The sequence below is a fragment of the Halalkalibacter oceani genome, from assembly GCF_023715705.1.
GTDB classification, from domain to species: domain Bacteria; phylum Bacillota; class Bacilli; order Bacillales; family Bacillaceae_D; genus Halalkalibacter; species Halalkalibacter oceani_A.
The window spans coordinates 1-57,671 of the sequence record NZ_JAMBOS010000015.1 but is presented as its reverse complement, the minus strand read 5'-3'; the positions used below and the strand labels follow the sequence as shown (position 1 = coordinate 57,671).

Here is a 57,671-nt window from a genome sequence, read left to right as displayed (position 1 = left end):
AGAGCTGCCGCCGGAGGACGTTAGCCCGTCGATGCAGCCGGAGAAGCTCGAGCTGAAAATCGTGTATGAAGACAGTCATCTGCTCGTGCTGGATAAGCCGGCCGGGATGGCGACAATCCCGTCGCGCGAGCATCCGAGGCATTCACTTGCCAATGCCGTTCTCGGTTATTATCAGGAAAAAGGAATCCCGGCGACGTTCCATGCTGTTAACCGGCTTGATAAAGATACATCCGGCTTGCTTGTTGTCGCCAAGCACCGCTTCGCCCATGACCGGCTCTCAAAATTGCAGCAGCAGGGGCGGCTAAAGCGACGTTATCTGGCGATTGTCGCCGGTAAACTGAGCAGGGAGCGAGGGACGATTGATCTTCCTATCGCCAGACAGAGTGACAGCATTATCACCCGGCAAGTTGACGCTCGCGGCCAGCGGGCGATCACCCATTATGAAACAGAGGCTTATTTGGAAGGTGCGACTCTCGTAAAGATTACGTTAGAGACGGGAAGAACGCATCAAATCCGCGTTCACTTTTCCCATCTGGGGCATCCATTGCTCGGCGATGACCTGTATGGAGGACCGGTCGAGCAAATGAAGCGGCAGGCATTGCATTGTTGCCGGCTGGAAGTACAGCATCCATTCACGGATGACCGGCTCGTCTTTGAGCAGCCGCTCCCTGACGATATGACGGCGCTGCTCGGCTAGTCAAAGCTGCGAAATTTCTCTTCAACAAAAGGCAGCGTCGAAGGCACCTGGCAAACGGTCATTTCCGGGTAACGGAGGGCGGAGAGATGGCCGCCAAAGACACAGCCCGTATCGATGTTGACTGTCCGGCCGATAAATCGGGGCTCTCTTACCGGGGTATGGCCATAAATAATCCATGGCCCGTCCTGGTGGTGAAGCGCCCAATCGCGTCTTACCGGGGTGCCGTCAGGATTTGTCTCTCCTGTAACATCGCCGTAAAGGACAAACGATTTAACGCGATTGCTCGTCCTGCCAATATCCTCAGCGCGGATGCCGGCATGGGCGATGACGATCTTTCCATCATCGAGGACATGATAGAGCGGGGCGCGTTCAACCAGTGTCATAAATTGCGCGCGTACTTGCCTGTATTGCTGCTTGGTGAGTCCCTTCAGCTCGGCGACGGTCGTTTCAAGCCCGTGTTTGATTTGAACATTGCGCCCTAAAAAATAACGATACAGTTTGTCACAGTGATTGCCGGGAACATAAAAGGCCCGGCCTGCGGCCACGAGCTGGCTGACTTTTGTTAGTACGTTAACGGAGTCGGGGCCCCGGTCCGTTAAATCCCCGACAAAGGCGAGCTGACGCCCATCCGGGTGATGGAAGCCGTTTTTTTCATCATAGCCTAACTTCTCCAGTAATGAACATAATTCTTCATAACACCCGTGAATATCTCCAATGACATCCAGTTTCATGGCAGTACCTCCTTCATCATTTTCATCATAGCGATTCGATCGATTTGAGACAACTAAGGCGTGCAGGAAAAAAAGCCCGGAATGAAAAGGCTTCCAATGAAGCTGACGGTTGACAGTTGATTGAACTATTTCTTAAGATAGAAAAAACTATCAGAAATAATGGGTAAGGGTGTGAATGTGCTTGCTTTCTCAACCGGTTACGGATCCTGTATTAATTTTTGCCATTTCGATGGTGATTTTCTTATTAGCCCCTCTTGTGATGGAAAAACTGAGGATTCCCGGCATTATTGGTTTGATTTTATCCGGAGTTGTCATCGGGCCAAATGGATTCGGTTTGCTTGATCGTGATCCGACCATTATTTTGCTGGGCACTGTTGGTCTTTTGTATATCATTTTTATCGCCGGTTTGGAAATTGATTTGGACGGTTTTAAAAAGTATCGTTCACGGAGCTTAGTATTCGGTACTTTATCATTCACCATTCCTTTTCTTCTTGGTCTGATTGCGACTTATCTATATGGTTATACGCTTGGTGCCGCGATATTGTTAGGTTCTTTGCTTGGTTCACATACGTTGCTTGCTTATCCGATCGCCAGTCGGCTTGGGATTTCGAAAAACAAGGCCGTTACTACAGCAGTCGGTGGGACGATCATGACAGATACGTTAGCCTTACTTGTGCTGGCTGTCGTTGCCGGCGCTACACAAGGGGAGCTGACGGCAAATTTTTGGTTTGTGCTGATCGTCTCACTCGGCTTATATGTAGCGGCTATTTTTATTGTCATTCCGCTTGTTGCGACCTTCTTTTTCCGGACGTTTGCCAGCGAAGGCTCCCTGGAATATGTGTTCGTCATGACGATGTTGTTTGTGGCGGCTTTTTTTGCGACTGTGATCGGGCTTGAACCGATAATCGGGGCGTTTCTCGCCGGCCTGGCGCTCAATCGCTTCATTTTGGAGCAAGGGGCGCTAATGAATCGGATCAAATTTATCGGCAATTCGATTTTTATTCCGTTCTTTTTGCTCTCGGTCGGAATGCTGATGGATCTGCGCATCCTGTTTAACGACCCGTCGGCCTGGATCATGGCGGCGATTGTTGTTGTCCTTGTCATTACCGGTAAGTTTTTGGCAGCCTGGGTTTCAGGAAAGATCTTTCATTATTCAACGGAGGAAATTAAGCTGATTTTCGGTCTGTCGATTCCACAGGCTGCCGCGACGCTGGCGGCGACGCTCGTCGGGTTTGATCTTGGCTTGTTTGATCAGGCGACGGTCAACGGTGTGATTGTCATGATTTTAATTACGTGTATAATCGGACCTTATACGGTTGAAAAATTTTCGCGCATTATCGCCGTCAAGGAAGAACAGCGGCCATATGAACCGAATACCGCGCCTGAACGCGTCATCGTCCCGGTGGCCAATCCGCAGACGATGGCTTCGCTGCTCGATTTGGCTTTTATCGTCAGAGGGCAATCCCCGCAGCCGCTTTACGTGCTTGCTGTGGCCCAGGCCGGCAGCGGGGAAGCGCAGGCTCGCCTCGCCCAGGCTGAGAAGCTGCTTGAAAACGCGGTTGCTTATGCGTCAGGCGCAGAGGTTCCGGTTCAAATGCTGACACGTGCCGATACAAATGTTACGCGAGGGATGATGCGGGCACTGGAGGAATCACGGATAACGACAGCGGTGATCGGTTGGAACGGCAAGCTGTCGACCCCGCAAAAAATATTTGGCGGCATCCTCGATAACTTGCTGGAGAGCTCGACGCAAATGATTATGGTGGCAAAACTCGGTCACTCGTTAAATACGACGAGGAGGATCGTCATTCTGATTCCGGCAGGCTTCGACCATAAACCGGGCTATTACGAAGCGGTGCGCCATGCGAAGCAACTGGCAAACCAGGTCGGGGCGACGATTGCCTGCTTTGTCATTAAAGATTCAGCTGCAGGCTACGAAGAGAGCTTCAAGGAAATCAGGCCAAACGTCCAGGTGTCCTGGCAGCAGTTAAGCTCGTGGAATGAGTGGCACGAGACGTATATGCCGCTGCTTCGCCGCGATGATATCGTGGTGGTCTTCAGCGCCCGCAGAGGGACGGTTGCTTGGCATCCACAGCTGGAAAGCTTGCCGAGAATGCTCGCCCATTCCGGACCCGAAAGCTTTATTATGTTCTATCCGCCGGAACCGGAGCCGGTTGATTTGCGGGGAACGAGAGGAACCGCTGTACCGCGGACGGTATTAGGGAAAAAGTCATATGAATAGAGGCAGTGAAAACCGTCCTTTTTCGTAACTCGAAGAAGAGTAACGGCTCCGCGAGTTGCGCGTCTTGCTTCGACAAACCCACTCGTAGCAAGACTTCAAAATCAGGCAACGGCTACGCTCATTACGAAAAAGCTGCAGAAAAAATGAATTTCGCACTTTTTCTGCAGCCTCTATGAATAACGGCTGTTTTAGCCGAAGGAATCAATCAGTTTGTGTCGAACCTATCTATAAGACAAAAAGGTATGATATAATTCTTAGTACTTGGTATTAATAACAACTCGCAATGGGGGAAAACAAATGATTCAACTGTCTTTAGCTGAACGTACATATGTAGTAATGGGCGTCGCAAACAAGCGCAGTATTGCCTGGGGAATTGCACAATCATTGGCGAATGCCGGCGCACGCTTAATCTTTACATTTGCCGGGGAACGACTCGAAAAGAATGTCCGGAGCCTTGTTGAGACATTGGAACGGGAAGATCACTTGATTTTGCCGTGTGATGTGACAAACGATGAAGAAATCGAGAAGACGTTTGCGCAAATTAAAGAGGAAGTGGGCGTTATTCACGGGTTGGCTCATTGTATCGCTTTTGCCAATAAGGAAGAGCTGGAGGGCGAGTATTTGAATACGACGCGGGAAGGATTTCTGCTTGCTCATAACATCAGCGCGTATTCGTTAACGGCAGTCGTCAAGGCTGCGCGCCCGCTTATGACGGAAGGGGGGAGCGTCGTTACTCTAACGTACCTCGGAGGAGAACGCGTTGTCCGCAACTACAATGTCATGGGAGTCGCCAAAGCGTCGCTTGATGCAAGCGTGAAGTATTTGGCCAATGATCTTGGCAAGGATAATATCCGCGTCAATATGATCTCTGCCGGTCCAATCCGCACGCTGGCGGCGAAAGGAATCGGCGGATTCAATGACGTGCTGAAGGAAATTGAAGAGCGTGCACCGCTCCGCCGGACGACGACGCAGGAAGAAGTCGGCGACACAGCGCTGTTCTTAATGAGTGACCTGTCACGAGGAATGACCGGGGAAATGCTCCATGTCGATAGCGGCTACAATATTTTATCGTTATCCTAATAAATGAAAAGACCGTTCCATTTTGGACGGTCTTTTCTTTATTAGGGGGAGGGGTGCTACAAGCTTTTATGCTGGTCTCATACATCATGCGCCAAACATGCTCATTATTTTGCCTGAAATAATGCCTTGTTGATGAGAAAAGCATGAAAAGTGAGTTTAAGGCGCAAATTAGGAGAAATTGCAGAAAACGTCCTTGAGAAGCAGAACGTTCACCGCTATACTGAGAGTGTCATAGTGATATTCGAAGGTTAGGAGCGGTTTAAAGATGTTGCAGGAAGAGCGCTATAAAAAAATACAGAACCTTTTAAAGCAAAATGGCTCCGTCAAAGTAACTGAGCTGGTTCATGTGCTCAATGTGTCGATCGATACAGTTCGGCGTGATCTGGAGAATTTGGAAACGAAAAAACTGCTGAAACGTGTCCATGGTGGTGCTATTTTACCCGAGGACTGGGGCGACGAGCATGTATTCTCCAACCGGGAAAGCAAAAATAAGGACGAAAAAAGGGAGATTGCCGAGCTGGCCTGTGAATATGTTTCGGAGGGGCAAGCAATTGCGCTGAATGCCGGTACGACGACGATGGAAATCGCGAAGAAGCTGTCGGAGAGCTTCGAACGGCTGACGATCATCTCCAATGGACTGCGCATCATTGAGCTTTTTTCTCAGAAGCCCGGGTTTACAGTTATCGTTCCGGGAGGGATCGTTGATCAAGCGGAATATGCCCTGTATGGAAAGAAGTGCGAGGAGGACATTAGAAATTATAATATCGATCAGGCGTTTATTTCCGTCAATGCTATTTCGCTAAACAAAGGTCTGACTGATTTCCGCATCCACGAGATTGATATTATGAAAGCTATGATGGAAAACGCACAACGAACGATCATAGCGGCCGACTCCAGCAAATTCGAAAAAGTGTTATATCTCAATGTGCGAGCGTTGGAAAGCAAGGATACGATTATCACGGATTCCTCATTAAATGAAGAGATAGCAAATAAATATAAAAATACCGGGATAAAGATTGTTCATAGGCAAATTTGACTTTTGAATCCGTAAGAAAAAGACTGTTAATGAAAAGCATTTGACACTTAGTAGAGCGGTGTCGAATGCTTTTTTTGTTGTGAAACGAAATCATCTACAGCTAGTTGCTTTAATTTTTGAATATGAATTTTTTTTAAGGAGTCGTTAAATTTATATTTCATTCTCAAGGTGATTTGTAATTTTAGGTGCGGAAAAATTGGAATATTTACAAAATTACGGGTAAATACGCTTTTATTCCTTTTTCAATATGAAATGATGTTAAGAAATTGCAAAAAAACGTAAAAAACATTGCAATAAAATGCAGCATTTTATATATTCGGGTTGAACAAGGGACTCATCTCTTCTTACTGTTCCATGGGTAACGAAGTCAGGAGGTCCAAAACATTCTCTTATTCATCGCGGCGAGGAGAAGTGCTATGAACTGAAACGAAGTACTCGACATAATGCCGGCGAACGTCGAGAAATTCAGTTGTAACGGCTTTCTTCAGTCGACATTGTTGAATAAAATGTGAATTTGCTTTGACCTTTTGCGCAAAGGAGGCCTGAAGATTCGCCTTCTTCGCTAATGCGCGGCAAGCTGACAAGCCCAGTTGCACATAGATAGCAGATTAAGAAAAAGGAGAGGAAAGAATCATGTTTAAAAGACGAGCGATAGTCATTTGGATCGTGTTAGTAACGTTACTTATGCAAAGCTTCAGTTTGACTACCGTTTTGGCTGATGATGTAGAAAGTCGAGAAGGGTTAGTGTTCAACCCGAACAGACAAAATTCTGTGGAACTTGAGCAACCATTGGCTAATGTGCCAGCAACATTTGAGATGATTGCGAAATTTGATCCCGATCCGGGCGTACGTCAAATATTGTTTGGCAATTATTCTACCCCCACGGGTCATACCGAGCCATCCTATAGTATTGAACTTACGGCTAGCAACACATTGCGATATTTCGAGGCATCGAATGAAAGCGACAGTTCAGACCGTATCATCCATAAATCAATAGTGTCGAATGCCAATGTCACGACTGGTGAATGGGTTCATATCGCGGCGACACGAGATGCGGCGAATGGAACAGTGACAATCATGGTGGATGGCGAAATCGTCCATACTGCTGACGGCTTGTATTTGCCGGCCGAGCTGAGCATGACGAATCCTCACAGTATCGGGACAGATTTAAGGGGGAGTATGTATCTCGCCGCCGAGGTGAAGGAAGTACGCTTGTGGAACGAGGTGCGCACGCTCGAACAGCTGAGAGACAATGCAAACACTGAGCTTGAAGGCAATGAAGCGGGTTTGATGCATCTCTGGGAGCTGGACAAAGTCGACTTCAGCGATGAGACGTATGAGGTTCCTGACAAAACGGGCAATATCAACGGTATGGCGAAAGGATTTCTGCCACCATATCAAAACGATGATGATTTCCCAAGCGAAGGTGTTAATTTTGCCGACGGACAGCCGGACTTGGCTACGGACATGATGGAGGAATCGCCACGGACGGTGGAAGCATGGGTGAATGTACCAGAGGATACGCCGGCTAGCCAACGGGTCGGCGTCATTCTCGGAAACTACTGGGTCGGTTCTTACAGTGACATTCCGGAGTTTAGCTTTGAAGTTTACAGCAACGGCACGCCAAGAATTTATTGGAAAGGGATCAAGGACAACATTCTTGATTATAGAGCCAATGGTGTCAACATAAATCGTGGCGATTGGGTTCATGTCGCGATCGTGCTGGATGAAGAGAACAATAGAGGAATTACTTATATCAACGGAGTGCGGGTACACGATGCGGTGCTTCGTACTAATGCAAATATGCAGAAGTTGCTTCCGTCTAAAGCCGGCGCTTTGGCAGGTCTGAAGATCGGCTCTGATTACCGGTATGAAGACGACGGAACACCTACAATGGCGTTCGGAGGGGAAATCGCCGATGTTCGCGTCTGGTCGACAGTACGGACGGAAGAAGAGATCAAGAATAATTACAACACGTTTTTGACTGAAAATGAGACTGGATTAATCGGTAACTGGAAGCTGGATGAGATGGTTGCCGACGTTTATCCTGATAACTCCGCGCAGCAGAATGATGCCTATTTGTATGATGATGTGGCACACAACTGGATGCCGGCCGATTTCCCAGAGGGCGACTACAGAATCGCGGTCATTCCAGATACGCAATATATGTCGCAACATTCTGGTATGATGCAAGAATATTTTCAATGGATGAGAGACAACGCAGAAGCGCTCGATATCGAGCTGGTGGTCGGCGTGGGCGACATTGTCGAAGTTCCAGGAGCGATTAACGAGTGGCAGGAGGCTCAAGCTGCCTATACTTTGTTGGACGGCGTCATTCCGTATGTGCTACAGGTCGGCAATCATGATGTAGAGGCTCGCCCTGGCAATGTACGGGATTACACAAATTTCAATAATCACTTCCCATACGAAAAATATTCACAGGAGCCGACCTTTGGCGGCGCGATGGTAGAAGGCGAGATGGAGAATACGTATCACTTCTTCGAGCTTGGTGACGTGGAATATATGGTCCTTTCGCTTGAATTCGCACCAACTGCCAATGTGCTGGAGTGGGCTAACGAAGTCGTGGCAGATCATCCGGACAAGAAAGTCATTATGACGACGCATACGTATATGTACCATAACGGCGAGTTTATTAGTACGGATCATCATCACTCGAACAGGCACTATTTTAGTGATGCCATGGACGGTCCTGAAATCTGGGAAGAGTTCGTCAGCCAGCATGACAATATCGTACTAGCGGTATCCGGCCATATCGGTTATCCCGATATCGTCGTAAGAGAAGACATCGGCGTGAACGAAAATGTTGTACAGAATGTACTGGCGAATGCTCAGTTTCTGCAACCTACAGATCTTGGCATGATCATGATGATGACATTTACGGAAGGTAGTAACGACGTGAAGGTCAATTGGTACTCGGTTAAAAACGACATGTTCTACCGCGAGAGAAACCAGTTCACGATGCCATTGAACCTTTATGAGAACCCTACACCGCCAAAGGATGAAGACAAAGATGAAGACAAGGATAAGGATCAAGATCAAGATCGGGATCAAGACCAAGGTGGAGGCTCTGGAGGCGGAAGTGGAGGCGGAGGCGGTGGATCATCCCGTCCGCCAGCTGATTCAACACCACCACCATCAGATCAGGAGCCTGGTGACGGATCAGAGCCAGGAAATGGAGAAGAGAACGATTTTGGAGTAGAGGTAGGGTTTGACCGGAATGAAGTGGATGAAGTGACGGTTGAGCGTGAAGGAGAGACTGTCGCGATCAAGGTCGAAGCTGCACCGACAACGGAAAACATTCACCTTAGCCTGGATACAAATTCTCTCAATCAAATCGTTCAAGCCGGTCATTCAGTCGTCGTTCAGACGCCACTTGGCGACATGACGATTGATGCGGAGACAGTCGCTCAGCTTGCCGGTCGTGAACTGAGCATTGAAATTGGACAAGCAGCCCAGGTCAACGGCCAACCAGTACGAACAGTGAACCTTTTGTCAGACGGTGAGGAAGTGACTGATTTTACCGGCAAAGTGACGGTAACGGTTCCTTATGAACAGGCAGCCGCTAACGGTCTTGTCGTTTACCAAGTGACGGACGAAGGCCGAGTAATCGTGCCTCTATCGAGAGTTGTGGACGGACAAATCGTGTTTATCGCTGATGGCTCAGGGACGTTCACGGTCGGAAGCAATGCGAAGAGCTTCACGGATACGGCTGGACATTGGTCGGAGGAGCATATCAGCTTTGTGACGGCGAGAGAACTGTTCTTAGGTGTTTCGGAGAATGAGTTCGCGCCAAACAACTCAATGACGAGAGGGATGCTTGCGACCGTGCTTGGACGATTGCTTGGCGTCGAAGAAAGTCGTGCAGGATCTGGTGGTTTTACTGATGTGAATGCGGAGGCATATTACGCACCGTATATTGCCTACGCGAGTGAGCATGGGATCGTCAATGGCCTGGGCAACGGTCAATTCGCCCCGAATCGCGAAGTGACGCGCGAGGAGATGGCGACAATGGTCGCCCGCTTTATGGAGCATGCCCAGATACAAGCGGGAACATTGAATAGCTACGCAGGATTTGAAGATGACGGAGCGATAGCTCCATGGGCAGCGGAGGCGATTCAGCTATTGCAGGAAGCTGATATTCTTGACGGCAGACCGGGCAATGTCTTTGATCCGCAAGGCGATGTGACGCGCGCGGAAGTGGCGAAAGTGATGCAGCTTATGCTCGAGGCTTATGTTTACTAATTGTGAGGCAAACTAAATAAGAATTTGAAAGAGGCTGGGACCAAAGGTTGTTTTTTTAACCTTTTGCCCAGCCTCTAAGCAATGAGCGGAACCGCCACGATCTTTTAAAGCCCGTTGTGAGTGGGTTTCTCACAACGGGCTTGTGGCGTGTGAAGCCATTGCCAGTAGGTCCAAAGCTAGTTTTGTCTCAAGCTCTTTTTTGTTCAAGTTGCAAGCAGGCAAATTAGTACTGCGTCACTGCCACTGATTTATCCTTGCTGCTGGCCGGAGCCGAACGTTTGCTGGAATAACCAAGGCCAGAAGCCGCCACCTTGGCCTCCACCAGGGTGCCACCCGCCTCCCTGGCCTCCACCAGGATGCCATCCACCGCCGCCTGGTGGTCTGCCGGGTCTTGGAGGAATCGGGCCATAGTACGGAGCGATGCCGACGAGATCGACATTGCTTACTTGCAGGAACTGCGGCTGATAGTAAGGCGGCTGATACATAAACATCGAAACCATCCCATTGTGCCGATTGAAATCAGTAATGTAGGCAACGACCTGACCATAGCCGGAAATGGAAGTTGTAATCCACTGGTTAACGTAATTGCCGACAACACTCGGAGGGAGGAACTGGACAGACGGTTGCTGGCGCATCTGCTGCTGAGGGTAAGGATAATACTCATTCATCTCAATCTACTCCTTTTCCTTTATCATGCTAGTAGCCTATGTACAAAGAGAAAAAAGGTGTTTGTCTAGCAGGGAAAAATGGATTAATACAAGCCGCCTCCCGCATAGCGTATTACTAACGCCGGTAAAAAGAGGAAGTGGGCGCAATGAGCCTGACGCCATTTGAGTTTTTGATTCTTGCTTTAGCTGTTTTTCGCCTCACTCATTTGCTTGTATTTGATACGATTTGCGAATTCATCCGCAAACCGTTCCAGAACCTCGTGGAAGAAAAACAGGAAAATGGGGAAACGGTGACATTTGTCGAGCCGAAAGGCAGAGGCATACAGCGTTTTATTGGCACGCTTATAAGCTGCTATTGGTGTATGGGGGTCTGGTGTGCTCTTTTTTTGTATGCAGGGGTCACGCTCTATCCCGTTGTTTTTCACCCGGTCCTCGTCATCCTTGCGCTGGCAGCACTGGCGGCGATGTTGGAAGCGTGGGTTAAATCAGTCGGTGAATAACTAAGGGGTGATGATATGAAAGGGATTATTTTAGCTGGAGGAAGGGGGAAGAGGCTCTATCCTTTAACAAAGGTCGTCAATAAGCATTTGCTCCATGTCCACGGCAAGCCAATGATCCATTGGGCGCTTGTGAAAATGAAAGAAGCGAGGGTAACAGAAGCCGCCATTGTCATTAATCGTGGGGAAAGAGCGATGTTCGCTGAAGTGCTGCAGCCGTTCGAGCATCTCTATCCTGCTTACCAGTTTATCGAGCAGCCCGCCCCAAATGGGATTGCCGCCGCTCTGGCGCTCGCTGAGAATTTTACGAACGGAGAGAAGTTCGTGATGCTGCTCGGTGATAATTTATTTGAAGACGATTTAACGGACTATCTCGCGGCTTATCTTCAATCAGAACGGCCTGCGCAAATCTTGCTGTCGCCCACGGTCAACCCGAAGCAATTCGCGATTGCGACGCTTTCAGCAAAGAATGAGCTCGTCTCGCTGCGGGAAAAGCCTGATATAAAAGGAAAGCAGTGGGCGGTGACGGGAATTTACTGTTTTGATGCAACGGTGTTCGATCATATTGCCGCGATTACACCATCGGCGCGAAATGAACTGGAAATTACCGATGTCCTGATTCGCTATCTCAAAAGGGGAGAACTGGAATGGCACCGGCTGAAAGGGTGGTGGATTGATGCCGGAACGCATCAAACCTACCAGCTGGCAAATGAGTGGTTAGGTGGTTATTAAGGAGGATATGTATGCAACGATCAATCCTTATTACTGGCGGAGCAGGGTTTATCGGTTTGAATCTTGTTTATTACCTGCTGGAAATGAATTATGAGGACGTGACGATTTTTGATTCACTTACGTATGCCGCAAACCAACGTGAACTGGAGAGGCTGAGCAAAGAGCGGCAAGTTCAGTTCATTGAAGGTGATGTGACAAAACAGGCGGAGGTTGGGCAGCTTTTTGAAAGATCGTATGATGTCGTCATTCATCTGGCGGCCGAGAGTCATGTCGACCGAAGCATTGCGGAGGCGAAACCCTTCTTGGATACGAATATCCTCGGGACGTATCATCTGCTAGAGCAAGTAAGGCAGGGACGCTGCGGATTGCTGCTCCATATGTCGACAGACGAGGTTTACGGCTCACTTGCAGCGACAACATCACCGTTAACGGAAGCGGGCCTCCTCCGGCCGGGTAATCCGTATGCCGCCAGTAAAGCCGGTGCCGACCTGCTGATTCACTCTTACGTTCATACCTTCTCCCTCCCGGTGATCATTATGCGCGCCGCCAATAATTACGGACGCTACCAGCATGCTGAAAAGCTGATTCCAAAAGTGATTATGCATGCGCTGGAAAACAACACGATCCCGCTTTACGGCGACGGTGGTCACCGCAGGCAATGGCTGCATGTTTACGATCATTGCATGGCGATTATGACCATTATGGAAAAAGGAGTGCCGGGCGAAATCTATCACATTGGCGGTACGCATGAATATACAAATCTTGAAACAGTGAAACGTATTTTGCAGCTGCTCGGTAAAGATGAAGAGCTGATCACCTTTGTCGAGGATCGCAAGGGGCATGACAGACGGTATGCATTATCCTCGGAAAAGCTCAAAAGGCAGCTCGGCTGGCAGGCTGTCACGCCATTTGCTCAAGGGCTGGAGGATACGGTTTTATGGTACCGTGATCAGTGGAGGAAAGGGGCGTTTCGATGAAGGTGCTCATCACGGGAGGGGCGGGACAGCTGGGGAGAGCCTTTTATCAGCGGTTAAGGAACAAAGCAGATGTCGTCGCCTGCGGGAAAGATCAGCTTGACGTGACAAGGGAAGCAGAGGTGCGCGCCCGGTTGGCCGAAGAACAGCCGGGGCTGGTCATCCACTGTGCCGCGCTGACGGATGTTGATCAATGTGAGCGCGATCCGGAACATGCCTTTCGCATTAACAGTCACGGTTCTTTTCATGTCGCCCGTTCCGCCGCGCAGGCCAAGGCTGACTTAATTTCCATCAGCAGCGATTATGTCTTTTCCGCTTATTCGTCAACACCGTATCAGCCGGACAGTCCCCCATCCCCGCTATCTGTCTACGGGGCGAGCAAATGGATTGGCGAGCAGCTGACCTTGCAGGCCCATCCCCGCGCCTTGATTGTTCGTACCGCCTGGCTTTATGGCGGGCATGAAAACGACTTTATCGAAAAAATTGTGGCGCGGACCGCCTTGCAGCGCACGATCCCGGTCGTCGATGATCAAATCGGCTCGCCTACCTACGTCGAGGATGTAGTCAGCTATTGTTTGCGGCTACTTGCCTCGGGTCAGCGCGGTCGGGTATTTCATGTGACGAATAAAGGCAGCTGCAGCCGCTACGAAATGGCGAAGGTGATTATTGAATCGTTGCAGCTGGAAGAGGCTGCGATAGAACCGGTAAAGACAGTCAGGCAGCCAGGGATTGCCGTTCGACCGCCACGGACTGTATTGGGATTGGAGCAGTTGCCGGCTGTCGGACTGCCGGAGCCGGCTCATTGGAAGCCGACGCTCATTCACTACTTACAGGAAAGGAGGCAGCGGCGATGATTAACGGAGTGAAGCTGAAGCAGATTACGAAGCATTGTGATGATCGCGGCTTTTTCGCGGAGCTCGTCCGCAATGATGAAGATCTGCTGTCCCAGTTCGGACAGTGGTCGCTTTCTAAATCGTATCCCGGCGTAATTAAGGCGTTTCATTATCATAAAGAGCAGGATGATGTCTGGTTTTTTGTTGGAGGGAATGCCCAGGTCGTGCTCTATGATCTGCGTGAGGAATCGCCGACGAATGGGGAAACACAGGTGTGCTACATGGGAGAGGACAATCCGCTCATTTTGATGATTCCCGCCGGGGTGGCTCACGGCTACCGGGTGCTTGGTGAAACCCCGGTCGTCATGTTGTATTTGACGACGAAGGCCTACCAGCCCGAGCGACCGGATGAATATCGTCTTGCCTATAATGATCCCCTCATTTCATTTAATTGGGAGACGAAGCATCGATGAAGGCAAAGCGGGTGCTCGTCTTGACTCATCATGGCGGCGGCGGAGTGAGGCTGTTTCGTCAGCAATGGGCGCTCGAACATGACGCCGAGCTGCTCATCCTCTATGTCCGCGAGCAAAAGCTGATTCTCACTGAAGGCGAAACAGAAAGCGAGTGGCCGCTGACAGTGCTGGACAGCCCCGCCTTTCTCCAACGGTTAAAGTGCTCTCCAGTCGAAGCGGTGATGATCGACCACGTCTGGGGGTTTCCACTCGAGCGGCTTCTTTCATTTTTGGAGCTTTTTCGCCAGCCGTATGATCTCCACATTCACGATTATCTCGCCGCCTGCCCTCAGCTTTTCTTTATAACGCCGAAAGGACATTATTGTGGACAGGAGAAAGAGGTACGAATATGCCGACATTGCAGCAAGGCGGGAATCGGAAGGCGCCTGATCGAGGAGATGGTCGGGCGCGCGTGTTCAATTGATGAATGGAGGCGATGGCAGCTTGCGCTATTGCAAAAAGCACGGCGGATCATCGTCCCCAGTTACTCCGCCAAGGAAGTGATGCAAGGCTATTTTCCCGGATTGAATTATGAGGTGCAGCCCCATCCGGTTCATCGCCGGCAGCTAAATAATGATGAAGCGAAACGATCAGGAGAGCTACGGATAGGGATTGTCGGCCATATGGCTGTCCATAAAGGCTCAAGGGAGGTGCTGGAGTTGATCGGCAAGCTGGAGCGGCGAAGGCTGCCGGTAAAGCTGTTTCTTTATGGGAACGCCGATCATCTCCTGGCGAAGAAGGCAAGTCCCGTATTTATACAGCGGGGGGAATTTCAGCGTGATCAGCTGCCGGTCCTTCTTGCTGCCGATCAAATTGACCTCGTTCTAATTCCGTCGATTTGTCCAGAAACGTTCTCGTATACGACCCACGAAGCGTTGAGCAGCGGCTATCCGGTGCTCTGCTTTGAACTCGGGGCCCAGGCCGAAGCTGTGCAAAAGGTAGAGGGTGGCTGGGCTGTCACGCCATTTCATGCTGAAGCGCTCTACCAGAAAATAGCGGGGCTGGTCCGTCAGCCTGAGGAGGTGCTTGAAGCGGCCAGCCGATTACAGGAAAGCGGGCGGGCAGAGGACAGCTGAAAAGGGGAGAAGGGTGAAACGAATTTTAAGCGCTGGGTAAACGAGTAAAAAACAACCTTTTGTTCCGCTCTCATCCGTTCAGCTCGGGAAAATAGCTTAGCAGTTTAGCGAGGCGCTGCTCGAACGTATGATGCCGGGTGACGGCGAGGTAGCTGTTGTTCGCGGTCTGGTCGGCGCCGGTAGGATCGGCGAGCAGCTGCTTAATCTTATCCGGCAATTCCTCCTTTGTTCGAAAGGACGGGATTTCATCAACGGAAAAAAAATCATAAAGCTCTGGCCGGTATTCTGTTATTTGGAGAGCGCCACAGCTGGCAATTTCAAATGTACGGTTATTCAGGCTCGTACCTTTGATTCCGGTTGAATTTTCATTGGCCGGATCGCTGTCCGAACGGTAGGTGTTCAGAACGATCCGGCTGTTTGTGTAAAACAAAGCGACTTCTTGCGGGGTGACCCATTTTGAGACGACGTTAACATGCGAAGGCAAAGAAATATCCTTCCATTCGCCGACGACGGTGATTGGAAGTGTAAGCTGGTCGGCAAGAAAACGAATTAAGTCGACCCGCGCCTGATAAGGGTAGCCGACGAGGGAAATTGAGTAGGCCGGCTCGCCCTGCCTCTTTCTACGTTTGTACACAGTCGGATTCGTCGCCAAAGGCAGAAAAGCGCTATCGGTGAAGCCGAGCTTCCGGTAGTAGCTTAGCGCCTGCCGGTCAATCGTAAAGGCTTTTTTAGCATAGGGCAAAATCTGTAAGGAACGGTCGATCAAATAAGGGTCCTCTGTTAGCCAGACAGCAAGGGGAATCCCGTTGTCCTGAAGCCACTCACAAAATCGGGCCTCAAGCTGGTAGCCGAGCAGCGTCAGGACGAGATCCGGCTTTTCCTGACGGCATGATTCTATCAGCGCTTCCGTGTTCAGCGGATGGGCCGGTGCGAGGCTGCTGCTGAGGGCAAGGCTCTGAAGCGCAGAAACGAGCGAGTCTTCAAAATACCTGTACACCTTGCCATAGCCCGAGCGCAGCACCAGCACATGCCTGGTCGCGGTCGTCATGTTAGCGCAACGCTGATCTGGTTAAGAGCAGCCTGCCCTTCAGGAATTTCAGCTCCGTAAATAAAGCCTTTCACCGACATGTTTTTGTACTCGGTTGTCAGCGGGAGGGTAATTTCAAAATCAGAAAAGCGGACTGTCTCTCCGCTGTCAATTTGCTGTAAATGCAGCGGTCTCAACCAGATTTCGCCGCTGTCCTTCATCTTTTTATGACTGTGGCCTTCAAGGTACTGCCATTCCCCGTAGAGCTGTTCATCCTCGATGATAAATTCATCAAGCTGCCGTTTCCGGGGGTGGGTGATTTTACCTGAAATATTAGCAAGAGAAGGCTGACTGAAGGCAAGACAAATGACAGGGCTTGATAACGGCTCCGCTCCATAATTTGTAATCAGGAAGCTTCCCTTGATGATCACCGGTTCTTCATTGGACTCAATCCGCGAGGGAACAAGCAAAGAATAAATAAAGTAGCAGGAAAACGGTTCAGCTCCTTCCGGCAGGGCCGGCTTCGGCTGCTCCAAAGGGGCCGCCTGCAGCTGTTCTTCTAATGAAGCAATCGTCGCCGCCTGATCAGCAATCTTCTTTTGATGCTTTTCAATGACACGGTAATATTTCTTCAGTTCAGAGCGATAATGAATTAATTTCTGTTGCAGCTGTATCGTTGTCTCATTATTTCTCGTTGATAATCTTGAATCCATAATGCTCCTCCTCTCATCCAGCTTATAAATATGTATGAAGGCAAGCGGTGAAGAAGAATCAAAAAATAAGAGGATGTCTTAAAAGGGGATTGTTTCCCTTTTGAGACATCCTCGAAGATCGCTTCATCGCGCGCTGTCCTCAGCCGTTTAGCTGACGATTGAAATCTTCCAGCGGCTCCACGCGAGGCTTCCTTCTATTAGTTTATGAAAAGAGGGGGGACGGCTTCGTTTTGCGCAGACTTCACGCGGTGCTTAGGAGACCCTCTTTAATGTTTCCCCGGGAAGACGAGCGGGCATTGTGGCGGGAATTTGTCTGTCTTGCAAATGACGTCGGCAACAGGAAGCTCTTTGCGTGGTTTGCAGTAAGCAGCTTCCACTTCCAATTTGACGTCAGCGACGACATGAACATCTAAGCAGAAAGTTAAAGAAATATCCAGCTGATCGAATGTTCCTGTGCAGACAATTTCAGAATCGCACTCGCCGTGAGAAATAAATGCTTCTACGACTGTACCTTCCGGAGCGCATAAATAGAAGGTTTGGATTGTCGCGAACTCAATCGGATCAGACGTACAAATCACATTGCCGTTTTGGTCTAAAATATCAACCTCAAGCAATCCTTTAGCCAATACTTTGACCTTTTCAAGCGTGATGTCTTTTCCGTCACCTAATGACACTTCCACCTCACTGCGGCCACCGGATTGGAACACCTCCTGGGTGAAAAGTGAATCTTCCAGCACACGGCAATGGCTGCTGAAATTAGGATAGTTCGCTAGGAATGTACATAAATCAACGGCTGGCGTTGGAGTTTGTGTACAAGAGAACAAGTTAGACAGCTCCGGTTCGCGAAAACTGATCGTCGGTAAGTCAATCTGACGAGTCACCCAGTCAAAAACTTTAGGTACTCTAATGCAGATACTGTGTTTCTTAAGACTCATTTCTATACCTCCTAAAAAATTTATTTACCTGTTCATGAAGCTCAATTAGGTGAGTGTGAAGTAGGTAATCGGACTACTGTATAGTATGAAGCCCTGCCGAAATTGTGCAACGACACGAAAATGTTTCAAAAAAAGGACAGCAAATTAAGGGAAACAGAACTTCACACAGGCAAGGCGGGGGCTGCTGCATATTGTAGTAGAAGAACGATTCAGGAGGGATCATTTATGAAAAAAACATTTCGCATGCAGCCTGCTCCAACGACATACCGTACCGCTAAGCCGAGGCCAAAACCAAAACCGAAAGCAGTGAAGGAAAAAAAATCGACGAGCTGCTGCGGAAAGAAACGGATCCAGCCATAAGCGAGGGGTAGGGGTGTGCGAAACGTTTTTCTTCCTTTTGCACGCCCCTCTTCTATCAGAATAAACATCGAGCAAAGCAGCGATTCCGCGCTCTGCTTTTCCTTTCTGGACGATTGAACTGAAAAAGTGCCGTGACTTCATCCAAGGCTTACACATATATGTAAGGCAGAATGAATTTTGAACAAAGTTTGGAGTGAAGAGCATGATACCTCTTATTCAATTGGATAGACAGTTTCAATCGATTAAAAAGGAAATAATGAACGCTTTTGAACGCGTTGTCGATAGTGGCCACTATATTTTAGGAAATGAAGGAGCGGCATTGGAGCAGGAATTAGCCCATTTTTTAGGAGTGGCCCATCCGGTGGCTGTCGCGAACGGGACGGATGCTCTTGTCTTAGCGTTACGAGCGTTGGAGATCGGGCCGGGCGATGAGGTCATTACGACCCCTTTTACGTTCTTTGCCACGGCCGAAGCAATTGCCCGGGTTGGCGCGACACCTGTTTTTTCTGATATTGAAGCCGGCACTTATAATCTCGATCCCGCTTTATTGGAGGAAAAAATCACCTCAAAAACGAAAGCGATTATCCCCGTTCATCTGTTTGGCAAGCCCTGCGCGATGAAAGAAATCAACGAGATCGCCAAACGCCATCAGCTCTATGTGATCGAGGATGCCTGTCAGGCTTTTGGGGCTGATATTGGAGGAAAGCGTGTCGGAACATTTGGCGACATCGGCTGCTTTTCCTTTTTTCCGACGAAAAACCTCGGCACGCTCGGGGATGGCGGGCTTGTCGTAACCGATAATGACAATCTGGCCAAACGGATCCGCAAATTACGTCATCACGGCAGCACCGCCAAATATTATCATGATGAAATTGGCTATAACAGCCGTCTTGATGAAATTCACGCCGCGATTTTGCGGGTGGCGTTGCAGAAAATTGATCAATGGAATGAGCAGCGCCGGAAAATAGCGTCGATCTATTCTAAAGCATTGCAACATTCCACGGTCGGTATTCCAATGGAAGAAAACCACCAGACCCATATTTATCACCTCTATTGTATAGAAGCTGAGCAGCGGACGGAGCTTGGCGAGACATTGGCACAACAGCAAATTGCAAGCGGCGTGTACTATCCGTTACCGCTTCATAGGCAGAAGGTTTTTGCCGGGCTTGGCTACAAGAAAGGCGATTTTCCAATTGCCGAGCAAAAATCAGAACGTCTTTTGGCAATCCCGATGCATCCGTTCCTGACCTCTTCCGAACAAGAAAAGGTCATTGCAGCGATCCTTGCCTTCGAGCAACATAAAGGAGGGAACCGGACATGAAACGCGGAATCGGCCTGATTGGCTGTGGGAGAATGACGCAAAAGCATATTGAAACGATTGGCAGGCTTGAAGATGCCTATATCGCTGCGATTAGCGACATTTCAATGGAGAGAATGAAGGTGGTTCATGACGAGCTGCTCGCGCAAAACCGTGTAACGACACGATTTGCGATGTATCAAAACTATCAGGAGCTTCTTGCAAATCCCGATGTGGATCTCGTCGTAATTGCGACAACGTCCGGCACCCATAGCGCGATTGCGAAAGATTGCTTGCTTGCGAAAAAGCATACGATTGTGGAGAAGCCGCTGGCCTTGTCACTTGACGAATCACGGAGACTGAATCAATTAGCGGAAAAAGTAGAAAAAAGCTTGTTCGTTTGTCATCAAATGCGCCATCGCCCCATATTGTTTACGATAAAGGAGCTAATTGACAGCGGAGCGCTGGGGCGTCTTCACCTTGCTGTCGTGATGATGGAAATTCAGCGCTCCGACTCGTATTATCAGGCAGCAAAGTGGAGGGGAACATGGGATCAGGATGGAGGGATGCTCGTTAATCAGGGGATCCATTTAGTCGATTTAATGCTGTGGTATATGGGAGAAGCGCAGGAAATCTTCGGTGATCTTCATAAAGTCAATCAGCGCAAGGAAACGGAAGACATCGCTCTCGGTATGATAAAGTTTTCGAATGGCGGGCGAGGACTTATCCAGGCCAATACGGTCACGCAGCCGGCTAACCTCGGCTATTCGATCCGGCTGTTTGGTGATGAGGGAACGATTATCGTCAGCGGAAAAAACTTTGATCACCTAGAGCGCTTTGAAATAAAAGGGCAGGAGAAGCTGACCGGACAGCTTGATCAGTTCCTGGAGGATCGGAGCGAGCAGCTACGCATGTACAACCATATTCTTGCCGAGTTAGCAGGAAAGCGGGATCAACTGACGGTAAGCGGAAAAGAAGCGGAGAAAGCACTGGAGCTTATCTTCGCCCTTTACGAATCGAGTCGGCAAAAGCGCCCCGTATCACTTCCTCTTCATACGTTCGCCACCAAAAATATGAAGGAAGGGGAGGCAGCCCATGAAAAATAAGCATGTGCTTGTGACGGGTGGAGCAGGATTTATTGGCTCACAATTAGTCAAACGACTCGTCCCTTTGGTGAAGAAGATTACGGTGATTGATGATTTGACGACAGGCAGTCGCCAGGCCGTTCCGGCAGCCGACAATGTGACATTTGTCGAAGCAAGTATTATCGATGCCGATGAAGTAACTCCGCATTTAGCCGATGTTGATATTTTATTTCATGTTGCCTGCCGCAATCTTGTCCATTCGGTGGAAAACATGGAGCAGGATTTAGAAGTCAATTTATTGGGATGTTACTCTCTGCTCAATCTCGCCCATAAACATTGCCAGCATTTACAGCGTTTTGTTTACACCTCGACAGCCTCCGTTTACGGGGATGCAGAGATTTTACCGACGCCGGAAGAGTATCACAAGATTGCGATGCCTTACGCCGCCAGTAAGTTCTCAGCTGAGCATTATTGCCACGTCTTTCATCAGCTTTACGAGCTTCCTGTTGCGGTGTTGCGGCTCTCCAATGTATACGGTCCCGGTCAGCTGGCCTCCAACCCTTATTGCGGAGTCGTTGCCAAATTTTTTGATGCGATCATGGCTAACGAACCGTTGACGATTTATGGAGATGGTACGCAAACGCGCGATTTTACTTATATTGAGGATGCGCTTGACGCTCTCTTACTTGCCGCCTCCAGCGATCGTGCCGTCGGTGAGGTTTTTAATGTCGGCACGATGAAAGAAACGTCGATTCAGGACCTTGCCCGGAGCGTGATCGAGGAAGCAGGCTATGTTGCCGAGACGTATCCCATTATTTATGCCCCGAAGCGAAAAGTAGACACGATCCAGCGAAGAGTCGTGGCAATTGACCAGATTCAGAAGATGATTGGCTGGCAGCCTTTGTATTCGTTAAAGCAGGGTATCGCTCAAACATTTCAGTGGGTAAAGGAGTAGAGAGCAGGTGAGAATTTTTCAAGGTATAAACGAAATTGCCGGACAAATGGGAATCTTTGCGGGGGACTTAACAAAGAGGGGGCATCATGTCCGCTGCTACAACACCTTTCACTCTTATTTAGGCTATGAGGAGAATCTTTTGAACCTGGAGAAGGAAGAGCTGGTCCAAAAAGTGGAAGACATTCTGACAGACTATGATATTTACCACTTCCATTATGCGGAAACATTGGTCGACGACTTCAGTGATTTGGCTCAATTGAAAAAGTATCGCAAAAAAGCGGTCATGCATCATTGGGGAAATGATGTCCGGTTTCATGAGCAGGCTAGAGAGCGGAATAAATACGTCTACACCGGCGACTCTCCCGCGAATGAGGTGATGCATAAGAAGCTGACCGCTATTTCAGCAATTGTCAAGGATGCGATCGTTCAGGATTATGAAGTATACGATTATGTTAAGGATTACTATGAGCGCGTTCATGTTTTGCCGATCGCCGTTAATCTTGACCATATCCCAAACGTCGAAGAGACTGAAAACAAAGTACCTTTATTAATTCATGCACCAACCAATCCGTTATTTAAAGGGACGGTCCATTTTGAAAAGGTGATTGAGCAGCTTAAAGAAAGCTATGAATTTAATTATGTGAGGATTGAGCAGCTGAATCATGAAAAGGCGCTTCACATGTATCAGAAGGCAGACATTATTCTCGATCAAATTCTCTGCGGCTCGTATGGACTCTTTTCGGTGGAAGCGATGGCGATGGGAAAGCCGGTTGTAACGTATGTCAGGGATGACCTGCTGCCAACCTTCCCGGAAATTCCGCCGATCGTCAACGCCAACCCTGATACGCTTTATGACAAAATTGAATTGTTGATTAAGTACCCTGAAGTCCGCAAAGCATACGGAAAGCAGGGTCGAAGGTACGTGGAAGCCTATCATAGCAGCGCGGTTGTGACAAAGCAATTGGAGGAAATTTATAAGCAGCTGCCGACTTTATAGGAGGTAGCTCAAAAGGCTGATTTGCCCTTTTGAGATGCGTTAAAGCGAAGTCGATCAATCATAAAAGGAGGCGGCGGTTCCGTGCTGCACAAATAAAGCAGGAAAGCAAACCCGCTTTCCTGCTTTATTTTTAAACCGTTGTTCTTAATAGCTTCGTCCGGGATAGCTTTGCTCGACGTAGAGCTTTTTCATGAACAGGTAAATTTGTTGATAATCAGCATTGCGATCTCTGGCGAATTCCTGAATGCTCATGTCATGGAAGTTAAACACGAGCACACAATCATCGATGTAATTGTTTCGATGAGGAAGTCCGAGATTGAGAAAATCATAGAGATGATACTGGTTGAAGGTAATCCCCTTGCCGACATTGATCTGGAGGCCTGCTTGATAAAACTTCGCGAAATTTGAAGAATGATTAATCCAATCGTGCGTGATCGGTGTGTTGCCGTAATAGTTTGTGTTGATGGCGGTTAAATCAAAATTCATCGATTCGCCCTTCCACGGGTTCGTGACACCGAAGCCGCCGTAATTTGGCAGCCACATCGTCTTGTAGCCTAGCGTGTGAATGTACTGATTAATGTTCGTGATCGGCGATTCATCTTCGGGTATCAGCGATTCTCTTAACCAATAAAAGCCTTTGAGATTCAGCTTCGTGAAGCCTTGCTGGTTCCATGTTGCCAAGAAGGTCGTAATCCACCATTTGAGCGCCTCTTCCCGGTCGGCCTGATTGGCAAAGGATAATGATTTTCCATTGACCACTCCAAAGTTTGTTTGACTGATAATCGGATAAGGAAGACCAATCCAAATATCAAGAGGACGGACCGCCAGCTCTTCAAGCGCTTTTAAATTGTATTGATCCGAAAACAACAATGCCATATATGTCTGCCAGTCCTGGATCGTTGGAAGCTCGCCAAAGCCTGTATATAAAGGGTGAAGGTATTTATTGGCACCTGTTTTAATCGGAGTCAACACAAATCCGGTAAAATAGGAATCTCCCGTATCCACCCCGTTCAATACATATTTGACAGCCGGGAGCAAGGCTTCCTTGGACCAGACAAGAGGGGATGTGGCATCAAACCCCCCGATTGGGAGAACGGCAATATGCTGGTTAAAGCCTGTTGTTTTACTACTAAGAAAATTCATCAAATCCCACCTTTCGTCAATGTACCCTATAGCATATGTTGAAGAAAGAATAAATTGATAAGTTGGCATCTAAAATTTTCATAGATGGTTAACGGATTTTATCATTTGTGAATATGAATATATGACTGAATTCAAGGAGGAATACACATGCGGATTGTGCATGCACCTACAGAAATAGCAGGTCAAATGGGAGTTTTATGTGATGAATTGAAGCGAAGAGGACATGAGGTAAATGGATATAATTGGTTTCATACTTATATTAATTATAAGAACTCAGTCGTTCATACCGATGCTTATGAGCTGGCACGTCACCTAGTGCCGCTCGCTAAAAACAGTGACGTCTTTCATTTTCATAACGGAAATACGTTTTCGGTTGAAGGACTCGAACTTCCTGCTTTAAAGCTGCAAAACAAAAAAATGGTGATGCATCATTGGGGAAACGACGTCAGAACTGATCAGGCTGTAAAAAGGCTTAATCCATACGCGTTACCAAAAAGCTATTACTCGGATGAAGAGATCGACCATCGGTTAAAACGTTTATCGACTTACATTGACACCGCCATCGTTCAAGATTATGAGATGGTTCCGTATGTGAAGGATTATTACAAAAGCGTTCACGTTGTCCCTTTGGCCTGTAAGGTCGATTCCTTTGTGCCAAGGTATCCGCGTGTTGATCAATCAAATCCGCTTATTGTTCATGCTCCGACCAGCCGGGAATTCAAAGGGACTGTTTATGTTCAGGCGGGAATTGAACAGCTTAAAGGCAGACAGCTTCCGTTCCGTTATCAGCCGGTTGAAAACATGAGCCATGAGCAGGCGTTGGCCACTTATGGTGAGGCAGATATTATCATTGATCAAGTATTATGTGGCACGTACGGAATGCTCAGTGTCGAAGCGATGGCCCTTGGAAAAGTCGTTGTTGCTTATATTCGCGATGATGTCAGAGCGCAGCTTCCTAGCAATTTTCCAATTGTCAGCACGGCGCCGGAGAAGGTCGCCGATACATTGGAAGAACTCCTTAGAAATCCGCAATTACGGAATGAAATCGGACAGAAGAGCCGTCGATTTGTGGAAGAGTTCCATGATGTCCGCTTAATAGCAGAAATACTTGAGAAAATTTATCTGAAATAAGGACGGTGAGATGTTATGCTTCGGGTTTGTCATGCTCCGATGGAAATAGCCGGGCAGGTTGAGCTGATTTGCTACCACTTAAAAAAGGAAGGTGTTCATGCCACCGGCTATAATTTTTTTCATTCTTTCCTCGATTACAAGGGAACCTATATGACCGATGCTTTTGAATTGCAGAAGCTTGTCAACGTCGCGCTCGATCATTTTGATCTTTTTCATTTTCACAACAGCCATACATTCCTCGAAGATTTCCGTGATTTGCAATGGATTAAGGACAAGGGGAAGAAAAGCATTATGCATCACCGCGGGAATGATGTCCGCTCCCGGGTGCTTGCGGTAAAAGGGGATTCCTACGAAAATCCCTACGCATATACGGAATCTTCGTTTCCAGAGGACGCGATCGAAGCGAATTTAGAGACCTTTTCAAAGCTTGTCGACGTGGCAATTGTCCAGGATTATGAGCTTTATAAATATGTCTATCCGTATTACAGCAAAGAAAATAAGCCGGTTTACGTCCTGCCACGCCTCTGTCCGATCGGCAAGTACGAAGTCGCCATTGAGCAGGAGACGAAAGCAAAACCGCTTGTCGTTCATGCGCCAACAGACCGTGATTTTAAAGGCACATCCTATATTGAGGCAAGCGTCAAGCGGCTTCAGAGCGAGTATCCATTTGAATTTAAGTTAGTCGAGAAGCTGAGCCACGAGAAGGCGCTTGAGCTGTATAAAGAGGCTGACATTGTCATTGATCAGGTGCTATGTGGCGCTTACGGTAATCTAAGTATCGAAGCGATGGCGATGGGAAAGCCGGTCATCTGCTATTTGCGGCCGGATTTAGTACCGACATTTCCGCTAGGGCTGCCGATTCAGTCGGCGAATCCTGACAATCTTGATGCTGTTTTAGCCGACCTGCTCGGAAATCCGACCAAGCGGCAGGAGCTTGGGCGTCAGGGAAGAGCCTTTGTCGAAGCGCATCACAATTCAGGTAAGGTCATCAAGCAAGTGCTGCAAATTTATCAAAATCTGATTTCAGGATAGGAGCGACAAGCATGAGTATTGACCCGACTGCGACATTGGGAAATGGATGTGAAATTGGAGAATACGTCGTCATTGAAGAAGATGTTGAAATCGGAGACAATGTGACAATTGATCATCATGTTGTCATCAAAGCCGGAACAAAGATTGGTGAAGATGTCCGAATTCAGGCCTTTACCCTGCTTGGCAAACAGCCGGCGGCAAATAAAAAAATGGCGCGAAAACCGACTGCCGCCTTATTTCCACTGTCGATCGGAAATGGAGTGACGATCGGCAGCCACGTCACGTTGTATCATGGCTCGGTTCTAGCAGATGAGGTCTTTATCGGCGACCATGTCAGCATCAGGGAAGAAGTAGAGGTTGGCCGGCGTTCCGTGATTGGGCGCCATGTGATGGTCGAGCCAAAAACGACGATCGGCCAGTCCGTTACGGTTCAAACCGGTTGCTATGTAACGGCTGATACGACGATTGAGGACTTTGTATTTCTCGGACCTTGCGTCTCGATGTCGAATGATAAATACATGGCTAGTGGCAAAGGCGTCCATACCGGACCATATATTAAGAAGGGCGCGAAGCTCGGCAATCACGCGACATTGCTTCCTTCGATCATAATTGGAGCCGGTGCCACCGTCGGCGCGGGTGCTGTCGTCACAAAGGATGTAGCGGACTCGACTGTTGTTGTCGGCAATCCGGCGCGTCAGAAATAGAGCGTGTCGGGCCAGATGTCGAGGTTAGAGAAGAAATATCGGAGAGGCGCATTTTTGCGCCTGCTTCAAGCTTGAGACAAAAGGGAAGCTCTCTTTATGTCTCAGGCTCTTCGTTATGTCCGCCTTTTGAAGGGCCGTGGCCGGTTGATGCAGAAGGCAGGGTGCTGGATTGGCGTACTTTGGAAATGGCTGCCCCCTGCTTTTAGCTAGCCCTCCCGATTGTAACCGCTCTGTCCGCCGCTTTTTTAGAAAAGCCCATCTTTACGTTTTTCCATGTATGTCTAGTGCAAAGCGCCCTTTTCCGACATATATATGTATATCTTTGCGAACGTAAAGGAGTTAATGAGATGAATACAAAAATCGCTATCATTGGACTTGGTTATGTCGGATTACCATTAGCCATGTTATTCGCATCGAAGGGCTACCCCGTTATCGGGATTGATATTGATCAATCGAAAGTAGAAAAGATCAAGTCTGGAAAGTCGTACCTATCTGACTTCACTGATCAAGAAGTTGAAGCTTTCATGAAAACAGGGCGTGTAGACGTAACATCAGATTTCAGCCGGGCAAAAACGGCCGAAGCGATTCTTTTATGTGTGCCGACTCCTTTAAGAGAACACAAGTACCCGGATTTAAGTTATTTGCAAACGGCTATTTCGACGCTTCTCCCTCATTTGCAAACAGGGCAGTTGCTCGTTCTGGAAAGCTCAACCTTCCCTGGCACGACAGAGGAAGTGATGTTGGAAATGATGGAAAAGACCGGCTTGACTGTCGGGGAGGATTTATTTATCGGTTATTCACCGGAACGCATTGACCCGGGAAATCATATGTATACATTGGGGCAAATCCCCAAGGTGGTCAGTGGCGTGACGGATAACTGTCTAAAAAAGGTGACAAGCATTTACGGGGCGGCATTTGAGACGCTTGTGCCGGTCAGCTCACCGAAAGTGGCGGAAATGACCAAAATATTGGAAAACGCCCAGCGGCTGATCAATATTTCATTCATGAATGAAATGGCGCAAATCTGTCACGGGCTCGATATTGATATTTGGGAGGTTATTCAGGCAGCCAGCACGAAGCCGTACGGTTTTACGCCATACTATCCCGGGCCAGGGATCGGCGGTCACTGTATTCCGGTCGATCCGCTCTATTTAAAGTGGAAAGCAAATAACGCCAATATGCCAACAGCGTTTATCGATCTGGCCAAGGCTGTCAACGATGCTCAGCCTCGTTATATTATCAAACGAATTGAGGAATTGATCGGGGAGCCGGATGGGGAAAAAAGGGTGTTGTTAATCGGTATGACCTATAAGCGTGATGTAAATGACGTCCGTGAATCAATGTCTATTCCGGTGATGGAGCATGTAATCGGCAAAGGGTATCATGCTGATTATTACGATCCTTATGTAGAGGAGATCGAGATCAATCAGCACGTGTATCAAAGCATGGCGCTCGATCAGGATGTCATCGCATCCTATGATTGCGTCGTGATTTTGACAGACCATAGCGAAATTGATTACACGGCACTGAAAGCACATGCGAAGTTAATTTTGGATACGAGAAATCGAATTTCAGGTCATTCTAAAAATGTGATTCGATTGTAAAGAGGTGAGATTGTGCAGGTACTGGTTACAGGAGGGGCGGGGTTTATTGGTTCTCATCTGTGCGAGCATTTACTTGACGAAGGCCATTATGTCTATTGCCTTGATAATTTGTCAAATAGCGATTTTTCGCACATACAGAATCTAACCGCTTCGGATCGTTTTATATTTGTAAAAGGAGACTGCGAGAATGAACAATTGCTGGATGATCTGATTCCAAAAGTGGATGGCATCTTTCATTTGGCGGCGGTGCTCGGTGTCAAACATACGGTTGAGCATCCTTTGCATGTGATCAATGGCAACCTAGAAGGCACGAGCCTTTTATTAAAGAAAGCCTTTCATCATCATAAAAAGGTTGTATTTGCTTCGACCTCTGAGGTCTATGGAAAAAACACGGCAACTCCCTTTTTAGAGGACAAAAGCGACAGAATTTTAGGAGCGACGAGCGTCCATAGATGGTGCTATTCAAGTGTCAAAGCGCTTGAAGAGCATTTATGTCTTGCTTATGCCAAGGAAGGGTTACCGATTACGATTCTCCGCTATTTTAATTCCTTTGGGCCGCGGGCCACGTCGACGTCCTATGGCGGGGTTGTACCGATCTTTATCAATGCTGCATTGAAAGGTGAGCCGCTTCAGGTCTTTGGGGACGGACAGCAGAGCCGCTGCTTTACCTTTGTCAAAGATACAGCAGCGGCAACGGCACGCGCGATGAGTCCGAAGGCCGATGGGCTGGTCATTAATATCGGAACAGAAACGGAAATTACGATTGCTTCATTAGCTGAGCGTATTAAGAAGCTGACTGCCTCCCCGTCAAAAATCAGTACCGTCTCTTATCAGCACGCCTACGGCCCAGGCTATGAGGATATGGTTGTCAGAAAGCCCGATATTACGAGAATGAAAGAGGTTCTTGGCTATGAGCCGGTCGTAAGGCTGGAACAAGGGCTGCTTGAAACAATTGACTGGTATCGTGCTCACTTACCCCTGGGTTAGCGTTTTTTCTTCTTTTCACTTAAATTGCGCACAAACCAACTGCTTTCTCCATGATCCACGGATAAAGCGGGGGACGAATCCTCATTCGTTTCGGCTGGAATGGCGCTTTCTTCAATCGAGCTTTCTTCATCATTTGTTAGCCGTTCTAGTTCCTTTTTCAAATCGGTTAACTGCTGAGCCGCTTCTGCAACCTCTGTTTCCAACTGCTCTTTTTTCGCTTGCAGTGGTTGAAAGGAATCCTGGTCGGTCAATTGCTGTTCGAGCTTTTGCCGTTCTGCCGCCAGTTTTTCGTTTTCTTGTTGCAGCTTTTCCCGTAACGAACGCTCCTCTTTTAACAGAGCCACTTGATTATTCAAGTCTTCGTTTTGCTGAATAAGCTGTTCGTTCTTTGCTTTCAGCTCATCAATAAGTCCATAATAATAATCATTTTGATAGCGTTCGACCTGATGCTTATATTTCGCTAATTCAGATTGAGTGTAAATTAGCCTTTGCTGTAATTGAACAGGAGTTAATTTTGTTACTGAAATGGTTCGTTTGGCCATCAATCATTCACCTCCACAATCAAACTGTCTCTATTCATATATGAAAAAAATGACGTACTTATGCGGATCAATTGTGGAGAGGCATCGGAAGTAAATGTCGGAAGTGCTTAATAAGGAGAGACGATATGAATGATTCATTTTACTACAGAGTAATTAAAAATAAGGATGATTATTATCGACGTTTAAGGGGAGAGGAGTCGCCATCAATCGAGCAGGCCGCCGCTGTCGAACCTCCCCCTGAAGGGAATAATGAGACAGAGGAGCGGCCGTTACCGTCTCCCCCTCCAGCCGTCAATGAGGCTCCGCCACCACCGTCGAACCCGGTGCCGGCAGTACGGCAAATACCGGCGGTGAAACCGGTCTCTCCAGCTGTACCAAACACGACGATTTTGCCGAGGGACCGGAGTAAACGTCTTGCTGTTGTCATTCCGGCCATGAATGAGGCTGATACAATTGGTGAAGTAATTCAACAAGTAAAGCGGCTTGCTCCAACAACGATTCTTGTAGTTGTGAATGGTTCCAGTGACGCAACCGCGCAAATTGCTGCGAGCCAGGGGGCAACGGTGATCACTTACAGAGAACCGCTCGGTAACGATATTGGCCGCTATATCGGGGCCAGAGAAGCATCTGCTGATATTTATCTATTTACAGATGGTGATATTCGAATTGATGCGAGTCAATTGCTCCCGCTTGTCCATGCGGTTGAAAAGGGAGTAGACCTTAGCCTGAATTCACTTGAATGGATCATGAATTATCCAAAATCAGATATCATTTCAGCGGCGCGTTACTTCTTGAATTACATCCAGGGTAAAGCGGAACTTGGGGGAGAAAATGCGTTAACGATTCCGCACGCCTATAGTGCCAAAGCGTTGCAGACGATCACGAAGGAAGCGCTTAGCAATCCGTTGTTTGGGAATGCGCTGACGATCGATCATGGGCTGACAGTATCGGTTGATAATTCATTTAATGTGCTGGCCTATAACAAACTTCGTCCGAATCATGTGAAGAAGCCAGGAGAAGTGATGTCCGAAGCTTATCAGCGGATGCACGGGGATACGATTGAAACGATTGATTATTTATTAAAAAAATACGGTCCACGACTTGGAAAAGGAGCGGCAAAAAAAGCCGGTCTTCCTCAAGCGTTAAGCAAGCTTCAATGGAATTCCGCAAGCCCAGTTCGTTCTTATTCGGTCGTTCTTTATGTCCGGCATTATCATCAGCAGGTTCATTCCAAGGTACAGCAGCTACTTGAGCGAAATATCGAGGTTATTCCGGTTTTAGCGAAAGGAACCGCTCAGGATATACCGTTGCAAATCCCGCATATTGAACTGGAGCCACCACTTGATGCAGGAGTCGCTTTTTCGACCGGAAGCTATTTTGCCCAGGGAGATGCCATTTTGTTTCTTGATTCAATGCAGGAAATATCGCTCCCTGTCATTGAGCATTATTTGGCTGAGACAGCTTCGGCGGATGTGGTTCTTAATTATCAAAGCATTGCCTATCAGACGCTGCGTACAACCGACTTCATTCATATCGGAAACTACCTGCTGAATGTAACAGGGGGCTGGAATGAACTGCTTTCCTCTAGTATGCTTCTCCCTCCTTTCGCTTTATCGCGGCATGGTCTCGTTCGGATCGGGCATCAGGCGCTTAATAATTTGGCAATCGCTCATTTGAAAGCGAGTCAGGAAGAGCTGAGCTATAAAGAGGCCTCCTACAGTGTAGCCGTAGATGGTTTGCTGCAAGCCGGGAGAGAGCAACTGCTCGGGGATCTGCTTGAAAGTTTTTATTACTGGATCCTCGTACACGGGAGCCGAGGCGGCTTCACTGATGGGAACCGGCAACGGAGCCTGTTAGTGGAGGAGGGCCCACTACGGAAAACTCTATCGACTGAACCTCTTCTATCAAGCGAGCAAGCTCTTGCTACACTATATCCGCTTGAGTCAGAAAGGACCGTTACAGTCAATTAGAGCGAAAAAAATAACATTTGCTGAAATTAGGTGAATGGTGTAGGCAAGCGCGTCCGAATATTTGTAGCATCCTAATGACTTCCGAACAGCCGAGCGAAAAAGTAATATCAATAGGAGGGAATCTACGGTCACAAATCGCTGACTCAATGGAAGCTTTGAAGGAGTGACACTAACTGAATTTTGTTGAAATAGGTCAATAAAGAAAACGGGTCCTAAAAGGAATAACGGGAGCAACAGGGACCAGTTGGCAGACGATTTTTTCTTTGCATCGGGAGCCGCGGCTGCACTCGTAACAGTTTGAGGTGGTCTGGCGAATAGTCAAGTATCTTTAGCTTTGGCATCAACACACGACTTGAATATTCCAGTATCAGCGGAAACATGACTTCTCATGGTTTTCTCCACCGGAGTTACTACTGCAATCGATATTGCGGCAACCGTTGCCGGGTATGCCAGTGCAGGTTTGACGATTGAGTAAAAAATGAGCCGGTCCGGCCTGTATCATCCTTTTAGACAAAGAAGAGGCGATTGGTCCGTACTCAGAGCGTAAATTAAGAAGCCAGTGCTATCAATACAGCTACAGAAAAAATAATCACGGAGACAAAGTTGATCGTTCTCCGTGATTATTTTTCGATAATATCGTTCCACCTGTTTGTTAGAAAAAGCACTTTGTATTGAAACGGTCATTCAGCCTTTTCGGTTTGCCGTCAGTCGCCGATAGAGATTTACAAGGTGAGCGGTGTTTTTATTCATATCATGTTCCTTCTCGACATAGAACCTCCCCATTTTTCCAAGCTCCGCTAAGCGATCCTGGTTATTCAGCAAATCCTTTAATGCTTCCAGCAATGTGCCGGGATTGGCGGAAACAATCGGAAGATCTTTAGGATAATGATCCGCCATATAATCACTAATATAGCAGATCACGGGCTTGCCCAAGGCCATCGCTTCAACAGCGAATAAACCGTAGCTGCCGATATGAAGCTGATCAATAAGAAGATCCGCTTTCTTATACCATTCTTTTGCTTCATGATGGGGCATATTGTGAATGAGCTGGAAGTCAAACGAGTAAGAGTGGTTCAATTGTTCAAGTGCCTGCAGGATATGAGGAGTTCCTTTAACATCAACATGGGTGGGAGCATGAACGATGAGGGGTTTTTTCTTCTTTTTGAATTGAATCATCTTATAATCGCCGAGGTCAAGCATCGAAGGAATGACATGAACCTCTTCATAAAATGGTTGTACATATTGGAGAAGTTCATGGTCGGCAACGATTCAAATCGGGATATATTGTCCCAATTCTTCCAGCTTTTTTTGTAACTGTACTTCATCTGCCAGTTTTACTTTGGTATAGGGGTTTGTTTTCAAGGCTTGAGACAGAATCCGGACCTCGCTGCCCCAATGCTGCATACAAATTGGCTTGTTGCTGGCTGTTAAAAGAGGCAAATCAACGTTTCCTCGCAGCAGACTTGTTGCAAAGTGAAAATGAAAAAGATCAAAGACCGGAATAATCTGCTCCTGGATCGTGTGTTGCGCCGACTGCATCTCACGGGGCAAATTAGTGTTTAAATCGTATTTAATTGAATAGTTCAAGTAATTTTGATATAGATTTGCTGTTTTTATCCGTACACCTAATTGCTCTAAACCTTTTGCCTGTGTATTCATTTGGTTCGCGATATTGATTGTCCCCTGAAGAACGCGGATGTTCGTATCTGTCATGTGTCACTCACCTTTTTTATTTATTATTTGTGGCAGGTTATTTTGTGATATAAGCTAAACAAACATCGCCGGCGTGCATATTCTATTACATCGAGGATTGAAAGGAAGTGAACGTTAGGTGGTCACAATCAGTCTTTGCATGATGGTTAAAAATGAGGAAGCTGTTCTGGCAAGATGTTTGGATTCGGTAAAAGACATTGTAGATGAAATAAATATTCTTGATACTGGTTCAACAGATCAAACCGTGGAAATCGCCAAAAAATATACGGATCGGATTTTTTTCTTCGAATGGACGGGAAATTTTGCCGAGGCGCGGAATGAATCATTTAAGTATGCGACAAAGGACTATATTCTTTATCTTGATGCGGACGATATCGTCGAGGAAGAAGACCAGAAAAAGCTAAAGGCGTTAAAAGAAACACTTGACCCTTCTGTTGATTCTATTTCGATGTTTTATAATGCCGGAAAAGATGAGTTCGGTAATGTGACGTTGCGCTATCGGCGCAACCGTCTGGTGAAAAGAGAACGCAACTTCAAATGGGGCGGTGATGTCCACAATTACCTGAATGTTTACGGTAAGATTATCAACTCAGATGTAGCCATTACCCATAAAAAAATGAAACATGCTGTTAGTCGCAACTTGTCAATTTACCGCGAGAAAATTAAGCGGGGAGATCAATTCAGCGCGAGAGATTATTTCTATTACGGAAATGAACTGCGAGAAAACGGTCATCTGGAAGAGGCGGTTGATGCTTACAATCAAAATCTTGTGCTGCAAGAAGGCTGGGAAGAAGATAAATTTTATGCTTGTATTCATAAAGCCGACTGCCTTCGGAAACTGAACCAAGATGATACTGGTGAGCTGAAAGCCTTGCTGCAATCGTTCGAATACACGAAAACGCCAAGGCCGGAAGCATGCAGCAGAATCGGCTATTACTATCATCGTAAGCGCGAATTCAAACATGCAGCCTACTGGTATGAGCAGGCAATAGCATTAAAGCCAGATGAGAACCAGTGGAGCTTCAGCTATTTAGCTTACTCCACCTGGTATCCTCATTTGCAGCTGTGTGTTTGCTATTATCAACTCAAAGACTGGGAGAAATCGTATTATCATAATGAACAGGCCAGAGAATACGTCCGAACGATCCGGCGATTTTGCAAAATAAAGAGCTTCTGGAAAAGAAGCTCGCAGACCGTAGACAAAACGGCTTTGAGATATGACTCTCAAAGCGCTTTTTGCATTTTTCGTATGGTTTTTCGGAGATGGCACTGTCGGTTTGGTGTTCCTCTAGTGCCATGTCGCCAGTTTTTTCAAATTCACGGCAGCAAAAACAAGTATCGCCTGCATGGAATTTTTATCGAGCCCCTTCAGGTTCGTCCAACGCAGTGAAAGCACTGGACAGTTCTGACACACACTCGGATTAGAGCTGTACTCACGGTATCCGTCTCGGTTCGTTGTTTGGTCATGAAGAAGTTGGTCTTGCGGACAGATGTAACAATCGTCGTATTCATCATACACAAACTCGTGCATTCGGGAGTAGCCTGGAGGCGTCAATGGTCGTTTGTAGGGCATGACCGTTCTTGTCTCTTTTTCTCGAAGCTTCTTCGCAAATAGGTGGTGTCTTGTAGCCTGCATCGACGGCTACGACTTGTGGCTTGGTGACATTTTCTTTTAGTTGATCAAATCACTCGTGAAACACTTGGCTATCATGAACATTAGCAGGGGTAACGATGGTTCCAAGAATGAATCCATTCGAGTCACAGGCGGTATGCAGACTGTACGCAACCATTTTCTCTCGTTCGCTTTTCGCATCATACCACCTTGAAGAGAAGCAACCTCCCTTTTTCCCACTAGAAAAAGCGGACGGGATGGGAGGGCTGACTCCTGCAGGAGTGAAGGGCAGGTTGAAATCCACCGGCGCAGCCGGTTAGTTCAACGCCCGCCTGCGGAAAGCGTGGGCCCCTTCCCGGTAGCGAGGTCGAAGAGCCAAACCCTGACTCTTAAACAAAAAGCCTGTCGACTTTGTCGACAGACTGAGAGCTTTTGGAAAAGAAGCTCGGAATAGTGGAATGAGCATAGTTAGTCCCATTCCTGATAAAACTGCTCAAGAAATTGCTCCATGAAAGCGTGGCGCCTTTCTGCGCGCCGTTTTGCTTCATTCGTATTCATCAGACTTTTAAGCTTCAGCAGCTTCTCATAAAAATGGTGAACCGCTGATGACTTTCCATTGCGATATTGTTCAACTGTCATGTTTTCACGGACACGGGCAGCCGGATCATACATCGGCTGTCCTTTGCTTCCGGCATAAAGAAAGGTGCGGGCAATGCCGATTGCTCCCAATGCGTCCAGACGGTCGGCGTCCTGAACAATCTGCCCTTCAAGCGTCGACATTGGCTTGTTGTTACCGCCTTTGAACGACATTGTGGTGATAATCTCGATAATATGAGTCTTGGCGTCTGTCGGAAGTGCCAACTGTTCCAGCCACTTGTTTACTTTGGCCAGTCCTTCTTCTTCACTGGCAACAACCTTGTCGTCAATCAAGTCATGGAGGAGGGCGGCCAATGTGACAATGTGCCGATCGGCTCCTTCGATTTCAGCGATTTCCTGTGCCTGACTGGTCACGCGCCGGATATGCTCCCAGTCATGACCGGTCCCTTCGTGTTCTAGCTGCGCTTTTACCCATTCTGTTGTTCGTGTAATGGCATCTTTCATGCTATGGTCTCCTTTCTGCTACAGCGATCGGCTGCGTGGTGGCAAGACGCTGCATATCGCGGACAAAGCGTGAGCGGAAAGCCTGTTTTCCGCGACGCATCATTGGGACTGAGATCGCCAGACTTTGCTTCGCCCTTGTCATCGCGACATACATCAACCGTCTTTCTTCTTCTAATGGCTGGTCGTTTCCTTCCCGCAAAGCATCTAACGCATAGTCATGAGGCAGACCGCCTTCGACCGCGCCAACCAGATAAACATACGGGAATTCCAGTCCTTTCGCACGGTGGACTGTCATGAGCTGGATGGACGGAGAATGTGGCGGATTTTGACGCAGTGCTTCGTACTTTGCTGTCATATGTTCAACGTGCGCCAAAAAACTTGCCAGTGACTGAAATTGTTTCGCCACGACTTTCAAATCCCGTACGTCGTCCGAGCCGCGTTCCATTTTGTTGCCCTCGTTCCCTTGTTTTTTTAAATAATCCTCGAGCCCCATTTCACTTTCGATATAAGCAATAGCTTCAAGCGGGGGTTTTGTTGCAAGCATCGAGAATTTATCGGGCAAGGAAGCGAGTTTCTTCAATTGAAATGGCGGCAATCCTTCTAACTTGGTCAGTGCTTCAATGAGAGTGCAATCCGCGGTGATGCTGAGCGCTTTTATTTCCTGAACCGTTTCCTGTTTTAAAAACAATGCCCCCACCAGGTCACGAAGTGCTTCGCCATGCTCGGGGTCGAGAGCGAGCTGCAAGTAAGCGAGCAGCTTGCGGATCGTCTTCCGGCGATAAAACGATTCCCCATCGACTTCCAGCTGAATCGGAAGGCCCGATTCGATAAATCGTTCAATCAAGGCCCGCGCCGAGTGATGCGTCCGGAAAAATACAGCAAAATCACCGGGCTTTTCACCCCGCTCAATTCGCTTGCGAATATCGCTGACGATCATTGTCGCCTCCTCTTCTTCATCATAAGGAAAGAAGAGAAAGGGGAGGTGCTCATCGACAGACTGGGCATGAAGCCTTTTGGAAAAACGCTTGCGGTTGGCGGCAATCACATTATTGGCTGCGGCGATAATATGATGATGAGAACGGTAATTTTCATCGAGAACGACCATTTTTGCTTGTGGAAATCGTTCTTGAAAGGTCAGGATGTAAGATGGATCACTGCCGCGAAAGGAATAAATCGATTGATCATCGTCCCCGACCGCGCATATATGCTGAGTAGTCGTTGTCAGTAAGGAAATAATTTCCATCTGAACCTTATTAATATCCTGAAATTCATCAATTGAAAGATAAGAAAACCGTTCCTGATAACGGGCTAATAATCCCGGTTGTTCATTTAGCAGTTCATATGTACCGAGCAGCATATCATCAAAATCAAACCAGCTTCTTCCGCGGCGCATTTCCTCATACCGCTTGTATAAATAGGCGGTTCGCTCCTCCCACTGATCACGGGGAGTGACCTTCTCGGGTGAAAGCAGATGATTTTTCCACCAGCTGATTTGAGTAAGTGCCTGATCAAAAGCAAACTCTTTTTCCTCCAGGTTGATTTCCCGTCCCGCTTCCTTTAGCATCGCCTGCCTTTGCCAATCCGCCTTTAGCAAATTTGTTTGATTCCACCGTTCCGCATCAGCATGAAGTAGCATCTTATAAAAGATACTATGAAAAGTGCCGACGACAAGCGGCTGGAGGTGCTTTGCAGTCAGGCCGGGGTACTGCTTCATTCGTTCCTTCATTTCTTTAGCTGCTTTGGCGGTAAAGGTGACAAGGATCATCTCCTTTGGAGAATAGCCTAATTCAACGAGCATATAAGCAGCTCTGGCAGTTAAGACTCTTGTTTTACCGCTTCCAGCACCGGCGAGCACGAGTAACGGCCCATTTGTAGTAGTTACCGCTGTCCACTGCTGATTATCAAGAAGAATGCCCTGATCCAGTAATGTTTGGCGGTAGCCGGCGATCGCCGTGACTTTTTCGTCTGTCTGTCTGGAAAAAGGAGGAACAGCCTTTAACGGTTCCGGTTCCTTCCATTGAGAAGGGGAGCTGGATGAAGCGGTGATCGACCTGCGCTTCGGCAACTGGATCGTCGTCTCCTCGTTTTCGGCGGGTCCCTGTTGTTCATCCTGCTTTCGGGCGAGGAGCGCCGCGACTCTTTCACACTCTTCTGTTTGGCCGCGATGGCTGAACTGTGGAGGAGCGCTTATGCCCAGCTCGAGCCTTACGGGAGTGTGACAATGTGGGCAGGTGATCTCATCCCGCTTTCCCGCCATATAAAGCTGTTGCCATAGGGAACGCTCGCATGTGCGAAGCGCGACCAATTTATCCTGATAATAAGCGACTTGCATCAATTGCTTCTCCTCTCATTCTAACATCCTGTCTATCGTAGCAAATTTTGTCTCGGATGTGCTTCTTTTTCTTGAAAAAAAGGAAATACTAAAAAGGTGGATCAGTTTGGAAAGGAAGGTGAAAGGAGTGCTATCCTTTTTTCTGATAGGCTGTATGCTGACCTTCGGCGCTTTGGCGTTATTTATTCACGGATGGCTTTATGAAGGGCAGTTTTTATTCGGTCCATTTATCGCGACGCTAGTTGGAATGAATTATCTGTTTATCAGCTTCGTCCAGATGAAACGTGAGCGTGACGAAAGGAAGCAGCGCTCACCGTAGCAGAAAGGTCCGGGATGAAGGTGGAATTTTCGCCTTTTATCGGCGCCCTGCTGCGCTCATGACTAAAAAAGCTGCTGAAAAAGTGAAAATCGACTTTTTTCAGCAGCTTCTCTTTTTTTTAACTGGGCTAGCTGGATTCGAACCAGCGCATGACGGAGTCAAAGTCCGTTGCCTTACCGCTTGGCTATAGCCCATCGCCTTACAACATTAAGTGTAACCTGAGAGAGAGGTTTTATGCAAAAGAAAAAAGGATTTTTTTTAATGGCGTGGAATGTTATGTAGGGAAGGTATCTTCACTATCATTACCAAGGCAGGAGTGATGCTAAATTGTATGATGTTGAAAACTACAGCAGGGTTGTGATTGATGAAGTCATTGATTTCCGAGCAACCGATATTCATTTCCTTCCGGCTGCCGATCACTATACGGTAGCTTATCGCGTTCATGGCAGGCTGCTCAATTGGAAGATGCTAAACCGGCAGCTGGCGGAACGGTTAATCAGCCACTTTAAGTACAAGTCAGGAATGGATATCGGTGAAAGACGCAAGCCGCAAAGCGCCTCAATGATCCACGAAACAAAGCAAGGGATCTATTCCTTACGCCTCTCCACGCTCCCCACTCTTGAACGGGAAAGCCTGGCAATCCGTATTTTACCTCATTTTTCTACTAACACCTTATCTTTTTTATCCGTTCTCCAGCATTCACGGCGAATTCTTAATAAGGCGAGTCAGTTCAGACGAGGTCTCTGTTTATTATCAGGACCTACGGGCTCAGGAAAATCGACGACGCTTTATGCGATTATCGAACAAATTCTGAAAGAGGGAGGCAGGTCGATTATTACGATCGAAGATCCTGTTGAACGGCCGATCCCAACCGTCATTCAAGTTGAAGTAAACAGAAAGTCGGGCCTTGATTTTGATGCGATTTTGCGGGCCAGTCTCCGGCATGATCCGGATGTTATTTTGATTGGAGAAATTCGCGATGAAGCGACTGCTTCCTTGGCGATTAGAGCAGCGCTTACCGGACATCTTGTTTTAGCAACTGTCCACGCTAACGATTGCTATGGAACGATTTTGCGGATGCTGGACTTAGGTGTTTCGCAATTGGATTTACAGGAATGCTGCCGGCTTATTTTATCGCAGCGGCTTGTCGAGACAACATGTCCGTATTGTGGAGATCATTGTTCGCCCTTTTGCCAGCGCAGGCGCCCAATGGCCAGAGCGGCATTATTTGAATCGTTGACTGGAGAGAAACTCAGCGCAGCTGTCACGGAGGCGGTGGCGGACTCCGCAAAAGGATTTACGCAAGAAGCGCAAAAGGCATGGGCTCTTGGCTATTTATCAACTGAGGAATTTGCGAGGGTTGTCCATGAAAATTAAGTTGCAGGACAAGCGTCATTCGATTCAACTGACGGCTGAACATTTTATCCGCATCGGCCGCCTCCTCAAACAAGGCTATCCACTTCATACCGCTCTCACCTTCATTCAATTGCATGTTCCTGAGAAAATGAAGCAGCAGTACGACAACGTTCTCGCCTCCTTGGAAAGCGGGTATCCAATACATGAAGCTTTTCAAGTCTTTTCTCTTCCTTCCAGTCTTAAATCCTTTCTTTACTTTTTCGAACAGCAGGGTAATATAGCAGAAGGCTTCATCCAAACAGGCTCCTTGCTAGTAAAGCGCGAGCAAACGAAAGGAGAGCTGCTAAAGCTGTTGCGCTACCCAATTCTATTGCTGTGGGTCAGTGCGATGCTAATCATTTTAATGTATCATTTTGTCTTACCTCATTTTCATTCCTTCTTTGCAATGGTTGAAATTCCCCGCTTGACTTCATTGCTTCTCAAGGCTTTGGATTTACTGCCGTATCTTCTCTTTGGAGCGGTCGCTATTTTTTCATGTGGCGGTTTCGCCCTTTGGATGAGGCTGAAACAAAGCTCACCGGCTAAGCGGGTACATTTCCTTCTCGCCCTCCCGAAAGGAAAACGGTATGTCCAGACGTCGATCACGTATTATTTCTCTTATCAGCTTGGCCACCTGTTGGCGGTTGGTCTTACTCTCCAACAGGCATTAAGCTTATTTAACAAGCAGGACTATCTCCCTTTCTTTCAACAGGAATGCCTTGAAATTATGCACCAGCTTCATCAGGGGCACTCCCTTGACCGCATTGTTCAGGAGAAACCATATTTCAGGAAAGAGCTCGCTTTTGTTATCGCCAATGGCGAGAAAACCGGCTATGTAGCCCACGATCTCTTTCATTACAGTGAAATGCTGTACAAAGAGATGGAGGAAGCTGTCCAGCGTCTCCTAAAAGTGATACAACCTGCACTGTTTATTGTGGTTGGCGGCATTATTTTTCTGCTATTCCTAGCGACGATGCTGCCGCTGTTTCAAATGGTGGGCGTGTTATAGAAGGCACGTTTGTTGGGCTTGCCCAAAAAGTATGGGCAAGCCCTTAGTCTGGAAAGGAGACCTGCTAATGCTAAAGATTAACATAGCAGAGCAGAAGTAAAGATGCAGCTGATGTTAATGATGTTCGACATCCTGATCGGTTTTTAAATTGTAATCGCTTTCATTTTCGGTTTTCAATGGTTCATCGTTATTGGCAAAGTAATTTAATGAGAAGTTGATAAATGATTCAGCTGGCAGGGACAATAATTTGCCTTTCTTTTGAACAATATAAAACGAGCGGTTTAATGTTATTCCCTCTATTTTGATGGTTCGCAGCAGCCCCAGTTGCAATTCCTTTTTGATTGCTGATTGAGAAATAATCGAGATTCCCATTCCTGATTCAACAGTGGCTTTAATAGATTCGGTGTTTTCAAGCTCTAACATCACGTTCAGGTTAGTTGGATCGAGATTGTTTTTTTGTAATGTATCCTCAATTACTTGCCTAGTACCAGAGCCATGCTCGCGTAAAATAATCGGCAAAGAAAATAATTCGTAAGGTGAGATTACATCTCGATCATCAATTAACGGATTCAACCGCTTCGTTGATGAAATAATCACAAGCTCGTCATTTAGAAAAGGTTTGCATATGACAGAGGGCTGGGTCATTGGGGCTTCAATGAAACCAAAATCAATGTCTTCATCGATCACTTTCTCGATAATTTGCTGTGAGTTGTGAATTTTCATGATCAGATTTACGAAGGGATACTCTTGTTTGAATTTTCCAAGCATATAAGGTAATAAGTTTTCACCGATCGTCAAACTCGCATCAATAGCTAAGTCACCATGGATGGAGTTGGACAGCATAGCAATTTCTTTCTCCGCTTTATCAATCACTTCAAGGATTAATTTGACATATCCTTGAAGCAATTGACCTGAATCCGTTAAGGAAATTTTTTTTGTTGTCCGCTCAAACAATTTAACATTCAAAGATTCTTCAAGACTTCGTATTTGCGAACTTATGGAAGGTTGTGATAAGTGATGAACTTTTGCAGTTTCTGAAAAGTTTAGTTTCGTAGCAGCCGTATAAAAAACTTTAAGATGGTCTAGATTCATCGTTCAGCTCCTTATCATTTTGTGATGATTTTTTTACAGAGTTCTTGCAGAATGCGGGCACTATCGTACTATTGCTTACACATACTTCTTCCCCCTTTCTACAAGAGAATCAATAATGTAATACGCTTAAAGCGGAACATTTCCTTTTCAATCCCGGCACTCCTTAAGCCTCAACAAAGCAGGGCGCACCGCTTTAAAAGGTAATGAACCCCCCAATAAAAATGACCATCAGGATGCTGACAATTCCAACTGACAGCGCCGCGACCATGCCAATCAGAAAAGGTTTAAAGCCAATCCCTTTAAAAACTCCAAAACTTGTAGACAGCCCGACTCCTGCCATGGCGATCCCAAGTAAATATTTTGATCCAAAAGTATTCAGAGCCGACCAAGTTTCCTTCCATTGGTCAGCATTCAGGAAACCAAAGGCGACACCACTATTTGCGATCCCTGCATCTCCAATTGAACGAGCTACCGCCATCACTAAAAAGCCAATAATAAAAAGGGGAACTAGTTGGTACCATTTTTGCTTCATGCGAGAGCCTTCACTGTGCCGGTCCGGTACTTTATTCATATAATAATAAGACAGAATAGGAACAACAGCCAAAATGAGCACATTTCGAGTGAGCTTCGTAATCGTCGCAGCATCCACAACTTGAGACATGTCAAAGACTTGCCCATAAATAAGTGCAGCCCCGGCAACCTGAGCCGTTTCATGAATCGAAGTCCCTAAAAAAAGCCCCGCTCTAATAGGATCATCCTCGAATAAAAAATAGGCCAGATAAGGATAGGCAAACATCGCAATGACACCAAACAGCGTAATGTTGGCAATCGCATAAGCGACTTCTTCATCATTTGCTCGAATTCCAGGTGAGATAGCGACGATCGCTGTTACCCCACAAATACCAGTCCCGCATGCCACTAGCGTGCCTAAGCGATGAGATTGTTTCATTTTGGTTGTTATCCATAATGTGATCAGCAATCCCGTTGCGACACAGGCAAGAATAATAGGAATTCCCCACGCCCCTAGCTTCACGACATCGATAAAACTTAACCTGATCCCCAGGAGGATGATCCCGAATTTCAAAATGAATTTAATCGAAAACGTGACACCATCCTTAAAAAGCTGCTGTAGTCCCACAACATTTCTTACTAGCAGTCCTAAAATAATGGCCACGAAAATACTTGATATTGGACTTGAGCTTTCAGGCGGGAGTCCTTGTAGCGAATTGACCCATTGACCTGTCCATTCTGCCAGAATGAGACTAATAAACATAATTGTTAAGCAGAGAAGGACTCCTGGAACCTTGTTTAGCACGGTTTGTAATAGTGTTACAGAGGAAGAAGGCGGAGGAGTAGCCTGCTGCTTTTTTAGTATCATCATTTTTCGCGCTCCTTTACGTTCTGATTACTATCAACATAACACAGGCGAAAGCCGTATATTTATTTTGCTTTTTGATAGGGATTTATTAGAAATTCAAATATGTCGAAATATTCCGAATCTATTGTAAACAAATTTTTGAAGTGTTTTAATGGCCCTAAGAGCGATTGGTTGGAGCATTTAACCAAAATAAGCCGGCTCTACCATAGAAAAAAACTATAACTTTAATCCTTGAGGAGGAGATTGTGATGGCAAGAGAGGTACATCTTGTAGCACCGACTGATAACACAGCAACGGTGATAAGCAGGGAGATGACGGAAGGAAGAATGATTTCGGTTGAAGTCGATGGGGATGTGAAAAACATTGGGATTTTAAAAGATATCCCTTATGGTCATAAAATAGCGGTGCGCCCTATCAAAAAAGGCGATCCTATTTTAAAGTACGGGCTAAGCATTGGTACCGCTTTAGAGGATATTGAGGTCGGTGATCATGTACATGTTCATAATATTGAAAGCAACCGTGGACGAGGCGATTTATATGCAAAAACAAAATCGGAAAAGGAGCGAATCTAACGATGGAACAATTTATGGGTTATGTACGTCCGGATGGAACAGTAGGAATCAGAAATCATATTCTAATTCTTTCAGGTACGATTTATGCAAACTCTACAGCGGAGCGTGTAGCGGCAACGATTGATGGAGCCGTTGCCATCACGCATCCTCTGGGCCGTTGTCAAGTGCGTCCGGATTTACGGCAAACATTTAAAACATTAGTAGGTACAGCGAAAAATCCGAATGTTGGCGGGGTAGTCGTGATTGATCACTTTCGGGAAGAAGGGTGCACGGCCGAAGAAATCGCTGCTGAGGTTGCGAAAACAGGAAAACCGGTCGAAGTTGTAAATATTCGTCAATCAAAAGGAGCGATTGAAGCAACCGCTGAAGCAACTCGGAAGGCGATGAATATGCAGCGTGAACTATCAAAATTGGTTCGAGAGCCGGTCAGCGTTTCCAACCTGCTTTTTGGGTTAAACTGCGGTACCTCTGATACGAGTTCGGGAATCGGTTCGAATGTTGCACTGGGGCATTGCTCTGACAAGATCATTCAACAAGGTGGTCGCTCGATTTTGGCTGAAGTAATGGAATTAATGGGGGCCGAAGATTATATTCGCGAACGGGCGATCTCAAAGGATGTCGGCGACAAAATTGTCGGCTACATCAATGATATGGAGCGTCGGGCTCTAGCAAGCGGAGAAGATATTCGCGGCTCCCAACCTACCGGAGACAATATTATCGGCGGACTAAGCACTATTGAAGAAAAGTCGCTTGGGGCTTATATGAAATCAGGCAGTGCCCCAATTGTAAATGGCCTTGAATGTGCAGAAGTTTGTGAACAGAAAGATCCGGGCGTCTATGTCATGTATACACCGGGCCATGGAAGCGAGTCGATTTCAGCAATTGCCGCAGCAGGAGCTCAAGTGCTTGTATTTAGTACAGGAGGAGGGCATACGATCTCTCACCCGATTATGCCAACGATCAAAATTACGGGAAATAATGAGTCGTTTGAATTCATGAAAGATACGGTTGAATTGGATTTGAGCGGAATTTTCAGAGATGAAATCACAACTGAGGAAGCGGGAGAAGTCGTTTACAACGAAGTGCTGGAAACATGCAATGGTAAATTAACAAAAGCAGAAATATTAAAAGAGCAAACTGGATTTGCGATTCATCGCGTCGGTGTGAGCATTTAAATAGAAGAATTGGACAAATAGGCAATGGGTAAGGACGGGGATTTAGCGTCCTTCCCAAAAAGGAGGCTCACGTTGAAGGTCTTAATAGCGGAAATGATCTGGCAAGTCGGCATTGATAAACTGCTTGCTGTTGCTGATGTTGAATATGATCCGACTTTATGGAAGAACCGTGAACTATTATTGGAAAGAGTTAAGGACGTCAATGCCTTGATTGTCCGCAATCAGACGAAAGTCGACAAGGAGCTGCTGCGGGCTGGTAAGAAGATTCAGGTCATTGGCAGGCTGGGTGTCGGACTCGATAACATTGATGTAGGAGAGGCAAAGAAGCTTGAAAAGAAAATCGTTTATGCTAGAAACGCAAATGCCATTTCAGTTGCGGAATATGTGATAGGGGCCATGCTCGATGCCAATCGGACGTTAGCAAAAGCCAGTGAAAGTGTAAAAAACGGCAACTGGGACAGAAAGCACTTTACCGGTGAGGAACTATATGGAAAAACAATTGGCTTATTAGGTGTAGGGGAGATCGCTCAACGGGTAGCGAGGCGGGCAACAGCTTTTGGAATGAATGTACTAGGCTGCGACCCGTATTTCACGCCCTATGATTTTCCTATCGCGGAATGCGGTGTGCAGTTGACTAGTTTTGACAATCTTTTAGCACAGTCTGACTTTCTTAGTATTCATGTCCCGTTAACCCCGGCCACAACCTGTTTGTTTACGTATTCTCAATTTAGTCAAATGAAAAAGACTGCTTATCTGATTAATACGTCAAGAGGTGGAATTATCAATGAAACTGATTTATATCGGGCGCTCCTTGATCATGAACTAGCCGGTGCTTATTTAGATGTATTAGAGGAAGAGCCTCCCCAGCATACTAACCGGTTATTAACGTTAAAAAATGCGATTATAACGCCGCATATAGCCGGTTTAACGGAAGAATCGCAAGATCGGACATCTGTATTAGTCGCAGAGGAAGTCATAAACGTTCTTCACGGTGAAAACGCCCTCTGTATCGTTAAGTAAAAAGGAGGGTGGGCTACATGTTCAACACATTTAAAGTCAATCGTAAAAGCATTTCGAGTTCGGTTGCCGACCATTTCAAGGAATTAATTCTCGATCAAAAATTTGCGATTGGTGAAAGGCTTCCTAGCGAAAGAGAAATGTCTCAAAAGCTGCATGTAAGTCGAAATACGGTGCGGGAAGCGTATAAAATTTTAGCCGCAAAGGGCTATGTTGACATCAAACACGGAAATGGTGTTTTCGTAGCGAACTATGAAGAGAATATTAAGCATTTAGCGGATGACTTCTTTTTAAAAAAGGACCAGGTCGTTGAACTGTTCACGATAAGGAAAGTGCTAGAAACCACAGCGGTGAGATTAGCGATGGAGCGTTTAGATGAAAAGACTGAAAAAGAGTTAAATGCAATATTGGAGATTACGAGACAATCCTTGAAAGAAGGAGCAGGTAAAGAAGAGTTATCTAATCTGGACCAGAAGTTTCATCTAACTCTGACAAAAATATCAGGTAATTCAATTTTATTAAGAATCATGATGAACCTTATTGATGTATTGAGCGAAGCTAGGTTGGAGGCAGTAAGCATCCCTGGAAGAGGACGATTATCTTTAACTCAGCATATTAAAATTGTTGAAGCAATGATTGAACGAGATTTAGCTTTGGCAGAGCAAGCGATGATTGAACATTTAGAAAGTGTAGAGGAATCAATTTTACTTAAAAAAGATGGGGGAAGCGGCAATGCCTCACTATAATGCCGATCATTTAAAGGTCTTTTGTCAGCACATCTTCGGGCAATTGGGCGTTGATTTTGATAACGCTTACAAAGTGGCCGATGCTTTAATTCAAGCTGATTTAGAAGGGGTTGGTAGTCATGGTATAAGTAGGCTGACGATTTATGCGAAAAGAATGAAAGAAGAACGAATCAATCCAAATCCTTCTGTATCAATTGTGAAAAAAGCTGATTCCGTTTTATTAGTAGATGGCGATAATGGTCTTGGACAAATTGTTTCTGTTCGGGCGATGGAAGAAGGAATCGCCCTGGCAAAAAAGAGCGGGACGGCAGCGATAGCAGTGCGGAATAGCAATCATTTTGGAGCTGCCTCCTACTATTGTCAAATGGCGAGCGAAGCGGGACTTGCAGCTCTCGTCTTAACGAACTCGCCTCCTGGCATACCGCCATGGGGAGGGACAAAAGCCTTTTTCGGCACAAATCCAATTGCGTTTGGGTTTCCAACTGGGACTGAAGCGCCCGTTTTGATCGATTTGTCAACAAGTGTAGTAGCAAGGGGAAAAATTATTTTGGCTGCGAAACAAAACCAGGCTATCCCTAAAGGATGGGCAATAGATGAATGTGGAAACGAAACAGAGAATGCGAAAGAAGCTTTAAATGGAGCGGTGCTACCTGTAGGAGGAGCGAAAGGCTATGCCCTCGCTCTGGCTGTTGAAGTTTTTACCGGAGTTTTGTCGGGAGCAGCGTTCGGACCACATGTTCATAACATTTATGATCACTCGGATCAGAAAGCAAATGTCGGACATTTCTTTGTTCTATTTGATATAGAGAAGTTTATGCCGCTTAACACGTTTAACCTGTTAATGAAGCAATTAATTTCTGAAATTAAAGAGACGCCAACAAAAGCAGGAGTTGATGAAATTCTGTATCCGGGGGAAAGGCGTCATCGTGAATGGCAAAGGAGTTCGAAGGAAGGAATCTACTTATCGGATGAATTGGAACAAGAGCTAATTCAGCTGGGGGAAGAGCTGGGCGTGGCTTTTGCAAAAAAATAAATGAAAGATGTAAGCGGAAAAGATGGCTGAAGGTTGACCCAAATATGGAAAGAAGCATCGTGTTTTTATATTGGAGGTGGTTCCGTGACAGATGTCAAGGTGACAGTAATGCGCTCTAGCCCCGAAGAAGGACAAGAAAAACCGCATTACGATACGTTCACGGTAAATGCGAAGAAAAATATGACCGTATTGGATGCCCTGTTTCTAATTGTCGAAGACCAGGATCCGACTCTTGCCTTCAGATGTGCATGCCGGCTGGGAATGTGCGGCTCCTGTGGAATGATGATTAATGGAAGAGGACGTTTAGCCTGTAGAACAAAAATTGAACAAATGGGAGAGAACATTCTTGTCCAACCGATGAAAAACCAGCCCATCGTCAAAGATTTAACGGTAAATATGGATCCGTTTTTTGGAAATTGGCAAAAGGTCAAGCCTTATTTCGTTCCAAAAGAAGGAGAGAATACTTTTGCTGTTATTCCGCCTGATTCCGAAAGACGAGAAATCATTGACGAAAATCAAGACTGTATTACATGTGGACTATGTTTTCAGTCGTGTGATGCTGTTGCAATGCGTGATGATTATATCGGTCCGGCTGCATTGAGTCGGGCATACAACTTAATTGCGGACGAACGGGATGACGCAAAGCAGGAACGACTTAATTTAGTTTCCACAGAGAGCGGCGCCTTCGGATGTCATTCATTTGGCGCCTGTGTTGAAGTTTGTCCGAAAGGAATCAAGCCAATGGTCACCATTCAAAAAATTAAAGCGAAAAAGCTGAAGAGCTCCTTCGGATTAAAGTGGTGAGCATTCGTTAGTAGCAAGAAAGGAGTGTAACATGATCAGTTCTAATGTGGAAAAAAAACAGACTGCTGAGATCGTGATTAAACAAAAGCCTTTTGTCGGCTACATTGCTTGGCTGATCCAACGAATTACAGCGGTATTGCTTATAATCTTACTTCCTTTAAAGATTTACAGCGGCTATGCTCTGATCGGCAAGCTGCCGGGAGGTACGCTGGTTGCTTCTTTGCATATCAATGCGGCCGTTGATACATTGCTGTTATTTGCCGTTATTTTTCATGCTTTATACGGCATTCGGGTTTTATTGATTGAGGTTGGAATCGTTAAAGACAATCGCAGTATTTTTACGATTTTTACGTTGCTCGGGGCTATCCTGTTTTCATTAAGTTTCTTTTTCTTAGTCTCTTGACGATAAGGGGTGAGTGGTAGTGGACTACGCAGAGGCAGATATTCTCATATTAGGAAGCGGCGGAGCTGGATTATTTGCCGCCCATCACGCATATGATCACGATCCTGATTTGAAAATTGTTGTTGCGGCTAAAGGGTTGGTTGGCAAAAGTGGATGTACGAGAATGGTTCAAGGCGGGTACAACGTCGTCTTGCATCCGGATGATTCAATTGAAAAGCATTTCAAAGATACGATCAAAGGCGGAGGGGCTATCAATGATCAGGAAATGGCGTGGACCTTAGTGAATGATTGCCCGAAACGGATCCTGGAGCTAGAAACAAAGATGGGGGTTTTCTTTGATCGAAATGAGGATGGGACGATTCATCAAAAGCCCTTTGCCGGACAATCTTTTGACCGGACTGTACATCGCGGTGATTTGACCGGGATTGAAATTATTTCAAGGCTGCGGGATCAGCTGTTTGCAAAACCGGGTGTCATAACATGGGATGAAGTCCGGGCTGTGGAATTAATAGTCGATGAATCAGCAGGCTGTGTCGCAGGATGTTTGTTACTGAACAGCAGAACGGGACGGTTTATTGTCATGAAATGCAAAGCGGTCATTGTTGGAACCGGCGGGGCAGCGACGATGTACAAAATTGCCACTCCAAGTCTTGAAAAATCAGGAGATGGAATGGCGATGTGCTATCGGGCCGGAACGGAATTTCAAGATATGGAAATGATGCAATTTCATCCAACTGGATTACTGGCTGAGAATTCACGGCTTAATGGTGGCGTACTGGAAGAAGGGCTGCGAGGTGCCGGTGGTTATTTGAAAAATGCGTTAGGGGAACGTTTCATGGAAACGTATGACCCTGAAAGAATGGAGCGTTCGACTCGGGACAGAGTTTCGCGGGCCGCTTACATGGAGATTATGGCCGGCCGAGGCACTGAATTAGGTGGAGTATATATTGATGTTTCTCATTTAGGAAAAGAAAATGTAAGAAAAATGTTCCCCGGAATGGTTGAACGTTGTCGGGATGTCGGCCGAGACTTGAGCGTTGAGCCGGTGGAAATCTCTCCGGCTGCCCATTTCCATATGGGCGGGGTTCGCGTATCAGTCAATTGTGAAAGTAACATTCCTGGTTTGTTTGTAGCTGGTGAAGACGCTGGTGGAATTCATGGAGCGAATCGATTAGGTGGAAACGGAGTTGCTGACTCTACAGTATTTGGGGCAAGGGCTGGTGATGCCGCTGCCAAATATGTCAGGGAAGGTCGCAACAGCGGTACGATTTCCGATGCTCAAGTCCAGCTGTTAATAGACGAAGCGCTTTCCCCGTTTTTAAGGGAGAGCGGTGAGAATCCGTTTTATATAAGAAATGAATTAAAGGATTTGATGTGGAAGAAAGTAGGGCTTGTCCGAAATAAAAGTGATTTAACGCTTGCTGAAGAAAAGTTAGCCGAATTGGATTCTCGAATAAACGCTGTCGCGGTAAAAGGCACGACTGCTTACAATTTAACATGGCAGGAATACTTAAATGTCAAAAACCTCGTTTCAATCGCGAAAATGGTCACAACCAGTGCATTATTGCGTGAGGAAAGCAGGGGCTCGCATTATCGGGAGGATTATCCGGAAAGCAATGATGATGGATGGTTGAAAAATATTATCGCAACAAAAGGGGCAGATGGCCAACCAAAATATTGGCAGGAAGCTGTAAAACAAACAAGGATCAAAGTGACAGAATTACCGGGTTATCAAATTACCGCTTCAACGAATTCAAAGTAAGAAGGAGGAAGCAAATGTCTCTGACGTACAGACCAGCGTATGAGCAGACATGGGAAGTGGATGACTTATTTTATCAACGGGTAGAAGAGGCATGTAAATCACTGTATATCGAATCGCTTAAAGATTTACCACCTGATGTAAGAACCGCGTTAAAAAAAGCTTATCAGAAAGAGCAGTTGGAAAGCGGAAAAGAAATATTAGCGACATTAATTGAAACAGTTGAAAAAGCGGATCAAGAAAAACTGCTAATCTGTCAGGATACAGGCATCCCGATTTATTGGATAAAGGTCGGAAATCAAGTCAGGTTTGATGGATTATTGCTAGAGCAGGCAATTCGAAAAGGAACCGAAAGAGCAACGTTGGAGCACCCATTAAGGAGCAGTATTTGTAACACATTGACGAGGAAAAACCATGGAACCTCGACAGGAAAATCAGTGCCTGTCCTTCACTACGAATTCGTGGAAGGGAATGTCATTGAGGTCTTAATTATTCCAAAAGGTTCAGGTTCAGAAAATATGAGCTACCTCAGCATGCTCACCCCTGCGGCTGGAATTGAAGGAATTAAGAAGTATGTATTAGAGTGTGTATTTGAGTCGGGTGCTAACCCATGTCCACCGACAATAGTCGGAATAGGAATAGGCGGGTCTTCCGATCTTTGTGCAACATTAGCAAAAAAGGCTGCTGCCAGGCCGGTCGGCTCTGCTAATCCCGACCCTGAGGTTAACGCATTGGAAAGGGAGTTGTACGAACTGATCAATCAATTAGGAATTGGTGCCCATGGTCTTGGAGGCAATACGACCGCATTAGCCGTTCATATTGAATCAGCTGATACTCATATGACGATGAACCCGGTGGCGGTGAACATGATGTGCTGGCCGGCCAGGAGAATGAGGGCAATATTTACTCAGCATAACGAAGCGGAGATTATGTATTAGGAGGTCCAAATGGCTCATTATCGATTGCAGGCACCGCTTTCTGATGATCAAATTAAGACGCTGAGGGCTGGTGATACCGTTACGCTTGATGGCTACATTTTTGGCATAAGGGATGCGAATTTAATACGGCTTTTTGATAAGAAAGTTGAGTTACCGGATGATTTACTTCCACAGTTAAAAGGAGCCATAGGCCTTCATACTGCACCAAATGTAAAGAAATTAGAAAATGGAAAATATGAAAAAGTCAGCATTGGTACGACGACAAGTTACCGAATGGATAGGTTTACAAAGGGCTTGGTGGAAAAATACGGAATGAAAGTGATTGTTGGGAAAGGAGGTCTTTTGGAAGAAGGAAGTCAGGCATTAATTGACCATACAGGATGTTATTTAACGATACTAGGCGGGACGGCCGCTTTGGAAACATTACAAGTAGAAGAGATTGAAGCAGTATGGTGGGAAGATCTAATGCCTGAAGCAATATGGAAGTTTCGGGTAAAAAACTTTGGTCCGTTGATCGTTTCTATTGATTCTCATGGGAAAAGCAAATATAAGGAAGTCAAAGAGGCGGCAAGAGTAAGGTTAACGAAGATGCTTTCTCTTATTGAAAGAGGAGCAAAATAAAGTTTATGGGAGGCGTTCGTAATGAAAAGGAGATTGCTTTCATTGGTAATGCTCATAATAATGGCACTGCTGACTGCTTGTGGGGGAACAGAAAGTAGTAACGGGGAAAGCGCTTCGGAACAGAACAACAACGACCAGACTACAGGCTCAAGTGATTATCCGAGTCGTAATATTACGAATATTGTACCATTCTCTGCCGGAGGAACAACGGATGCAAACCAACGGATTATTGAAAAGTATTGGACAAATTACTTCGATACAAACATGGTAATTGAGTATCGTACAGGAGCGGGAGGAGAAGCTGGTTTTACGGAATTAGCAAGAGCGGAGGCTGATGGTTACACGATGGGAACCATTAATACCCCCCATATTATCTTGCAGCCGCTAGGGAGACCGACTGAATTTGATTATGACAGCTTCGATGTGATTGCCCGTCTTGTGGCAGATCCGCAAGTATTAGCAGTAAAACATGATAGTAGATTTGAAACGTTGGATCAATTTATTGAAGAATTGAAGGCTAACCCAGGAAGTTTAACAGTCGGGATGACAGGGACGCTGACTGGAGATCATTTAACGACATTGCGATTCATGCAAGTTGCCGGTGTTGAAGTAACAATGGTCCCGCTTGCCGGTGCCGCTGACCAAGTTACTCAGCTTCTTGGAGGGCATATTGATGCGATTGTCGGAAATGTCGGTGATGTAACTGCTGAACCTGATAACTACAATATTTTGGCTGTCGCCACAGAAGAACGGCACGACTGGCTTCCTGAAACGCCGACATTCATTGAACAGGGCATTGATCTTGTAGCCGTGATAGAAAGAGGATTAGCCCTTCCGAAGGGCACGCCACGAGAGGCACTAGATATGCTGTATGAAGCGTTGGAGGAAATTACAAGCTTGCCAGAGTATCAAGAAGACATGAAAAATGCAGGTCTGGTCGAAGGATTTATGCATGGTGATGAGTGGGCGGAAGAAATTGAAAGACAGTATGAGGAGGCAGCACAGGTTCTGGAAGACTTCGATTTATTAGAGCAATAGATAGTTGGATTCAGTGGACGATGATAAGGGCTGTTTTTGCCTTACCTGGCGTATCTACAGCCCTCATGTTCTTTCAATACGAAGGGAAATAGTACCTGCTTTGATGGAGAAGGAGGGTAAGCATGCTCGAAAATATATTCTCAGGCTTGTTAAACAGTTTGACATTACTTAATTTGCTGGTCATGTCACTGGCAGTGATTGGCGGAATTATCGTGGGGACACTGCCTGGTTTATCTGCCACGATGGGAGTAGCTTTGCTTGTGCCGATCACCTTTGGAATGGATCCGGCTACAGGGTTACTTGCTTTAGGGGCATTGTATACCGGGGCGATGTTTGGAGGAGCAAATTCAGCGATCTTAATTAATACGCCAGGTACTCCCGCCGCAGTGGCTACAGCTTTTGATGGTTATCCGTTAACACTCAAAGGAAAGCCGGATAAAGCTCTAATTACCGCTTTAGTTTCTTCTGTGATAGGGGGAATAATCGGTACGCTGTTCTTAATTTTTTTAGCACAAACCTTAGCGGAATTTGCCCTTCGGTTTGGCCACCCGGAAAACTTTTGGCTTGCGGTATTCGGCTTAACGATTATTGGCAGTCTAGCAGGCAAATCGATGTTAAAAGGCTTAATTGGGGGAACCCTCGGACTGCTGCTTGCCTTAATTGGAATGGACCCTGTTTCAGGCTATCCCCGTTTCACATTTGGCATCCGTAGTTTAATAGAAGGAATTAACCTATTACCGGCGATGATTGGCTTTTTTTCGATTCCTCAAGTGATCAGAATGATTGAACAAGACAAAAAATTTATCACTTCTTATAAAGAAAGAAGAGGAATCTATGGAAAGACGATCATTGAAACTCTGAAAAAACCTGTTATTTATGTTAGAAGTGCGTTCATCGGTACATTTATTGGTATGCTGCCTGGAGCCGGAGGAAATGTTGCCGGATTTGTCGCCTATAATGAAACGAAGCGTTTTTCAAAAAATAAAGAGGCGTTTGGTAAAGGGAACATCGACGGAGTTATCACAAGTGAATCAGCAAACAGTGCGACAGTGAGCTCATCACTGATCCCATTATTAACGCTTGGTATTCCCGGAAGCCCGGTTGCCGCTGTTTTACTCGGTGGATTGCTTATTCATGGCTTGCGGCCTGGATCTAAGCTGTTCACGGAGACACCGATTATTGCTTATACCTTTATCGTCGGGCTGGTTGTCGCCAATTTGCTGTTATTAATCATTGGTTTGTGGGGAACACGTTACTTCGTGAAAGCGGTTACAATACCAATTTATTATTTAGCACCTATTATAGCAGTTCTCGCTGTTATCGGCTCCTATTCCATCCGAAATAGCATGTTGGATGTCTATGTGATGCTGGCTTGCGGGATTGTTGGCTATTTCGCTTTGAAAGTTGATATTGTACCTGGACCGATTGTATTAGGCCTGATTCTTGGTGTGATTGCAGAAAACGGCTTTGTTTTATCGGCTCTTATTGCCAGTTCGGGAGCCGGGATGATGGCTCTATTTTTTACTCGTCCGATTAGCATCATATTAATCGTTATGACGATTGTTTCAATTTTCCTGCCTATTTTAGTACACCGGTTGGAGAAAAAGGCAAGAGGAACAACGGCGGACGATAAAACCTTTAAAGCGTAAGGAAGGTGAATTCATATGGTTTTTGAAAGAGTGAAGGATATCATCGTTTCAGTGCTTATTTTTGCCGTGTGTATCCTCTTTTATATCCACACAAAGGATCTTGTACCGCCTGCGGACATTTTTCCAAAGGTTGTCATCCTCGTTTTCTCTATCCTCGGTTTCTTTTTACTTCTGAAAGCAGTCTTTATGAAAAGAGCATATGAAGAAAGAGAGGAGCAGGATTTAGAAGACGAAGAAAAAGGAAGTGGAAAGAGAAAGTGGATTAGCATAGTTGGCATTGTTGTCTATATTGTTTTAATGCCGATTGTCGGATTTTATGTAACGAGCGGTATATTTCTTTTGCTCCTTAGTATGTTTTTAATTGGAAAAAAACCAAACGTAAAAGGAAGTGTAGTTCCGGTAGTGGTGTCAGCTTCTGTTATGTGTATTCTCTATCTTACGTTCAGTGTCTTCTTAAGAGTTCCTGTTCCGGGTGGTGCTTTATTTTAAAGAGATTCTGATAAAGAGTAAAGGATTCAGTCTTCTATATTATAGAGAATCGAGAGAGATTCAACTGAGCTTCTCTTCATGATAGTTTCAACTGGTTAATCGCTAAAATGTGAGGCGATTTAGTATGGTCATAACGATGTTCATAATCGGTTTCATAAGCGGGGTTATTACAGGACTATTATCAGTAGGAGGAGGAATCATATCAATCTTTGCGCTCATCTTACTGCCGCCGCTTGTTTTACAAACTCATTTTTCGATGCAAACAATAGCGGGCTTTTCCATTATGCAAGCTTTTTTCTCAACATTCTCTGGCGCTTATTATTACATCCGCGAAAACGTGATTGATAAAGGAGTGGCTATTTATATCGGAGTCCCGGCTTTTTTTGGGGGGAGTGTTGGTGTCCTAATTGCCCACACAACGAGCGATACTCTGTTACGAATAATTTTTACTGTCTTTTCGGTAGCAGCGGCGATTGTGATGCAAATTCCATTTAAAGCAAATGAAAATAATGATTATCAATTTTCGGCTGGATCGCGCATCCTTTCCATAGCCGGGGGCTTAACGATAGGGATAATCGGCGGAATGATCGGTTTAAGTGCCGGGTTCATTTTCGTACCGGCGATGGTCTTTTTTTACCACCTCACGATCAAAAAAGCGATCGGTACGAGTTTAATTACATGCTTTCTTTTAGCGGCAGGGAGCTTTATCGTAAAAATCGCGCTGGGGGCCATATCTTTGAAACTGGGCTTCTCCTTAGTTATTGGGGGAATGATTGGCGCGCAAATTGGCGGCAGAATCAGCAAAAGAACTGAACCGCTTGTTCTGAAAAGGATTGCTGCCTATTCAATTTTGTTAATAAGTATAAAGATGATTTATGATCTGTTTTAGCAGGTTTCCTGTTTTTGTCTTTGTAAACCTCTTTATTTGCCAAGTATTGTTGTAACTTCGCGAATAAAAAGTGCTAAAACTATAATGTCTTTCTTCATCTTGGTACGTCTACACCAGCATTCAGAAGAAAAGTGTTCCGACTTGCATCATCTAAAAGACAGTGACTTTTCTTTCAAGGAATTGTTTCAAAGGGCCAAAATCCACCTTTTGGAACAATTCCAAGCGGCATGTGTGATTTATGCATGGGAGATTGAGGTGAGACAGGCAATCAAACTTTTTTCGTTTCGATTGAAAGGCCTCGCGTCTTTTTGCTGATGAGAAGGCTGTTTTTACTAAATGCTTTTAGTTTAGTATTTTTCTTTTTTGGGGGGTTGTCTGTAATGAATGAACATGGTATGATATTATTTGTCGCTGCTAAGTGGTAGCAAATGACAAAGAGGATTTTTTCAAAAAAGGTTGCATCTAATTTAACGATGTGATACAATTAAATTCGTCGCTGTTGGAGCGATGGTGGAAATGAGTTCTTTGAAAACTGAACAAAAGCCAAGCGAAAAAAAGGTGACGAATGTCACCGTCAAAAAAGCCAGCGGAGCCTGCACAAGGTTTTGAAAGCAAGAGACGAAGTGGTTTTCTTCGACTATTGCTGAGTGCAGAGTGGAGCGGTTTTAAAAAAATTAAGAGCTTAATCAGCTCACCATTTTCATGGAGAGTTTGATCCTGGCTCAGGACGAACGCTGGCGGCGTGCCTAATACATGCAAGTCGA

The 57,671-nt window shown here is 46.3% G+C and carries 52 protein-coding genes, 1 tRNA gene, 1 rRNA gene and 2 pseudogenes (1 of these 56 running past the window's edge); 41 read left to right on the top strand and 15 right to left on the bottom strand.

Annotation, left to right across the window (positions count from 1 at the left end):
* Positions 1-697: the 3' portion of an RluA family pseudouridine synthase gene (locus tag M3212_RS14060; RefSeq protein ID WP_251194638.1), read on the top strand. The gene continues 179 nt to the left of window position 1, outside the view; only the last 697 of its 876 coding nucleotides appear in the window; the start codon falls outside the window, past its left edge; it ends in the stop codon at positions 695-697.
* Here the strand turns inward: M3212_RS14060 and prpE are convergent.
* Positions 694-1,428 (bottom strand): bis(5'-nucleosyl)-tetraphosphatase PrpE, encoded by a 735-nt coding sequence (gene prpE / locus M3212_RS14055; protein WP_251194606.1) that lies wholly within the window; start codon positions 1,426-1,428, stop codon positions 694-696. The two genes, M3212_RS14060 and prpE, sit on opposite strands and share 4 nt — an antisense overlap.
* 175 nt (positions 1,429-1,603) lie before the next feature.
* On the opposite strand from prpE, the gene M3212_RS14050 reads away from it, so the two are divergent.
* The 4 genes from M3212_RS14050 (at position 1,604) to M3212_RS14035 (ending at position 10,049) form a co-directional block, all read left to right on the top strand.
* A complete protein-coding gene (locus M3212_RS14050; RefSeq protein ID WP_251194605.1) occupies positions 1,604-3,670 on the top strand; it encodes a cation:proton antiporter in 2,067 nt (688 codons plus the stop codon).
* 300 nt (positions 3,671-3,970) lie between these two features.
* A complete protein-coding gene (gene fabI, locus M3212_RS14045; RefSeq protein ID WP_251194637.1) occupies positions 3,971-4,750 on the top strand; it encodes an enoyl-ACP reductase FabI in 780 nt (259 codons plus the stop codon).
* A gap of 265 nt (positions 4,751-5,015) precedes the next feature.
* A complete protein-coding gene (locus tag M3212_RS14040) occupies positions 5,016-5,786 on the top strand; it encodes a DeoR/GlpR family DNA-binding transcription regulator (protein ID WP_251194604.1) in 771 nt (256 codons plus the stop codon).
* Positions 5,787-6,419: 633 nt separating this feature from the next.
* Positions 6,420-10,049, top strand: a complete 3,630-nt coding sequence (locus M3212_RS14035; RefSeq protein WP_251194603.1) for a LamG-like jellyroll fold domain-containing protein — start codon at positions 6,420-6,422, stop codon at positions 10,047-10,049.
* Positions 10,050-10,297: 248 nt separating this feature from the next.
* Here M3212_RS14035 and M3212_RS14030 read toward each other — a convergent pair whose 3' ends face one another.
* Positions 10,298-10,717, bottom strand: a complete 420-nt coding sequence (locus M3212_RS14030; RefSeq protein WP_251194602.1) for a hypothetical protein — start codon at positions 10,715-10,717, stop codon at positions 10,298-10,300.
* Between the two features lie 146 nt (positions 10,718-10,863).
* Here M3212_RS14030 and M3212_RS14025 point away from each other — a divergent pair, with 146 nt between their 5' ends.
* Genes M3212_RS14025 through M3212_RS14000 form a run of 6 tightly spaced genes read left to right on the top strand, consistent with a single transcriptional unit; the run spans position 10,864 to position 15,341 of the window.
* Positions 10,864-11,217: a DUF1360 domain-containing protein gene (locus tag M3212_RS14025; RefSeq protein ID WP_251194601.1), complete on the top strand. Its 354-nt coding sequence runs from the start codon at positions 10,864-10,866 to the stop codon at positions 11,215-11,217.
* A gap of 15 nt (positions 11,218-11,232) precedes the next feature.
* A complete protein-coding gene (locus M3212_RS14020; RefSeq protein WP_251194600.1) occupies positions 11,233-11,946 on the top strand; it encodes a sugar phosphate nucleotidyltransferase in 714 nt (237 codons plus the stop codon).
* 11 nt (positions 11,947-11,957) lie between these two features.
* Positions 11,958-12,923 (top strand): dTDP-glucose 4,6-dehydratase, encoded by a 966-nt coding sequence (rfbB, locus tag M3212_RS14015; protein ID WP_251194599.1) that lies wholly within the window; start codon positions 11,958-11,960, stop codon positions 12,921-12,923.
* Positions 12,920-13,774 carry a dTDP-4-dehydrorhamnose reductase gene (gene rfbD / locus M3212_RS14010; protein WP_251194598.1) on the top strand — a complete coding sequence of 285 codons (855 nt, stop codon included), beginning with the start codon at positions 12,920-12,922 and terminating at the stop codon, positions 13,772-13,774. Before rfbB ends, rfbD begins: the two co-directional genes overlap by 4 nt.
* The gene (locus tag M3212_RS14005) at positions 13,771-14,226 is read left to right on the top strand and encodes a dTDP-4-dehydrorhamnose 3,5-epimerase family protein (protein WP_251194597.1); all 456 of its coding nucleotides are present in this window, start codon (positions 13,771-13,773) and stop codon (positions 14,224-14,226) included. The genes rfbD and M3212_RS14005 overlap by 4 nt, the downstream gene beginning before the upstream one ends.
* Positions 14,223-15,341, top strand: coding sequence for a glycosyltransferase family 4 protein (locus tag M3212_RS14000; RefSeq protein WP_251194596.1), 1,119 nt, complete (start codon positions 14,223-14,225; stop codon positions 15,339-15,341). The genes M3212_RS14005 and M3212_RS14000 overlap by 4 nt, the downstream gene beginning before the upstream one ends.
* A 70-nt stretch (positions 15,342-15,411) precedes the next feature.
* On the opposite strand, the gene M3212_RS13995 is transcribed toward M3212_RS14000, so the two are convergent.
* The 3 genes from M3212_RS13995 to M3212_RS13985 form a co-directional block, all read right to left on the bottom strand.
* Positions 15,412-16,389, bottom strand: coding sequence for a CgeB family protein (locus tag M3212_RS13995; protein WP_251194595.1), 978 nt, complete (start codon positions 16,387-16,389; stop codon positions 15,412-15,414).
* Positions 16,386-17,081: a hypothetical protein gene (locus M3212_RS13990; RefSeq protein WP_251194594.1), complete on the bottom strand. Its 696-nt coding sequence runs from the start codon at positions 17,079-17,081 to the stop codon at positions 16,386-16,388. Before M3212_RS13990 ends, M3212_RS13995 begins: the two co-directional genes overlap by 4 nt.
* Positions 17,082-17,347: 266 nt before the next feature.
* The gene (locus M3212_RS13985; protein ID WP_251194593.1) at positions 17,348-18,016 is read right to left on the bottom strand and encodes a hypothetical protein; all 669 of its coding nucleotides are present in this window, start codon (positions 18,014-18,016) and stop codon (positions 17,348-17,350) included.
* Positions 18,017-18,241: 225 nt separating this feature from the next.
* Between M3212_RS13985 and M3212_RS22110 the strand changes: the two genes are divergently transcribed.
* From M3212_RS22110 to M3212_RS13965, 5 genes are all read left to right on the top strand, one after another.
* On the top strand, positions 18,242-18,376 hold the full coding sequence (locus tag M3212_RS22110) for a hypothetical protein (protein WP_285874401.1): 135 nt from the start codon (positions 18,242-18,244) through the stop codon (positions 18,374-18,376).
* Between the two features lie 202 nt (positions 18,377-18,578).
* A complete protein-coding gene (locus M3212_RS13980; RefSeq protein WP_251194592.1) occupies positions 18,579-19,697 on the top strand; it encodes a DegT/DnrJ/EryC1/StrS family aminotransferase in 1,119 nt (372 codons plus the stop codon).
* The gene (locus M3212_RS13975; protein ID WP_251194591.1) at positions 19,694-20,779 is read left to right on the top strand and encodes a Gfo/Idh/MocA family protein; all 1,086 of its coding nucleotides are present in this window, start codon (positions 19,694-19,696) and stop codon (positions 20,777-20,779) included. The genes M3212_RS13980 and M3212_RS13975 overlap by 4 nt, the downstream gene beginning before the upstream one ends.
* Positions 20,769-21,713 carry an NAD-dependent epimerase/dehydratase family protein gene (locus M3212_RS13970; RefSeq protein ID WP_251194590.1) on the top strand — a complete coding sequence of 315 codons (945 nt, stop codon included), beginning with the start codon at positions 20,769-20,771 and terminating at the stop codon, positions 21,711-21,713. Before M3212_RS13975 ends, M3212_RS13970 begins: the two co-directional genes overlap by 11 nt.
* A gap of 7 nt (positions 21,714-21,720) precedes the next feature.
* On the top strand, positions 21,721-22,710 hold the full coding sequence (locus M3212_RS13965; protein WP_251194589.1) for a glycosyltransferase family 4 protein: 990 nt from the start codon (positions 21,721-21,723) through the stop codon (positions 22,708-22,710).
* Between the two features lie 144 nt (positions 22,711-22,854).
* Here the strand turns inward: M3212_RS13965 and M3212_RS13960 are convergent, their stop codons facing one another.
* Complete coding sequence (locus M3212_RS13960) at positions 22,855-23,853, bottom strand: DUF4855 domain-containing protein (protein WP_251194588.1); 999 nt, start codon at positions 23,851-23,853, stop codon at positions 22,855-22,857.
* Between the two features lie 147 nt (positions 23,854-24,000).
* Here M3212_RS13960 and M3212_RS13955 point away from each other — a divergent pair, with 147 nt between their 5' ends.
* The 5 genes from M3212_RS13955 to M3212_RS13935 all read left to right on the top strand — a co-directional run bounded on the left by M3212_RS13955 (position 24,001) and on the right by M3212_RS13935 (position 29,311).
* Positions 24,001-24,984 (top strand): glycosyltransferase family protein, encoded by a 984-nt coding sequence (locus tag M3212_RS13955; protein WP_251194587.1) that lies wholly within the window; start codon positions 24,001-24,003, stop codon positions 24,982-24,984.
* A 15-nt stretch (positions 24,985-24,999) separates the two neighbouring features.
* Entirely contained in the window at positions 25,000-26,016 is a 1,017-nt protein-coding gene (locus M3212_RS13950) for a glycosyltransferase (RefSeq protein ID WP_251194586.1), read from the top strand.
* Positions 26,017-26,027: 11 nt separating this feature from the next.
* The gene (locus M3212_RS13945; RefSeq protein ID WP_251194585.1) at positions 26,028-26,720 is read left to right on the top strand and encodes a DapH/DapD/GlmU-related protein; all 693 of its coding nucleotides are present in this window, start codon (positions 26,028-26,030) and stop codon (positions 26,718-26,720) included.
* 347 nt (positions 26,721-27,067) lie between these two features.
* Positions 27,068-28,324, top strand: coding sequence for a nucleotide sugar dehydrogenase (locus M3212_RS13940; RefSeq protein WP_251194584.1), 1,257 nt, complete (start codon positions 27,068-27,070; stop codon positions 28,322-28,324).
* Between the two features lie 12 nt (positions 28,325-28,336).
* A complete protein-coding gene (locus M3212_RS13935; RefSeq protein ID WP_251194583.1) occupies positions 28,337-29,311 on the top strand; it encodes an NAD-dependent epimerase/dehydratase family protein in 975 nt (324 codons plus the stop codon).
* Here the strand turns inward: M3212_RS13935 and M3212_RS13930 are convergent.
* Positions 29,308-29,853 (bottom strand): hypothetical protein, encoded by a 546-nt coding sequence (locus M3212_RS13930; protein WP_251194582.1) that lies wholly within the window; start codon positions 29,851-29,853, stop codon positions 29,308-29,310. The genes M3212_RS13935 and M3212_RS13930 overlap by 4 nt on opposite strands.
* A gap of 125 nt (positions 29,854-29,978) precedes the next feature.
* Here M3212_RS13930 and M3212_RS13925 point away from each other — a divergent pair, with 125 nt between their 5' ends.
* A complete protein-coding gene (locus M3212_RS13925) occupies positions 29,979-31,823 on the top strand; it encodes a glycosyltransferase family 2 protein (RefSeq protein ID WP_251194581.1) in 1,845 nt (614 codons plus the stop codon).
* Between the two features lie 684 nt (positions 31,824-32,507).
* On the opposite strand, the gene M3212_RS13920 is transcribed toward M3212_RS13925, so the two are convergent.
* Positions 32,508-32,999: a glycosyltransferase gene (locus M3212_RS13920; RefSeq protein WP_251194580.1), complete on the bottom strand. Its 492-nt coding sequence runs from the start codon at positions 32,997-32,999 to the stop codon at positions 32,508-32,510.
* 93 nt (positions 33,000-33,092) lie between these two features.
* Positions 33,093-33,536 carry a hypothetical protein gene (locus tag M3212_RS13915; RefSeq protein WP_251194579.1) on the bottom strand — a complete coding sequence of 148 codons (444 nt, stop codon included), beginning with the start codon at positions 33,534-33,536 and terminating at the stop codon, positions 33,093-33,095.
* Between the two features lie 118 nt (positions 33,537-33,654).
* On the opposite strand from M3212_RS13915, the pseudogene M3212_RS13910 reads away from it, so the two are divergent.
* Positions 33,655-34,724 (top strand): annotated as a pseudogene (locus M3212_RS13910) (glycosyltransferase); the annotation flags it as partial.
* Between the two features lie 2 nt (positions 34,725-34,726).
* On the opposite strand, the pseudogene M3212_RS13905 reads toward M3212_RS13910, so the two are convergent.
* The 3 genes and pseudogenes from M3212_RS13905 to M3212_RS13895 all read right to left on the bottom strand — a co-directional run.
* Positions 34,727-35,353: pseudogene (locus M3212_RS13905) on the bottom strand (transposase); the annotation flags it as partial.
* Between the two features lie 263 nt (positions 35,354-35,616).
* Positions 35,617-36,249: an HD domain-containing protein gene (locus M3212_RS13900; protein WP_251194578.1), complete on the bottom strand. Its 633-nt coding sequence runs from the start codon at positions 36,247-36,249 to the stop codon at positions 35,617-35,619.
* Between the two features lies 1 nt (position 36,250).
* On the bottom strand, positions 36,251-38,581 hold the full coding sequence (locus tag M3212_RS13895) for an ATP-dependent helicase (protein ID WP_251194577.1): 2,331 nt from the start codon (positions 38,579-38,581) through the stop codon (positions 36,251-36,253).
* Between the two features lie 106 nt (positions 38,582-38,687).
* Here M3212_RS13895 and M3212_RS13890 point away from each other — a divergent pair, with 106 nt between their 5' ends.
* The gene (locus tag M3212_RS13890) at positions 38,688-38,900 is read left to right on the top strand and encodes a hypothetical protein (protein ID WP_251194576.1); all 213 of its coding nucleotides are present in this window, start codon (positions 38,688-38,690) and stop codon (positions 38,898-38,900) included.
* Between the two features lie 122 nt (positions 38,901-39,022).
* Here M3212_RS13890 and M3212_RS13885 read toward each other — a convergent pair.
* Positions 39,023-39,094, bottom strand: a tRNA-Gln gene (locus M3212_RS13885).
* Positions 39,095-39,227: 133 nt separating this feature from the next.
* Here M3212_RS13885 and comGA point away from each other — a divergent pair.
* Positions 39,228-40,277 carry a competence type IV pilus ATPase ComGA gene (comGA, locus tag M3212_RS13880; protein WP_251194575.1) on the top strand — a complete coding sequence of 350 codons (1,050 nt, stop codon included), beginning with the start codon at positions 39,228-39,230 and terminating at the stop codon, positions 40,275-40,277.
* Positions 40,267-41,304: a competence type IV pilus assembly protein ComGB gene (gene comGB / locus M3212_RS13875; protein WP_251194574.1), complete on the top strand. Its 1,038-nt coding sequence runs from the start codon at positions 40,267-40,269 to the stop codon at positions 41,302-41,304. The genes comGA and comGB overlap by 11 nt, the downstream gene beginning before the upstream one ends.
* A 114-nt stretch (positions 41,305-41,418) precedes the next feature.
* Here the strand turns inward: comGB and M3212_RS13870 are convergent, their stop codons facing one another.
* Both M3212_RS13870 and M3212_RS13865 read right to left on the bottom strand, forming a co-directional pair.
* Positions 41,419-42,396, bottom strand: a complete 978-nt coding sequence (locus M3212_RS13870; protein ID WP_251194573.1) for a selenium metabolism-associated LysR family transcriptional regulator — start codon at positions 42,394-42,396, stop codon at positions 41,419-41,421.
* 193 nt (positions 42,397-42,589) lie between these two features.
* Positions 42,590-43,777, bottom strand: a complete 1,188-nt coding sequence (locus M3212_RS13865) for a YeiH family protein (RefSeq protein WP_251194572.1) — start codon at positions 43,775-43,777, stop codon at positions 42,590-42,592.
* A gap of 245 nt (positions 43,778-44,022) precedes the next feature.
* Here M3212_RS13865 and M3212_RS13860 point away from each other — a divergent pair, with 245 nt between their 5' ends.
* From M3212_RS13860 to M3212_RS13790, 15 genes are all read left to right on the top strand, one after another.
* On the top strand, positions 44,023-44,346 hold the full coding sequence (locus tag M3212_RS13860; RefSeq protein ID WP_251194571.1) for a UxaA family hydrolase: 324 nt from the start codon (positions 44,023-44,025) through the stop codon (positions 44,344-44,346).
* Positions 44,347-44,348: 2 nt separating this feature from the next.
* Entirely contained in the window at positions 44,349-45,521 is a 1,173-nt protein-coding gene (locus tag M3212_RS13855; protein ID WP_251194570.1) for a UxaA family hydrolase, read from the top strand.
* 72 nt (positions 45,522-45,593) lie between these two features.
* Complete coding sequence (locus tag M3212_RS13850; protein ID WP_251194569.1) at positions 45,594-46,541, top strand: hydroxyacid dehydrogenase; 948 nt, start codon at positions 45,594-45,596, stop codon at positions 46,539-46,541.
* 17 nt (positions 46,542-46,558) lie between these two features.
* Complete coding sequence (locus tag M3212_RS13845) at positions 46,559-47,284, top strand: FadR/GntR family transcriptional regulator (protein WP_251194568.1); 726 nt, start codon at positions 46,559-46,561, stop codon at positions 47,282-47,284.
* Positions 47,271-48,317 (top strand): Ldh family oxidoreductase, encoded by a 1,047-nt coding sequence (locus tag M3212_RS13840; RefSeq protein WP_251194567.1) that lies wholly within the window; start codon positions 47,271-47,273, stop codon positions 48,315-48,317. Before M3212_RS13845 ends, M3212_RS13840 begins: the two co-directional genes overlap by 14 nt.
* An 84-nt stretch (positions 48,318-48,401) precedes the next feature.
* On the top strand, positions 48,402-49,121 hold the full coding sequence (locus M3212_RS13835) for a succinate dehydrogenase/fumarate reductase iron-sulfur subunit (protein WP_251194566.1): 720 nt from the start codon (positions 48,402-48,404) through the stop codon (positions 49,119-49,121).
* Positions 49,122-49,152: 31 nt separating this feature from the next.
* Entirely contained in the window at positions 49,153-49,524 is a 372-nt protein-coding gene (locus M3212_RS13830) for a hypothetical protein (RefSeq protein ID WP_251194565.1), read from the top strand.
* A 19-nt stretch (positions 49,525-49,543) separates the two neighbouring features.
* Positions 49,544-51,286, top strand: a complete 1,743-nt coding sequence (locus tag M3212_RS22300) for an FAD-binding protein (protein WP_251194564.1) — start codon at positions 49,544-49,546, stop codon at positions 51,284-51,286.
* Between the two features lie 14 nt (positions 51,287-51,300).
* Positions 51,301-52,221 (top strand): fumarate hydratase, encoded by a 921-nt coding sequence (locus tag M3212_RS13820; RefSeq protein WP_251194563.1) that lies wholly within the window; start codon positions 51,301-51,303, stop codon positions 52,219-52,221.
* A 9-nt stretch (positions 52,222-52,230) separates the two neighbouring features.
* Entirely contained in the window at positions 52,231-52,842 is a 612-nt protein-coding gene (locus M3212_RS13815) for a fumarate hydratase C-terminal domain-containing protein (RefSeq protein WP_251194562.1), read from the top strand.
* A gap of 21 nt (positions 52,843-52,863) precedes the next feature.
* Positions 52,864-53,880 (top strand): tripartite tricarboxylate transporter substrate binding protein, encoded by a 1,017-nt coding sequence (locus M3212_RS13810; RefSeq protein ID WP_251194561.1) that lies wholly within the window; start codon positions 52,864-52,866, stop codon positions 53,878-53,880.
* A 122-nt stretch (positions 53,881-54,002) separates the two neighbouring features.
* Positions 54,003-55,529 carry a tripartite tricarboxylate transporter permease gene (locus tag M3212_RS13805; RefSeq protein WP_251194560.1) on the top strand — a complete coding sequence of 509 codons (1,527 nt, stop codon included), beginning with the start codon at positions 54,003-54,005 and terminating at the stop codon, positions 55,527-55,529.
* Between the two features lie 15 nt (positions 55,530-55,544).
* Positions 55,545-56,018, top strand: coding sequence for a tripartite tricarboxylate transporter TctB family protein (locus tag M3212_RS13800; RefSeq protein WP_251194559.1), 474 nt, complete (start codon positions 55,545-55,547; stop codon positions 56,016-56,018).
* Positions 56,019-56,142: 124 nt separating this feature from the next.
* Positions 56,143-56,907: a sulfite exporter TauE/SafE family protein gene (locus M3212_RS13795; RefSeq protein WP_251194558.1), complete on the top strand. Its 765-nt coding sequence runs from the start codon at positions 56,143-56,145 to the stop codon at positions 56,905-56,907.
* A gap of 699 nt (positions 56,908-57,606) precedes the next feature.
* Positions 57,607-57,671: ribosomal RNA gene (locus M3212_RS13790) — 16S ribosomal RNA — on the top strand; the annotation flags it as partial.

What these genes read in the sequence shown, in the direction of transcription:
- M3212_RS13860 (WP_251194571.1), top strand. Translation starts at nt 44,023, where the DNA reads ATGGCAAGAGAGGTACATCTTGTAGCACCGACTGATAACACAGCAACG.
- M3212_RS13920 (WP_251194580.1), bottom strand. Translation starts at nt 32,999, where the DNA reads ATGATTCAATTCAAAAAGAAGAAAAAACCCCTCATCGTTCATGCTCCC.
- M3212_RS14050 (WP_251194605.1), top strand. Translation starts at nt 1,604, where the DNA reads ATGTGCTTGCTTTCTCAACCGGTTACGGATCCTGTATTAATTTTTGCC.
- M3212_RS13975 (WP_251194591.1), top strand. Translation starts at nt 19,694, where the DNA reads ATGAAACGCGGAATCGGCCTGATTGGCTGTGGGAGAATGACGCAAAAG.
- M3212_RS13820 (WP_251194563.1), top strand. Translation starts at nt 51,301, where the DNA reads ATGTCTCTGACGTACAGACCAGCGTATGAGCAGACATGGGAAGTGGAT.
- M3212_RS13830 (WP_251194565.1), top strand. Translation starts at nt 49,153, where the DNA reads ATGATCAGTTCTAATGTGGAAAAAAAACAGACTGCTGAGATCGTGATT.
- M3212_RS13840 (WP_251194567.1), top strand. Translation starts at nt 47,271, where the DNA reads ATGCCTCACTATAATGCCGATCATTTAAAGGTCTTTTGTCAGCACATC.
- M3212_RS14005 (WP_251194597.1), top strand. Translation starts at nt 13,771, where the DNA reads ATGATTAACGGAGTGAAGCTGAAGCAGATTACGAAGCATTGTGATGAT.
- M3212_RS13930 (WP_251194582.1), bottom strand. Translation starts at nt 29,853, where the DNA reads ATGGCCAAACGAACCATTTCAGTAACAAAATTAACTCCTGTTCAATTA.
- M3212_RS13990 (WP_251194594.1), bottom strand. Translation starts at nt 17,081, where the DNA reads ATGGATTCAAGATTATCAACGAGAAATAATGAGACAACGATACAGCTG.
- rfbD (WP_251194598.1), top strand. Translation starts at nt 12,920, where the DNA reads ATGAAGGTGCTCATCACGGGAGGGGCGGGACAGCTGGGGAGAGCCTTT.
- M3212_RS13970 (WP_251194590.1), top strand. Translation starts at nt 20,769, where the DNA reads ATGAAAAATAAGCATGTGCTTGTGACGGGTGGAGCAGGATTTATTGGC.
- M3212_RS14025 (WP_251194601.1), top strand. Translation starts at nt 10,864, where the DNA reads ATGAGCCTGACGCCATTTGAGTTTTTGATTCTTGCTTTAGCTGTTTTT.
- M3212_RS13865 (WP_251194572.1), bottom strand. Translation starts at nt 43,777, where the DNA reads ATGATGATACTAAAAAAGCAGCAGGCTACTCCTCCGCCTTCTTCCTCT.
- M3212_RS22110 (WP_285874401.1), top strand. Translation starts at nt 18,242, where the DNA reads ATGAAAAAAACATTTCGCATGCAGCCTGCTCCAACGACATACCGTACC.
- M3212_RS13950 (WP_251194586.1), top strand. Translation starts at nt 25,000, where the DNA reads ATGCTTCGGGTTTGTCATGCTCCGATGGAAATAGCCGGGCAGGTTGAG.
- M3212_RS14000 (WP_251194596.1), top strand. Translation starts at nt 14,223, where the DNA reads ATGAAGGCAAAGCGGGTGCTCGTCTTGACTCATCATGGCGGCGGCGGA.
- comGB (WP_251194574.1), top strand. Translation starts at nt 40,267, where the DNA reads ATGAAAATTAAGTTGCAGGACAAGCGTCATTCGATTCAACTGACGGCT.
- M3212_RS13795 (WP_251194558.1), top strand. Translation starts at nt 56,143, where the DNA reads ATGGTCATAACGATGTTCATAATCGGTTTCATAAGCGGGGTTATTACA.
- M3212_RS13815 (WP_251194562.1), top strand. Translation starts at nt 52,231, where the DNA reads ATGGCTCATTATCGATTGCAGGCACCGCTTTCTGATGATCAAATTAAG.
- M3212_RS13805 (WP_251194560.1), top strand. Translation starts at nt 54,003, where the DNA reads ATGCTCGAAAATATATTCTCAGGCTTGTTAAACAGTTTGACATTACTT.
- M3212_RS13845 (WP_251194568.1), top strand. Translation starts at nt 46,559, where the DNA reads ATGTTCAACACATTTAAAGTCAATCGTAAAAGCATTTCGAGTTCGGTT.
- M3212_RS13855 (WP_251194570.1), top strand. Translation starts at nt 44,349, where the DNA reads ATGGAACAATTTATGGGTTATGTACGTCCGGATGGAACAGTAGGAATC.
- M3212_RS13955 (WP_251194587.1), top strand. Translation starts at nt 24,001, where the DNA reads ATGCGGATTGTGCATGCACCTACAGAAATAGCAGGTCAAATGGGAGTT.
- prpE (WP_251194606.1), bottom strand. Translation starts at nt 1,428, where the DNA reads ATGAAACTGGATGTCATTGGAGATATTCACGGGTGTTATGAAGAATTA.
- M3212_RS13960 (WP_251194588.1), bottom strand. Translation starts at nt 23,853, where the DNA reads ATGAATTTTCTTAGTAGTAAAACAACAGGCTTTAACCAGCATATTGCC.
- M3212_RS14040 (WP_251194604.1), top strand. Translation starts at nt 5,016, where the DNA reads ATGTTGCAGGAAGAGCGCTATAAAAAAATACAGAACCTTTTAAAGCAA.
- M3212_RS13940 (WP_251194584.1), top strand. Translation starts at nt 27,068, where the DNA reads ATGAATACAAAAATCGCTATCATTGGACTTGGTTATGTCGGATTACCA.
- M3212_RS13810 (WP_251194561.1), top strand. Translation starts at nt 52,864, where the DNA reads ATGAAAAGGAGATTGCTTTCATTGGTAATGCTCATAATAATGGCACTG.
- M3212_RS13895 (WP_251194577.1), bottom strand. Translation starts at nt 38,581, where the DNA reads ATGCAAGTCGCTTATTATCAGGATAAATTGGTCGCGCTTCGCACATGC.
- M3212_RS13985 (WP_251194593.1), bottom strand. Translation starts at nt 18,016, where the DNA reads ATGAGTCTTAAGAAACACAGTATCTGCATTAGAGTACCTAAAGTTTTT.
- M3212_RS13915 (WP_251194579.1), bottom strand. Translation starts at nt 33,536, where the DNA reads ATGACAGATACGAACATCCGCGTTCTTCAGGGGACAATCAATATCGCG.
- M3212_RS13800 (WP_251194559.1), top strand. Translation starts at nt 55,545, where the DNA reads ATGGTTTTTGAAAGAGTGAAGGATATCATCGTTTCAGTGCTTATTTTT.
- M3212_RS14030 (WP_251194602.1), bottom strand. Translation starts at nt 10,717, where the DNA reads ATGAATGAGTATTATCCTTACCCTCAGCAGCAGATGCGCCAGCAACCG.
- M3212_RS14020 (WP_251194600.1), top strand. Translation starts at nt 11,233, where the DNA reads ATGAAAGGGATTATTTTAGCTGGAGGAAGGGGGAAGAGGCTCTATCCT.
- M3212_RS13945 (WP_251194585.1), top strand. Translation starts at nt 26,028, where the DNA reads ATGAGTATTGACCCGACTGCGACATTGGGAAATGGATGTGAAATTGGA.
- M3212_RS13980 (WP_251194592.1), top strand. Translation starts at nt 18,579, where the DNA reads ATGATACCTCTTATTCAATTGGATAGACAGTTTCAATCGATTAAAAAG.
- M3212_RS13925 (WP_251194581.1), top strand. Translation starts at nt 29,979, where the DNA reads ATGAATGATTCATTTTACTACAGAGTAATTAAAAATAAGGATGATTAT.
- M3212_RS13870 (WP_251194573.1), bottom strand. Translation starts at nt 42,396, where the DNA reads ATGAATCTAGACCATCTTAAAGTTTTTTATACGGCTGCTACGAAACTA.
- rfbB (WP_251194599.1), top strand. Translation starts at nt 11,958, where the DNA reads ATGCAACGATCAATCCTTATTACTGGCGGAGCAGGGTTTATCGGTTTG.
- M3212_RS13900 (WP_251194578.1), bottom strand. Translation starts at nt 36,249, where the DNA reads ATGAAAGATGCCATTACACGAACAACAGAATGGGTAAAAGCGCAGCTA.
- M3212_RS14035 (WP_251194603.1), top strand. Translation starts at nt 6,420, where the DNA reads ATGTTTAAAAGACGAGCGATAGTCATTTGGATCGTGTTAGTAACGTTA.
- M3212_RS13995 (WP_251194595.1), bottom strand. Translation starts at nt 16,389, where the DNA reads ATGACGACCGCGACCAGGCATGTGCTGGTGCTGCGCTCGGGCTATGGC.